The following is a 55,940-nucleotide window of genomic DNA, read 5'->3' as shown; positions in this document are numbered from 1 at the left end:
ATCCCGGCGCCATCGCGGCGCAGCCGGCGGCGAGGCCGCCCGCGATCCCCTCCAGCACGTCGACGCCCAGCGACTGGGGTGCCGCGAGCGCGACGACGAGCCCGGTGGGACGGGCCCCCATCGCCGCGACGTCGGCGAGGTTCGAGGCCGCCGCCTTCCAGCCCAGGTCCGCCGGGCGCGACCAGGCCAGCCGGAAGTCGGGGCCGTGCACCATCATGTCCGTGGTCACCACGAAGCGGCCGTCGGGAGCGCGCAGCACCGCGCAGTCGTCGCCGGGCCCGACCAGGGTCTCCGCGCCCGGGCCGCCGAGCCGGGCCAGCACCCTCGCGAGCACCTCGCCCTCGCTGAGCTCGGCCAGGGTGGGACTCCGATCCTCTGCCATGGTTCACACGCTAGCGTTGTCGGCGATGTCCCCCCGCCGACTCCGCTCCCCCCTTCTCGCCGCCGCCGCCGCCGTCCTGCTGCTCTCGGGCTGCTCGGCCAGCGTCGCCCTCGAGCCCGCCGCCGATGCGACGAGCACCGGCTGCGCGGAGGTCTCGGTGCGCCTGCCCGACGTGGTCGCGGAGCAGCCCGAGCGCGAGACGAACGCTCAGGGCACCGCCGCCTGGGGCACCCCGGCCGCCGTCATCCTCCACTGCGGAGTCGAGGTGCCCGGCCCGACGACGGACCTCTGCGTGAACGTCAGCGGAGTCGACTGGATCATCGACGAGACGCAGAAGGACGAGGACATCTACACGCTGACCACCTACGGTCGCGATCCCGCGGTGGAGATCACCGTCGACCAGAGCCGCGCGTCCGGATCCTCCGCCGCGCTCGACCTGGCGAACGCCGTCTCCTACGTCCCGCAGACGCGCGAGTGCACCGACGTCTCGGACGCCGACACCCTCGATCCGACGGACACGCCCACCGGCTGAGCTTCAGCGTCAGACGCCGAGGGCTCGACTCGCTGCGGTGAGCGCACCATCAAAGGTCGCCCCCAGCTCGCGCGCGCGGGACGCGAACACGGCGGCCGCGGCCTGCAGCTCGCGCTCCAGCGCGTCCACGCCTCCCGCGACGACCGTGCCCGCCCGGCCGCGCGTCTCGACCAGGCCCGCCGACTCCAGCTCCCGGTAGGAGCGGGCGACCGTCCCCGCGGCGACGCCCAGCGTCTCGGCCAGCGCGCGCACCGGCGGCAGCCGCGTGCCGACCGGCAGCTCGCCCGCGGCGATCAGAGCGGTGATCTGCTCACGGATCTGCTCGAAGGGCGCCGCGGCCGCGCCCGCCTCGACGCGGAGCGCGAGCGCCGACGTCATCGGGCGGCGACCGGGACGCGGTCGAGCGCCGAGTCGAGCAGCTCGCTGATCAGGTCCGGGTAGTCCACGCCGCTCGCGCCCCACATGCGCGGGAACATCGAGACCGGCGTGAAGCCGGGCATGGTGTTGATCTCGTTGACGACGAAGCCGTCGGCGGTGAGGAAGAAGTCGACCCGGGCGAGGCCCTCGGCTCCGATCGCGTCGAAGGCGCGGATCGCGAGGGACCGCATCTCGGAGAGCTCGCCGTCGGTGAGATCGGCCGGGCAGACCAGCTCGATGCCGGACGCCCCGAGGTACTTCGCCTCGAAGTCGTAGAAGCCGCGGCCGGTGACGACCACCTCGCCGGCGACGGAGGCGCGGGCCGGAGCACCGCGGCGGCCGCCGAGCACGCCGATCTCTACCTCGCGGCCGACGATGCCCGACTCGATCAGCACCCGCGAGTCGTGCGCGAACGCCTCCTCCAGCGCGGCCTCGAGCTGCTCGCGCTCGTCGATCCGGCTGACGCCCACGCTCGAGCCGGCCCGCGCCGGCTTCACGAACGCGGGCAGGCCCAGCTCGTCGAGGGCCGAGGAGGCGTCGCCCGGGTCGGCGCGCCACTCCGCCTCGGTCACGAGGTACCAGGGCGCCACCGCGAGGCCCGCGGCCCGCAGCACCGTCTTGGTGAAGTGCTTGTCCATGCCGAGCGCCGACGCGAGCACGCCCGAGCCGACGTAGGGCAGCCCGACGAGCTCGAGCATCCCCTGGACGGTGCCGTCCTCGCCCCACGGGCCGTGCAGGATCGGCAGCACCACGTCGACCTCGCCGAGCGAGCGCGTCGCGCCGTCCTCGGTCGTCACGGTGAGCTCACGCGAGAGGGCCGACTCCGGCCAGCGCACACGGGAGCCGTCGTCCTCGACGCGGGGCAGCGACGCGGCATCGAGAGCGAACTTCTCAGGACGGTCCTCCTCGAGCACGAAGGCGCCGTCGGAGGTGATCCCGACGGGGATCACCTCGAAGCGGTCACGGTCGATCGCCCGCAGCACCCCGGCCGCCGTTGCGCAGCTGATCGAGTGCTCGCTGGAGCGCCCCCCGAACAGAACGGCCACGCGGAGCTTGCTGGTCATCGAGGTTCCTCTCACCCTGTGGCTCGTCCGAATCCGTGGTCAGGTGCGGCGCGATGTCCTTCGGATCGAGCGTACCGGCGAGCACCTGCGACACCTGCTCGACGATGGGCATGTCGACTCCCCTGGCGCGCGCCAGCTCGAGGACCGGCGCGACGGAGGCGAGCCCCTCCGCCGTCTGCTGCATCGACTTCACCACGTCGGTGAAGCTGTAGCCCTGGCCGAGCAGGCGCCCGGCCGTGTTGTTGCGCGAGAGGGACGAGCTCGACGTCGCGATGAGGTCGCCGAGCCCAGCGAGTCCGGCCATCGTCTCGGCCCGTCCGCCGTACGCGACCGCGAAGTCGGTCATCTCGGCGAGACCGCGCGTGATGATCGATGCCTTCGTGTTCTCGCCGTAGCCGACGCCGTCGACGATGCCGATCGCCACGGCGATGAGGTTCTTCAGCACGCCGCCGAACTCGGTGCCGATCACGTCGGTGTTGACGTAGGAGCGGAAGTAGCGGTTGGTCGCCGCGAGAGCCACCTCCTGCGCGGTGACGAGGCTCTCGGAGGCGATGACCGCCGCGGTCGGCTGCTCCTTGGCGATCTCGAGGGCGAGGTTGGGCCCGGAGGCGACGGCGATCCGGTCGAGAGAGACCGGCAGCATCTGCGCGATCACCTCGCTCATCCGCTGGCCGGTGCCCTTCTCGACGCCCTTCATCAGGCTCACCAGCACCGTGCGCTCGGTGAGGAACGGCGTGATCGCCTCGAGGTTGCTCCGCAGCGACTGCGACGGGATGGAGAGGTAGACGTGGTCCGCGCCCTCCAGCGCCTCCTCGATGCGCGGCGTGGCCCGGATGTTGCGCGGGAGGTTGATGCCGGGGAGGTAGTCGCTGTTGCGCTTGGCCTCGGTGATCTCGCGGGCCAGCTCGGCGCGGCGCGCCCACATCACGACGTCGGAGCCGCCGTCGGCGAGGATCTTCGCGAACGTGGTGCCCCAGCTGCCGGCGCCGAGGACGGCGACGCGGCGGGGCACGGGGATGGGCGCCTTCCTACTGCTCGGACTCAAAGCGACCCGTGCCCTTCTGGTTGTGCTCGGAGGGGTTCCAGCGCTTCTCGGGCGCCGCCTCGCCGCGCAGCTCCTCGAGCAGGGCGGTGATCGCCGCCATCACGACCGCGGAGGCCTCGTTGAGTGTGGCGGAGTCGAGGCTGCGTCCGCGGAAGGCGGACAGGTCGACGGGGTCGCCGACGATCACGTCGACGCGCTTGCGGCGGAAGAGGGTGATCCGCTTGGAGTAGCGGCCCATCAGCTGCTGCGCGCCCCAGTGCGCGACCGGGACGACAGGCAGGCCGTACTGCAGCGCCATCCGCACCGCTCCCGTCTTGCCGCGCATCGGCCAGAGCTCGGGGTCGCGGGTGAGGGTGCCCTCGGGGTAGATGATGACCGAGCGGCCCTCGTCCACGAGAGCCTTGGCGGTCTTCAGCGGCTCGCTGCCGCGGACCGAGCCCGAGCGCTCGACGGGGATCTGCCCGGAGCCGCGCAGGATCGAGCCGAGCACGGGCACCGAGAACAGCGAGGCCTTGGCGAGGAAGCGCGGTGCGCGGCCGGCGCGCCACAGGGTCCAGCCCGTGATGATCGGGTCGATCTCGGTGTAGTGGTTCGGCGCGAACACGAAGGCTCCGGTGCTCGGGATCTTGTCGCCGTTCCGGATCCGCAGGTCGACCGAGGCGGTCATCACGGGGATCACCGCCGCCGCGAGGAACCAGAAGATGGACGGACGGCTTCGCTCAGACACCCGCCCATCCTCGCATCCCGCATCGGAGGGGCCGCGTCCCCACGCCCGGGAGCAGCGGGGCCCCGCGGTGGGAGGAGCGGCCCGGCCGCCGGGTACGGTACCGGCACGCCCCGTCCGCGTCGCCGCCCGTCGCCGTGGGACGCCGTCGGCCGAGCGCTCGGCCGCCTCGCCGACTCGCCGATCGCGCAGTCCGGCCTGGTGCTCCTGCTCGTGTGGGGAGTCGTGCTGCTCGCCACGCAGGCCGGACGCGACGCGGCCGCGCTCGGCGACGGCCTCCTGCTGACGCTCGCGGTCCTCGTCGGCGGCTCGGCGGCCGTCGCCCTCGTGATCGGCGGGGTCGACGCCCTCTGGCGCGTGGCGGTGGCACCGCTCGCCCACGTCGAGGCGGAGGCGACCGGCGGCGTCGCGGTCCTCGGACGCGGCCGGCTCGGAGCGGGCCTCCGTCGTGTCGAGCCGCGGTTCCCGCTGCCGACGCTGCGGCCCTACGCGGTGGTCGTGCCGCGCCGCCGGGGACTGACCGTCTCCTTCGGCGACTGGGGCGTCGTCGTGCCCTGGGCGCGATCGCGCGGCTGGAGCGGCGGTGGGTGCTGGTGGGCCTGCGTCCGCGCGAGGCCCTCGAGGTCGTCCTGGCCGGCACGCGGCGCGGACGCCTCACGCTGGTCCTGGTCGAGTCGCCCGGACCGCTGAGCCTCCGGCCCGCGCCGGAGACGACGCTCGCGCTCCTCGAGAAGCGGATCCGGGGACGCCTGGAGGAGGACGCGGAACCGCCCGCGTGGGGCGCGCCCGGGCGCGACAGGACCCCGGGCCGCTGAGGACGGTCGTCCTCAGCGGCACCGGGGTCCCGGTGGGCGGCTACGCGTCGAGCGAGAAGTCGGCGCCCAGCAGCTCGAGCTTGGTGAGGAAGTTCTCGTAGCCGCGGCTGATGATGCCGACGTTCGAGACCGTCGAGGTGCCCTCGGCCGAGAGCGCCGCGATCAGGTGCGAGAAGCCGCCGCGCAGATCCGGCACGACGATGTCGGCGCCGTGCAGCTTCGAGGGTCCCGAGATCACGGCCGAGTGCATGAAGTTGCGCTGCCCGAAGCGGCAGGCCTGCCCGCCGAGGCACTCGCGGTGGATCTGGATGGTCGCGCCCATCTCGACGAGCGCGTCGACGAAGCCGAAGCGCTGCTCGTAGACGGTCTCGTGCACGATCGAGACGCCCTTGGCCTTCGTGAGCGCCACGACCAGCGGCTGCTGCCAGTCGGTCATGAAGCCGGGGTGCACGTCGGTCTCGATGATGACCGGCTTGAGCTCGCCGCCCGGGTGGTAGAAGCGGATGCCGTCCTCGGCGATCTCGAACGCGCCGCCGACCTTGCGGAAGACGTTGAGGAAGGTGGTCATCTCCTGCTGGCGGGCGCCGCCGACGAAGATGTCGCCGTCGGTCGCGAGGGCCGCGGCCGCCCAGGAGGCCGCCTCGTTGCGGTCGAAGAGCGCGCGGTGGGAGTAGCCGGTGAGCCGGTCCACGCCCTCGATGCGGATCACGCGGTCGGTGTCGACCGAGATGATGGCGCCCATCTTCTGCAGGATGTTGATCAGGTCCATGATCTCGGGCTCGATCGCCGCGCCCGAGAGCTCGGTGATGCCGGAGGCGCGCACCGCGGTCAGGAGGACCTGCTCGGTCGCTCCGACGCTCGGGTAGGGCAGCGACACCTTGGCGCCGTGCAGGCCCTCGGGTGCCGACATCCGGATGCCCGAGGGCAGCTTCTCGACGACGGCGCCGAAGTTGCGCAGCACCTCGAGGTGGTAGTCGATCGGGCGGTCGCCGATGCGGCAGCCGCCGAGGTCGGGGATGAACGCCTCGCCCAGGCGGTGCAGCAGCGGGCCGCAGAAGAGGATCGGGATGCGGCTGGAGCCGGCGTGCGCGTCGATGTCGGCGAAGTGCGCGGACTCGACGTTGGAGGGGTCGAGGATCAGCTCGCCCACCTCGGCGCCCTGCTTCACCTTGACGCCGTGGACTTCGAGCAGGCCCTTCACGACGCGGACGTCGCTGATGTCGGGCACGTCGCGGAGGGTGGAGGCGGTCTCGCCGAGCAGCGCCGCGACCATCGCCTTGGTGACCAGGTTCTTGGCCCCCTTGAGCTCGATCCGGCCCACCAGCGGTCGCCCGCCTTTGATGGTGATCCGCTCGGTCGTCATTCCCACCCGTGCTCCCGACGCCTTGGCGTCCTGCAGGGCCTTGGCGTCCTGAAGAAGTGTGTTCACGCTATTTCACCGGCAATGTCTTGGGCCGCCAGCTCTCGCGGCGGGTCTCGAATTCGGAAATGAGCGCTTCGTCGCGCAGGGTCAGGCCGATGTCGTCCAGGCCCTCGATCAGGCGCCATCGAGTGTAGTCGTCGATCTCGAAGTCGAAGGTCTCGCCACCGGCGGTGACCGTACGCGCAACCAGATCCACCGTCGGTTCTATTCCCGGGGTGCCCTCGATGATCTCCCACAGCCGCTCGACGTCGGGCTCCGAGACGACGGCCGCGAGCAGTCCCTGCTTGCCGGCGTTGCCCCGGAAGATGTCGCCGAAGCGGGGGGAGATGACGACCCGGAAGCCGAAGTCGCGCAGCGCCCAGACGGCGTGCTCGCGGCTGGAGCCGATGGCGAAGTCGGGGCCGGCGACGAGGATGCCGGCGCCGCGGTAGCGCTCCTGGTTGAGGACGAAGTCCGCGTCCTGCCGCCAGCCGTGGAAGAGCGCGTCCTCGAAGCCGGTCTTCGTGATGCGGCGGAGGTAGATGCCGGGGAGGATCTGGTCGGTGTCGACGTTGGCGCGCTTCAGTGGCGCGGCGAGGGCCGTGACGGTCTCGAACTTCTGCACGGTCAGACTCCTGCTCTCTCGCGGACCGGCTCCAGATCGGAGGGACTGGAGAGGGTGCCGCGCACGGCCGTGGCCGCGGCGACGAGGGGCGAGACGAGGTGGGTCTTCGCCCCCTTGCCCTGACGACCCTCGAAGTTGCGGTTGGACGTGGAGGCCACGCGCTCCCCCAGGACGAGCTGGTCGGTGTTCATCCCGAGGCACATCGAGCAGCCGGCGAAGCGCCACTCCGCGCCGAACGCGGTGACGATCCGGTCGATCCCCTCGGCCTCGGCCTCGAGCCGCACCCGGGCGGAGCCGGGGACGACCATCACGCGGACGCCGGGGGCCTTGGTGCGCCCCTCGACGACGGCAGCGAAGGCCCGCAGGTCCTCGATCCGCGAGTTGGTGCAGGAGCCCATGAAGACCACGTCGACCGGGATCTCCTTCATCGGCGTGCCGGGCTCCAGCGCCATGTACTCCAGCGCTCGCAGAGCGCTGGCGCGCTCGTTCGGATCGTCGAGGACGTCAGGGTCCGGTACCGCCTGCGAGAGCGAGACGCCCTGGCCGGGGTTCGTGCCCCAGGTGACGAACGGCTCGAGCGCGTCGGCGTCGATCACGACCTCGGCGTCGAACACGGCGCCCTCGTCGCTCGGCAGCGTCCGCCAGTAGGCGACCGCGGCGTCCCAGTCCTCGCCCGCCGGAGCGTGCGGGCGGCCGTGCAGGTAGGCGAAGGTCGTCTCGTCCGGCGCGACCATGCCGGCCCGCGCACCCGCCTCGATCGACATGTTGCAGATCGTCATCCGGCCCTCCATCGAGAGCGCGCGGATCGCGGAGCCGCGGTACTCGAGGATGTAGCCCTGGCCGCCGCCGGTGCCGATGCGGGCGATGACCGCGAGGATGATGTCCTTGGCCGTCACCCCCTCCTTCAGCGTGCCCTCGACCGTGATCGCCATCGTCTTGAAGGGTTGCAGCGGCAGCGTCTGCGTCGCCATCACGTGCTCGACCTCGCTCGTGCCGATGCCGAAGGCGATCGCGCCGAACGCGCCGTGCGTGGAGGTGTGCGAGTCGCCGCAGACCACCGTGACGCCGGGCATCGTCAGGCCCAACTGGGGGCCGACGACATGCACGATGCCCTGCTCGACGTCGCCCAGGGAGTGCAGGCGGACGCCGAACTCGCCGGCGTTGCGGCGCAGCGCGTCGATCTGGGTGCGGCTGATCGGATCCTCGATGGGGCGTCCGATCTCGAGGGTCGGCGTGTTGTGGTCCTCGGTGGCGATGGTGAGGTCCGGCCGGCGCAGCGGGCGCCCCGCGGCACGCAGGCCGTCGAACGGCTGCGGGCTGGTCACCTCGTGCAGCAGGTGCAGGTCGATGTAGAGCAGGTCGGGAGCGCCGTTCTCGCCCGCGACGACGACGTGGTCGTCCCAGACCTTCTCGGCGAGGGTGCGCGGCTTCTCGGCTCTCCTGCCGGTCCCTGCTCCACTCGACGCGGGCGCGGCTGTGCCGGGTGTGGTCTCGATCATGACGGTTCCTTCTCCTCCTGGAGTCGCTGCTCGGCCGGGCGAGGCACCGCGACGAGGGAGGCCGTCAGTTCGAGGTCTCGTCGCGGCACGGAAGGAGGTGCGGGCCACTCAGCATGGACCGAGAATAGCACCGCGCTCCCCCGCCTCCCGGGCGGGCGCGGCACGGAGTCGCCCGGCTCAGGCGCGGGCGTCGAGCACGGCGTCGACGACGACGACGGTGACGTTGTCCCGTCCGCCGGCCTCGACCGCCGCACGCACGAGCGCCTGAGCGAGGTCGGCAGGGTCGCCGGAGTCGCGGCGGGCGAACAGGGCGGCGATCCGCTGGTCGGAGAGCTCCTTCGTCAGCCCGTCGGAGCAGAGCAGGTAGCTGGCGCGCGGCACGACGGGCAGCGTCCAGACGTCCGTCTCGACCTCCTCGTCGGCGCCGAGGGCGCGGGTGACGATGTTGCGGTCGGGATGCGACTCCGCCGACTCGGGGGTGAGCAGGCCGGCCGAGACGAGCTCCTGCACGGCGGAGTGGTCCACCGTCAGCTGCTGGAGTTCGGCACCGTCCCAGCGGTAGACGCGGGAGTCCCCGACGTTGAACAGCGCCCAGCGGGCCGGGCCCGCGGGCTCGGGGAGCACGAGCATCAGCCCGGTCAGCGTCGTGCCGCAGAGCGCACCGCCCACGTCGAGCGCGCGCACGGCCGTGTTGGCGCCCTCCACCAGGTCGAACACCGCGTCCACCGGACCCAGGCTCGTCGGCCGGTTCTCGCGCAGCGCCTCGACGGCGGCTGCGCTCGCGAGGTCCCCTCGTGCGTGCCCGCCCATCCCGTCCGCGACTGCCAGGAGCAGCTCGTCGGCGAGGAGGGCGTCCTCGTTGACGCGGCGGACGGCGCCGACGTCGGTGCTGCTGCTGACGGCGAGCCGCAGCGCCCCCTGGGGCAGGTCGACCGTGGTCGTCGTCATCGCGGGATCACTTCTCCTCGGCGGAGGACCGGGCGTCGTCCGCGACGACCTCGGGGTGCCCGTCGTGCAGCTGGATGTGGCGGTGCTCGCGGCGCATCTTCGCCAGGCTCGCCAGCGTCGCCACGGTCATGCTCAGCACGATGACCACGAGCGAGGTGATCGTGTCGATGTCCCACACCGGCACCGGCTCGCCCCCGTTGAGGAAGGGCAGGTCGTTCTCGTGCAGGGCGTGCAGGACGAGCTTCACGCCGATGAAGGCGAGGATGAACGCGATCCCGTACTTGAGGTACTCGAGCTTGTCGATCAGCCCGCCGAGCAGGAAGTAGAGCTGGCGGAGCCCCATCAGCGCGAAGACGTTCGCGGTGAACACGATGAAGGGGCTCTCGGTGATGCCGAAGATCGCCGGGATCGAGTCGAGCGCGAAGAGCAGGTCGGTCGAGCCGATCGCGAGGAACACGATCAGCATCGGCGTGAAGTGGCGCGTGCCGTCGATCGTGGTGCGGATCCTGGAGCCGTCGAACGAGTCCGAGATCTTGACGCGGCGGCGCAGGAGCCGGATGAGCAGGTTGTCGGTGCCCTCGTCCTCGTCCTCCGCGCCGAACGCCTGGTTCCAGGCCGTGTAGACCAGGAACGCGCCGAAGAGGTAGAAGATCCAGCTGAAGCTCTCGATGAGCTGCGCGCCGAGCAGGATGAAGACGCCGCGGAAGACCAGCGCGATGATGATGCCCACCATCAGCACCTCCTGCTGGAGCTTCGCCGGCACCGCGAAGCGGCCCATGATGATGACGAAGACGAACAGGTTGTCGACCGAGAGGCTGTACTCGGTCAGCCAGCCTGCGACGAACTGGCCGGCCAGCTCGCCGCCGCCGAGGATCAGCATCAGCAGCGCGAACACGAGCGCCAGCGACACGTAGAAGCCGACCCACAGCCCCGACTCCTTCAGGCTCGGCACGTGCGGGCGCTTGTAGACCAGCAGCAGGTCGGCGGCGAGGATCAGGCTCAGGACGACGAACGAGCCGATCACGAACCAGACGGGCAGATCGAGCATGAGGGCCTTCCGAGTGGGTGGGGGCCGAAAGTCTCTCCCCGGGGAGCGGACGGCCGTGCCGGTCCGCGTCACCCGTCCCGCCCCCGGCGCCGCGCAGGGGCGGTGCGTACTGACGGGAGCGGAAAGGCGGGATACTCCCCTTCGCGGATGCGATCCTAGCGCCGATCCGGCGGGATGCGGCCCCGGGGAGGCGGAGCGGGAACGAGGCGATCGGCGCGATGCGTCGAGCGGGTGCCGCGTGGCGAGCACCCGGGTGTTAAACGAGAAGAACCCCCGGTCAGACCGGGGGTTCTTCTCGTGTTGCCGTGGTGACCCCAGCGGGATTTGAACCCGCGTTACCGCCGTGAGAGGGCGACGTCCTAGGCCGCTAAACGATGGGGCCGCGTTTTTGCAACTCGAAGAGTGTTGCACACGGATCCGCATCGACGCAAATCGAGCGCCCGGCCCATCCGGTCTCCGCTCGGCCCCGGCCTTGCCCGCCGCCCGCCGAGGCGGTTGGCTCGGGGCATGAGACTGACGAAACTCGAGCACGCCGCCGTCCTGATCGAGGAGGACGGCGCCCGGCTGGTGATCGATCCGGGGTCCTTCACCCGGCCCGTCGAGGGGACGACCGACACCGTCGCCGTGGTGCTCACCCACGAGCACGCCGACCACTGGACCCCGGAGCAGCTGCAGCGCCTGCGCGACGCGGCCCCGTCGCTGCGGATCCTCGGCCCGGCCGGGGTCGCCGCCGCCGCCGAGGGCTTCGACGTCGAGACGGTCGCCGACGGCGATGTCGTGACGGTGGGCCCGTTCGAGCTGCGCTTCTTCGGCTCCCGTCACGCGGTGATCCACCGCAGCATCCCCGTGATCGACAACGTGGGCGTCCTGGTGAACGGCCGGGTCTACTACGCCGGCGACTCGTTCACAGTGCCGGAGGGCGTCGATGTCGAGATCCTCGCTGCTCCCTCGGGAGCACCGTGGATGAAGATCGCCGAGGCGATGGACTACGTGCTCGAGCTCGCCCCGCGGCACGCCTTCGCGACCCACGAGCAGGTGCTCTCGGAGGCGGGGCGCTCGCTCGGCCACGACCGGCTCGGCTGGGCGGCGCGCGAGGGCGGCGGCGAGTACCACGCCCTCGAGCCGGGCGACGTGCTGGAGCTCTGACGGCGGGACTCGCCCGCGATCACTCGTACCATCCGGGCGCCCGCTCCTCGTGCCGTGGCTCACCGGACCGGCGGAGCCGCCGTCGCCCGAGCGCGAGAAGCAGCAGGGAGAGGCCCAGAGCGAGGATGCTCGGCGGGACGGCGACGAGGAGCGCCGGGCCCGGAGCGACCGCCTGCAGGACACTGCTCGCGCTCGGCTGCCCGTCGGCCACGCCGACCACGAGCGCTATCGACGGCGACACGACGATTAGGGCTGCCAGCCACGCTGGAACCAGGACGAGGGCCGGAGCGAGCGACGGTGTCGACGTCGATCGCCGAAGTGCCAGCGCCGCACACGGGAGGACGAAGACGAGCGCTCCAGGAAGGAGCCCGACCGCCGCGAGGAAGAGGAGGAGGGAGGCGAAGCCGGGTTCCACGAGCGCTCCGAGTCCCGCCAGCGCCGCCGTCACGCCGACCGGGAGGAGGGAGACGGCTGCGGCCCACCCGAGAACGCGCAGCGCGCGGGGCTCCGCGCCATCGGAGACGTCGATCACGAGGTCCTCGAGGGGGCCGGCGAGCGTCGGCCGCCGGTGAAGCGAGGGGTCGACGACCCCTCACGGCCTGCTGGAGTCCTGGCGGTGCAACGACGACGGCCGGGCCGGGGGCGCGCCCCGGCCCGGCCGTCGATCCGATCCCTCACCGGATCAGTAGTACTCGCCCTGGCGGTAGTCCCAGGAGTTGAACTGCTCGGCGAGGTTCAGCATGATGCGCTCGTAGTCGAGGCCGCGGCGGATCAGCACGGGGCCCGGGGTGATCGAGCGCTCGCCGCCCTGCACGGGGATGAGGGCGCCCGAGGCGTCCACCATCGAGACCATGACGCCCTGCTCGTGGCGGGAGTCCTCGTCCTTGTCCGGCTGGATCGAGGAGACGTAGGAGTCGGCCGAGACGATGACGTCGGCCTCGTTCTCGATCCGCTCGCCGATGTTCGCGACGCGGCCGCGGTTGCCCACGCCCGAGGGGTTGGCCGAGCTGGCGAAGGTGAGGGTGCGGTCGCGCTCCCACATGGTGGCGACCAGCTGCTCGGCCGGGCGGCCGAAGCGGATGACGAAGCAGCTGGTGCCCCGTCCGTCGCGGACCAGCTCGCGGGCGTCCTCGTCGATCAGGTCGACGGCCTCGGCCTTCCACGGGAGGATGCAGCCGAGCAGGACGTCCTGGTCCCAGTGCTTCTGGTAGAAGGCGAGGACCTCCTCGTTGAGCTCGGCGAGCTCGGTGAGCTGCTCGATGCTGGAGCAGAGCACGACGCCCGGCTTGTTGCGGTTGCGCTGCTTGGCCGAGAACTTGCGCTCGAGGCCCGCTCCGTCGGTCGTCATCAGGATGTAGCCGACCTTGGTCGCGCAGACGACCAGTCCACCGGGGGCGTAGAGCGCGTCCACCGCTTCCGCAGGAGCCTGCTCACGCCATTCGATCACCGTCGTGCTGGTCATTCTTTCCCTTTCGTGGTGTCCAGAGACGCCATGGGCGGGGCCCCGGCCGAGCGGAAGCCTAGCGGATCGCCTCCCGTCGTCCGCGGCGGTGATGCCGCGAACGGACGCGCACCGGGCTCCGGATCGACTCCGGTGCCCGGTGCGCGCCCGTCCGCGCCGCGCGCGCCGACGGGACGGCTCAGGCGAGGGCCGTGAGCGAGCCTCGCGCGAGCGTGTTGACGGTCAGATGGAAGCCGACCAGCGAGGCCGGAGTCGACTCGTCGACCGGCAGCGTCGGCACTCCGAGCGCGTGCACCGTGAAGAGGTAGCGGTGCGGGCGGTCACCGGGCGGCGGGGCCGCACCGGCGTAGGCGAGCGACCCGAGGTCGTTGAGCGCCGGGCGCCCCACTTCCGTCGAGCCGGCGGCCAGCTCGGTGACCTCCTTCGGGATGTCGACCAGGACCCAGTGGTGGATGCCGCCGAGGGTCGGCGCATCGGGGTCGAACACGGTCACGGCGTACGACTGCGTGCCCTCGGGGCCGGCGCTCCAGCGCAGGGACGGGCTGGTGTCGCCGCTCCCCTGGGCCTCGGCGAGCCGCTCGCCGTCGGTCACGTCGTCGCTGGACACCTCCAGGGGCGCCGTCGCGGGCAGGAAGTCGAGCGGGTGCGGGGGCGTGCTCCTGGTCAGATCGGTCATGTCGTTCTCCTTCTCTCTCAGTCGGTGACTCGGCCGCGGACGCCGTCGAGCCAGTAGTCGGAGTGGCGGTCCGCGGTCGCCGCGTCGCGGAACGAGTACGTCTTCAGCAGCCAGCGGAAGCGGGTCTTGTCGCGGTCCTGGACGTCGACGAGCTGACGGCTGTGCAGGCCGTCCTGGTTCGCGATGATCAGCAGGTCCGCGTCGCGGATCCGGTGGTACTGCTCGCTGACCTTCGAGAGCGCATCGCGGAACTGCCAGAGCGCCCACAGGTGCGGCAGGTCGTCCGGGTCGGCCGGCACCGTCCGGGTGTCGTAGTAGCGGAAGCTGTGCTCGTTCTCGAGCAGAGCGTGCTGGTCCGACACGATCTGGTTCTTGTTCTGGGCGCGCGAGAGCTCGTCGAACGGGGTGATGTAGACCGCCTCGCGCAGGAGCGCCTGGTTCTCGGGTGAGATGAAGCGCAGGATCTCGCGGCCGTCGACGTACTTCGTGTAGACGAGGTCGGTCTCGGGCGTGCGCAGTCCCAGGAGCGAGATGAAGTCGGCGCGCACCGGGTGCGCGGTCCGCTCGTTGTGCCAGTACAGCTCGCCGTCGGTCTTCTGCGTCTGGGTGTTCGAGAAGCGGTTGTCGGCGTAGACGTCCTGGAAGAAGTCGCCGTTGTTGCGGGTGGCGTACGCGAGCAGCGGCGAGCCGAGGTACTGCGACTGCAGCTCGAGCAGGCCCTCGCCGACGAACGTCAGCTTCTTGCGGTACTTGTCCTCGAGCGCGTCGTCCTGGTCGAGCCAGGGGATCTCGTCGTCGACCGGGTTGTTCGAGATCAGGTGCGCGTAGGTGATCTTCTCGTCGCGCTCGCGCCGGATGCGGGCGAGCGCGTCGACGAAGCCCTGCGGGACGTCGCCGCTGTCGATCAGCGCGGCGATCGCGTCGCGGAAGCGGTCGTAGTCCTTGTAGGGGTCGATGGCGACCGCCAGCAGCGACTGCTGGAGGGTCGATCTGTCGGAATCGGAGAACGTGTAGATGGGCTGCATTGCTTCACTCCTTGCACGTGGATGAGGGACGCCGCCGGCGGGCTCGTCCCGGACTTCCTCTGTCACTCCGCTTCCGCGGTGACGGCCCTCCTCTCCTGTCGTCGCATCGAGACGGCCCCGATCGTCTGCGCGAGGACCGCGAGGACGACGAGGACGATGAGGGTCGGCGCGGTCCCTCCCGTGAGGGGGACGAGTATCCCGGCGCCGACGAGCAGGACGGCCTGGAGGATCCCCTGGTTGCGCTCCAGTCCGCGCATCACCGCGACCCGGGCGCCGTCCTCGAGCCCGTTCATCGCCGGCGCCAGGGCGATCATCGTCGCGGGCCGCACGAAGCCGCCCGCGATCCCGAGCAGGGCCAGGCCGGCGATCGCGGCGCCGAGCACCCCGAGGGTGGTCAGGGCGAGGCCCAGCACCTGGGTGAGCGCCGTCAGCCGGAAGACCAGGGGCGTGCCGGCGATGAGCGGCGAGAGCCGGGCGGCGGCCAGGCCGGCGAGCGTGTAGAGGCCGAGCACCAGGCCGAACGCGGGCAGCGTCAGACGCAGCTCCTGGAACAGCAGCAGCGGGATCACGAAGGTGTAAGCGGCGAGCAGGACGGCGCGGTTCACGGAGTAGTAGAGGGACCAGAAGCGCACCGCGGCGGGCAGGACGGCCGGCCGCACGGCGCGCGCCGCCACTCCCGAGGCGGCGCTCGCGCCGAGCGGCAGGCGGGCAAGGAGCACCACGGCCAGCGCGGCGCACGACACGAGCGCGCTGAGGAGGAACGGCAGCCGGTCCCAGAGCGCGAGCGAGGCGGCCCCGAGCACTCCCGCGCCGAAGGAGGCGAGGAACATTCCGCTCTGCACCCGCGTCTCCTGGCGGCGAGCATCGGCTCCGGCGCGCAGCGAGGAGGCCAGCGCGGCGTCCCGCCCGGCCGTCAGCGAGAAGCCGCAGCCGGCGAGCAGCTGGCTGATCACGACGGCGACCGGATCCGCGTCCAGCACGATCACGACGAGGCCCAGTGCCTTCACGCCCTCGCCGACGACGAGCGCGCCCGCCGAGGACAGGCGGCGTGTGAGCGGCGAGAGCGGGCCGTCGGCGAGCGCCGCCACCACTCCGTAGAGCGCCAGCAGCAGCGCCACGGCCAGGATCGGGTAGCCCCGCGCCAGCAGGAACACCGCGACCACGGGCAGGTGGAAGTAGGCGCGCGAGACGATCCGGTAGACCGTGATCAGCCCGGCGGCGCTGCGGCCGCGCGGGGCGTCCCCGCGCCCGAGGTCAGACAAGGGAGGGCACGACGACGCGCAGTGCGTCGGCGCCCACGTCGCCCTGACGGACGATCGACGCGCCGCCCACGAGGGAGACGATCGTGCTGCTCATCGTGGAGTCGGGGGCGGTGGTGCTGCGGATCAGGTAGTCGCTGTCGCCGCCGAGGTGCTCCGCGGCGAGGTCGAAGTCGACGAGTCCGGTCGACACCGTGCCGCTGATGTTGGCGGAGGTGGCCGCGAGCGGCAGGCCCGCGAATATCGAGAGCAGGTTGATCGGGGCGCTGAGGTTGTGCACGACCGACACCGTGTCCTGGCCCGAGGTGACCCAGTCCGGGACGACGGGCTTGCGGCGCAGGATGACGTTCAGCGGCCCCGGCCAGAACGCTGCGACGAGCGCGTCCATGTCGGCCGTCTCCGGGGCGAAGGCCCAGGTCGCCCAGTCGCGGGGCGCGGAGACGAAGAGGGTGAGCGGCTTCGCGCCGTCCCGCTTCTTCATGTCGTAGAGGCGGAAGCAGGCGCTGCGCGAGAAGGGGCTGGCGAACACGCCGTAGTTCGTGTCGGTCTGCGCGATGACGGTCGCGCCCTCGCGGAGCTCCTGCCCGACGCGCCGGAGCTCGTCGAGATCGGTCGCGTCGATGATCTGTGCCGTCATGGGTAGTGCTCCTGCTGCGCTCGGGCGCGTCCGGGCGGGGCCGGATCGCGTCGCTGTCGTGTGGCCCGCTGACGGCGGCGCCCCACGGAGGGCGCCTGGCGGGTCGGACGGCGGAGGCCGTCCGGATGCGGGTGACCACGGAGGAGAGATGCGGCTGCGTCCTCCCCCCGAGGACGTCTGCCCGGTGAAAGTAGCACCGTGCGCATCCGGCCCGCGTGTTCGCGATGCTGCATGACGAAAGAAGTCGTCGACGTCGGGGAGCAGGGTCGGGGATCGGTATGTTCCGCTGACGCGCCGCATCTCCGCGGCGTTCTCCCGGCTCCGCGGATCCGCGCGATCGTCCGTCTGGCGGCGCACCACGGCCGGGGCTGGACGGCTCGCGGCGACCCGGTCTCCGTGCCCTCCCGCTCCTCGACAGAAGGACCGCCCATGACCGACTACTGGCCCGTGCTCCTCATCCTGCTCACGATCGTGGCCGTCGTGGTCCTGATCGTCGTGCTGAAGGTCGAGCCGGTGATCGCCCTCCTCGTCTCGGCCCTCGGGCTCGGCCTCGTCTCGGGGCAGGGCGGCGAGGGGACGGTGACCGCGATGACGTCCGGATTCGGCGCGGTCCTCGGCGACATCGGCCTGCTGATCGCGCTCGGCCTGCTGCTCGGATCGCTCCTGGAGGCGCTGGGCGTGGCCCCGCTGCTCGCCCGCTGGCTCGTGAAGCGCTTCGGTCGGCGCGCGCTCCCGGTCGCCTACGCGCTGACCCTGGGCGTCGCCTTCCCCTCGATCTACTCCGACGTGCTGGTCGTGATGAGCGCACCGCTGACTCGTCTGGCCTCGCGGGGGCTCGGTGCCGGTGGCTACGGGCTGCTGGCCGGCTCCTCCATCGTCGGGATGATCGTGGGCGTGGTCTTCGTCGTCCCCGGAGCCGCCGCGCTGGCCACGGCAGGCATCGCGGGCGCTCCCCTGCCGTCGATGGTCGCCATCGGCGCCCCGCTGGGCATCGTCACCATCGTGCTGACCGTGCTGGTGTACAGCGCCCTGGTGAAGCGCGGCGGCTGGCGGGACGAGCGCGACCTCGAGGGCGGGGCGGTCCCGGGGCCCGCTCTCGAGCCCGAGGCGGGCGCGGCCACGGGAGGCACGGCGCTCGCGACGCGGCGGGTGCCGCTCGCGCTGGCCGTCGCTCCGATCGCCCTCACCATCGTGCTGATCGCCGCGAACTCGCTCACCCAGCTGGCCGAGCTCGACGTCCCCCTCCTGCGGTTCCTCGGCGACGCGCACATCGCGCTGCTGGCCGGCTTGGTGCTGGCCTACGCGACGGCACTGCGGACGCTCCCGAAGGGCGCCGTGGCCACGGCACTGGGCGGAGCACTGACCCGCAGCGGCCCGATCGTCGTCCTGACCGGGGTCAGCGGCAGCCTCGCCGCCGTGGTCGGAGGAACCGGGGTCGGCGACGCGCTCGCCGGTGCCTTCGACGGGCGGGCCCTCTCGCCGATCCTGCTCACCTGGGTCGTCGCGGCCGTGCTGCACGCGGCGATCGGCTCGGTCTCGACGGCCGCGATCACCGCGGTCGGCATCGTCGCCCCGCTGATCCCCGTGCTCGACGTGAACCCGGCGCTGATCGCCCTGGCCGCCGGCTCCGGCGCGCTCTTCCTCGGGATGGTCAACGCCAACGCGTTCTGGCTCTTCAAGTCCGTGCTCGGCCTCACCGTGCGGGGCACGTTCACCGCCTACTCGCTGACGCTCTCGATCGCCTCGGTGATCTCGCTGCTGGCGCTGCTGGTGGCGGGAACGTTCGTCTGAGCGTCGGCCGGCCCCCACGAGGCCACGCTCGCGAGGTCGGCGCCGAACTCGACCCGGAGGCGCACGGGCGCGCCCCCGCGCAGCACGCCCGGCAGCCAGAGGCGGGCGTCATCCCACATCCGCTCGAACGGCACCTCCTCGACCGGGACGAAGGCGGCGGCGAGCTCGCTCGACTCGGTGACCTCGCCGGTGACGCGGCGGCAGAGGAAGACGTGCGAGCGCTGGCTCCAGGCCGGCCGGTGCGGGAAGGAATAGTCGAGCACGCCGCGCGGCTCCAGATCGGCCGCTCGGGCGACGAGCCCGGCCTCCTCCTGCAGTTCGCGGACGGCGGCGGCGACGGGCGACTCGCCGGGCTCGAGCTTGCCGCCGGGAGCGACCACGCGCCCCTCGCCGAGGCCGCGGCGCTTCCGGCCGAGCAGCACCTCCGCGCCCCGCGGGCCCTCGCGGAGGACGTAGACGACGCACACCTCGGGCAGTCCCACCGCGCACCTCCGCTCGCCGGGGCCGGGAGCCCGGCACCGCCGTCGTAGGCTAGCCCGGTGACGACGACCGCGCTCGAGCGCTTCCAAGCCCTGCTGCGCGTCGAGACGGTGTCCCACTCGGACGAGACGGCCACCGATTGGAGCCGCTTCGAGGCGTTCCGCACGCTCGTCGCCGAGCTCTACCCGGCACTGCACGCGGCCCTGGACTTCGAGACAGTCGCCGGCCACTCCCTCCTCTGGCGCTGGCGCGGTGAGGAGCCGGGCGAGCCGGCCGTGCTGATGGCCCACTACGACGTGGTCAGCGTGACGGCGGCGGAGTGGTCGCACGACCCGTTCGCGGCCGAGACGGTCGTCGCCGCGGACGGCCGCGCCTCCGTCGTGGCGCGCGGCGCCCTCGACGACAAGGGCTCGCTCGTCGCCCTCCTCGAAGCGGTCGAGGCGGCCGTGCTGCGGGGCGAGCGGCCCCGCAACGACGTCTACCTGCTCTCCACCCACAACGAGGAGACGGCGGGCGATGGCGCCCCCTCGGTCGTCGCCCTGCTGGGCGCGCGCGGGGTGCGGCCCCGCCTGGTGCTCGACGAGGGCGGGAACGTGCGGCGCGGCATCCTGCCCGGAGTCACGACCCCCCTCGCCGTGATCGGGGTCACCGAGCGCGGGATCATGAACCTCGAGCTGACCTGCCGCGACGCCGGCGGCCACGCGTCCGCCCCGCCGCCCCCGCCCGGCCTGCTGGCGACCCAGCGGCTCGCCCGGGCGATCCACCGCCTCACCGAGAACCCGTTCCCCTCCACCCTCCCCGAGCCGATCGCCGAGCTGGTGCGCGCCGCCGCCGACCACGCGGACGCAGCCCACGCCGTCTGGTACAGCCGGCCCCACGAGCATCCGGACGCCGTCATCGGCGCGCTCGCCGCCCACTCCAACCGCTCGGCCGCGATGCTGCGGACGACCGTCGCGATCACCGAGCTGCGCGGCAGCACCGGCGCGAACGTCCTCGCCTCCAGCGCCAGCGCCACCGCGAACGTGCGGATCAACCCGGGTGGCACTGTGGCGGGCGTGGTCGAGCGCATCCGCGCCGTCATCGACGACCCGGAGGTCGAGGTCGAGGTGAAGGTCGCCCACGAGCCCTCCCCCGTCTCCCCCACCGGCGAGCCCGGCGACGGCGGGCCGTACGACCTGCTCCGCGCGGTCGTCCAGGAGTCGTTCCCGGACGCGGTCGTCGCCCCCTACGTGCAGACCGGCGGCAGCGACGCCCGGCACTTCCACGCCATCAGCGACCACGTCTACCGCTTCATCCCGTTCGAGATCAGCCCGCGGCAGCAGCTCGGGATCCACGGGGTCGACGAGTCGGTCGAGGCCGACCAGTTCGAGCGCGCCATCGAGTTCTACGCGCGGCTGCTCGCCCGGCTCTGATCGCGGCGGTCCTCCGGGGTCCGGGAGGACCGCGCAGCGACCGGCAACCTGGGAGAACCGTTCGATGACGCGCCGACCGGTGTTGGCCCGGAGTTCACCCCGCGATGATGGACTGATCGCAGCGGGGTCGCCTCCGCTGGAGCAGTGCGCAAGTGCCGACGCCGGGTCGCGTGATCCGGCTCCCGCCGATCGTGGAACCCGAGGATCATGTCCCTCCGCCAGGCCGAGTACCCCCGGCCCAACCACTTCATCCTTCACCTGAGCGACACCCACTTCATCGCCGGAGACGGCGGCCTGTACGGCTCCGACGTCGACAGCGAGGCCCAGCTGCGGCTCCTGTTCGACGAGCTGGAGGCGTCCGGCGGACGTCCGGAGGCCATCGTCATCACGGGTGATCTCGCCGACAAGGGCGAGCCGGAGGCGTACGCGAAGCTGCGCGCCGTCGTCGAGCCCGCGGCCGCACGCCTCGGCGCCGAGGTGATCTGGGTGATGGGCAACCACGACGACCGCGGCGCGTTCCGCTCGGGGCTGCTCGACCAGCTCCCGACCACGCAGCCGGTCGACCGCGTGCACGACGTGAACGGGCTGCGGATCATCGCGCTCGACTCCACCGTGCCCGGCGCCCACTACGGGGAGATCTCGGACGCGCAGCTCGACTGGCTGGCGGAGGAGCTCTCCAGCCCGGCCCCGCACGGCACGATCCTCGCGCTGCACCACCCGCCGGTGCCGAGCGTGCTCGACCTGTCGGTCCTCGTGGAGCTGCGCGACCAGCCCGCCCTCGCGGAGGTGCTCGAGGGCTCCGACGTCCGCAGCATCATCGCGGGCCACCTGCACTACTCGTCGACGGCGATGTTCGCCGGCATCCCGGTCTCGGTCGCGTCGGCCACCTGCTACACCCAGGACCTCAACGTGCCGGTGGGAGCGACCCGCGCCCGCAACGGCGCCCAGGCGTTCAACCTGATCCACGTCTACGACGGCACGGTGCTGCACTCGGTGGTGCCGATCGGCGCCTCGACCGAGGTGTCCTACGTCTCGGCGAACGAGACGCAGCGGATCCTCGCGGACCACGGCGTCGAGATCGCCGCGGCGACGGCGGCCCCGGTCGCCCGGGACGAGGAGCTCTACCCGCCGCTCGTGGAGCGGGTGGGCGTCAGCGCGTAGCGACGCGACGGGGCTTCGGGGTCGCCCCGACGCCTCCGGGCGCCGCGTCGACCGCGTCCTCGGACACGGCCGGCGGTGTCAGCGCCCGCCGGCACGGTCCCGCGCGAACAGCCATCCGGCGAACGCCAGCGCCGCGGCCAGCGCGACGCCCACGCCGACGCCCGCTCCCACTCCGATGCCCGGGAACACGAGCGAGCTCGCCAGGCCGAGCAGCAGCCCGGCCACCGCTCCCCCGACGGCCCAGCCCACGGTCAGTCCTCGCGCTCCCACGGAGCCGGGATCGGGTAGTACTCCTCGAGGAACCCGATGACGGCCTTGGTGCGCGCCTCCGCCGAGATCTCGGGGAAGCTGCCGTCGTTGAGGCAGAAGAAGTCGACTCCGCGGTTCTTGAGGAGCTTGCGCATGTCCTTCAGCCCCTGGTGCATCGTCGTGTCGACGTACTTCACCGAGGCGTTCTCCTGCACGACCGCGCGCCCGGTCATCAGTGCGTAGTAGTGGTAGAGCGAGTTGGTGACGGAGACGTCGCTCGCGGAGCGGAAGCGGCTCGCGGCGGTCGCGGTGAACTCCGGCTCGAACTCGGCCTCGAGCTCGGCCATCACGGTCTTGCGGAGCGGCGTGGCGGCGTGCTCGAGGTGACGGGTCGTCATCGCGCCGAAGCGCTCGCGGAGCAGGCGCCGGTTGACGCGGGCCGCGTTCTCGAAGCCGCTGCGGGAGGCGTTGGAGTCGCCCATGCCGATGCGCGTCGTCGCCTCGATGAACTTCGTGATGCCCCCGGGCGAGAAGAAGATCGACGGGTCGACCGGGCGCCCGAAGAACATGTCGTCGTTGGAGTAGAGGAAGTGCTCCGCCAGCCCCGGGATGCGGTGCAGCTGGCTCTCGACCGCGTGGGAGTTGTGCGTCGGCAGCACCGAGAGGTCGCGGAAGTGGTCCTCGCTGCGCACGAGGGTGACGTCCGGGTGCTCGTCCAGCCAGCGCGGGCGCGGGGAGTCGGTGACGATGTAGATGTGCCGGATCCACGGCGCGTACATGTAGACGCTGCGCAGGGCGTACTTGAGCTCGTCGATCTGGCGGAAGCGCGCCGGAGCGTCGTCGCCCTCGCCCACCACGTAGCTCGCCATGCGGGCCGCCCGGGCGCGCTGGAACTCCAGGTCGGTGCCGTCGACCCACGAGAAGACGATGTCGACCTCGAAGCGGATGTCGCTGACGAGCGGCTCGAACATGCCCTCGAACGTCGGCCAGGTGCGGCCGTAGGCCTCGACGTGGGCGTCGATGGCTTCGGCGACGGGGAGGCTGTTGCGCATGAGCGCGTTCTCGGCGGGAGTGATGATCTCCTCCTCGCCCACCTTCCACAGCTCGAGGCGGACGCCGCTGCGGGCGCCGTAGCGCAGCGATCCCGTGGAGGAGACGCGCGGGCGGAAGAGCTTGAAGACGGAGGCGCGCGGATACGGCGCGAGCACGCCCTCGGCCAGGAGCTGGGGCGGGGTGCCCCGCTTGTCGACCGTCTTGGCGTAGAAGGGCTCGGTCGCGAAGGCGCGCGCCAGCAGCGTCGCCAGCTCGGCGCCGAGCACGCGGTCCACCGCGAGGAAGGGCGAGCCGTCGGTGCCGCGGATGAGGCGGTAGGGGAATTCGGCGGCGTCGAGGACCTCGCCGATGGCGATCAGGTCCTCGGTCCAGGCCGCGCGGGGCGTCGTACTCGAGTTCACCAGCGAGAACAGGCCGGCATGGACCACGACGTCGTCGCGGTCGAAGTGGCGCGGGCGCAGGAGCGGTGACGGAAGAGCACGGACGGAAGGCATGATTCACATTATCCGCCGTGGATTTCGTCCGTGTGACCGGGCCGTCGGCTTGACAGCGACAGCGGGGCCGCACGGTCAGCGCGAGAGCGACCCCAGACGGTCCCCCGCCTTCTCCGCGGCCTTCGCGGCCCGCCTGGCGCGGTGCCGCTCCTCGGCGGCGACGACCCCCAGCGCGAAGGCTCCCTCCCCGCGGCGGTCGGCCTCCTCCAGGATCAGCGCACGTGCGGCGAGCGCGTCGCGCTCCTCCCCCAGGGCGTCGGCGAGGTCCTCTCCCGCCTCGGCGAGCGAGCGGCGCCGGGCGCCGACGGCCTCGGGGACGACCGCACGCCACGCCTCCACGGTGTAGCGGAGCCGCTTCGCCGCCTTCCGCAGGTCGTGACGAGCCTCGAGCGAGCCGCCGGCCGCCGCGGACCCCGCCGCGGAGATGCGCGCGAGATCCTTCGCGACGGAGCGGCGCACCAGCGCCGTCGCGCTCGAGCCGGCCCGCGCGGTGCGGGGCGGATCCGCGAGCAGGGCGTCGAGCGAGGCGAGGAGCGCGAGGTAGCGGCCGCCGCGCAGAGTGCGGTCGACGCGGCGCAGCGCCGAGGCGTGCCGGTGCTCGATCTCCTCCAGCAGGGCGGTGGGGGTGCTCGGGGCGCCCTCGACGGCCGCCAGGGAGGTGCGGAACCGCTCGGCGAGCACCTCCTGGTCGCGGGCCGCGCCGAGGACCCCTCCCAGCCAGCGCAGCTCGTCCCGCACGGGGTCGGTCGCCGCACGGTCGAGCACGGAGCGGGAGGCGGCGAGGACGGACCGGAGCCGGCGCGCGAGCACGCGCATCCGTTGCAGGGCGTCGTCGGCCTCGAGGCGCACCCGCGGGTCGACGGCGCGCAGCTCTCGCAGGAGCGAGCGGACCGCGGCGAGCGCCGCCTCCCCGCCGTTCCGCGGATCCGGGACCGTCTCCTCGATCGGGCCGCCGGTGGCCCGGGCGAGCTTGGAGGCGCTGGCGGCCGGGCGGGCGCCCGCGGCGAGGAGGCGCTGCTCGATCGCGTCGAGGACCCGCTCGCCCTCGTCGCCCGGGACGTCGACGAGCTCGACCTCCCACTCCCTCCAGCGCCGCTCGCGGCCGGTGCGCTGGTCGCGCGCGGTCACCAGGTCGTCGGCGATCTCGGCGAGCTCCCGCCCGTGGGAGTCGAGGGCGCGGGTGATCGAGCGGACCGTCTCGAGCAGCGCCAGCGGCTCGAGCGGCGCGCGCCCCACCTGCCCGAGCACCGGCTCGCGGACGGCGGACGGGACCGTGCGCGAGGCCGTGAGCTCCGCGTGGATCTCGGTGCGGCCGGAGGAGCCGGGCAGCTTGACGTGCCAGCCCTGGTCGGATCCGCCCTCGCGGCGGCGCAGCGTGATCCGCGCCCGGGACAGAGCGCGCTCGGCGGTGTCGAAGTACTCGGCGCGGAGGGTCACCGGCTCCTCCGTGCGGACGCTCGCGACGCTCGCGGTGCCTGTCAGGTCGGGCAGCCGGGTGCCCGCGTCGACGTCGTACTTGCGCTCGACCTCGGTCTGCACTCTCCGCGCACCGCCCGCCCGGGACGTCGCCGACTCGTTCTCCGCACCGCTGGCCATGCTCCATTGTGATCACGCCCGGCGCCGCTGCGGCACCCCGGGCGGCCAGGGGCGCCCTCGCCCTAGGCTGGAGCGATGACCGCGCCCGTTCCGCCCGTCGCCCGCCGCGTCCCCCTCGAGCGCCGCCACCACGGCGACGTGGTGGTCGACCACTACGAGTGGCTGCGCGAGAAGGAGAGCCCCGAGGTGATCGCGCACCTCGAGGCCGAGAACGCGTACACCGAGGCGGTGCTGGCTCCTCTCGCCCCGCTGCGCGAGCGCCTGTTCGAGGAGATCCGCTCGCGGACGAAGGAGACCGACCTCTCGGTCCCCGTCCGGGAGGGCTCCTGGTGGTACTTCTCGCGCTCCTACGAGGGCCGCCAGTACGCCGTGCACTGCCGGGCGCCGATCAGCGGGCCGGACGACTGGACGCCGCCGTCGATCGCCGAGGGCGGCCCGCTCGAGGGCGAGCAGGTCGTCCTGGACGGCAACGCGGAGGCGGAGGGACACGACTTCTTCTCGCTCGGCAGCTTCGACGTCTCGGCGGACGGCCGACGGCTGCTCTTCGGCACCGACGTCGAGGGCGACGAGCGCTACACCCTCCGCATCCGCGACCTCGAGACCGGCGAGGACCTGCCGGACGTCATCGAGGGCACCGGCGGCGGAGCGACCTTCGGCGCCGACGCGCGCTTCGTCTTCTACCCGACCGTCGACGAGTCCTGGCGCCCCGACACGATCTGGCGGCACGAGGTCGGCGCCGGGACCCCGGACGAGGTCGTCTTCGCCGAGCCCGACGAGCGCTACTGGATCGGCGTGGGCCTCACCCGCAGCCGCCGCTTCCTCGTCATCGAGATCGGCAGCAAGATCACGAGCGAGTGCCTGCTGCTGGACGCGTCCGACCCGACCGGCTCCTTCCGCTCGGTGTGGCCGCGCCGCGAGGGCGTGGAGTACGAGGTCGAGCACGCCGTCGTCGACGGACGCGACCGCCTGCTGATCGTGCACAACGACGGCGCCCTCGACTTCGAGATCGTCGAGGAGCCGGCCGACCTGTCGCTCGACGCCGACGCCCGGGCCCGCGAGCGCCGCGTGGTGGTGCCGCACCGCGAGGGCCGCCGGATCGAGGGCGTCGACGCCTTCGCCGGGCACGTCGTCGTCTCGTACCGCGCCGACGGAGCCACCCGGCTCGGGCTGCTCCGCGAGGACGGCGCCGGAGCGCGGCTCGAGGAGATCGTCTTCGACGAGCCGCTCTACGACGCGGGCCTGGCGGGGAACCCGGAGTGGGAGCAGCCCTCCCTCCGCCTCGCCTACACCTCGTTCGTCACCCCCTCGACCGTGCTCGCGCTCGACGTCGCGACGGGCGAGCGCACGGTGCTCAAGCAGCAGCCGGTGCTCGGCGACTACGACCCCGCGCTCTACGTGCAGAGGAGGGAGTGGGCCGTGGCGGAGGACGGCACGCGGGTGCCGCTCTCGCTCGTCTGGCGCCGCGACGCCGCCGATCCGGACTCGGCCCCCGCGCCGCTCCTCCTCTACGGCTACGGCTCGTACGAGGCGAGCATCGACCCGGGCTTCTCGATCGCGCGCCTCTCGCTGCTCGACCGCGGCGTCGTCTTCGCCGTCGCGCACGTCCGCGGCGGCGGGGAGATGGGCCGCTCCTGGTACGAGAACGGGAAGACGCTGGCGAAGCGGACGACCTTCACCGACTTCGTCTCCGCGGCGCGGCACCTGGTCGACGCGGGCTTCACCACTCCGGACCGCCTGGTCGCGCAGGGAGGGTCGGCCGGCGGCCTGCTGATGGGCGCGGTCGCGAACCTCGCCCCGGAGGCGTTCGCCGGCGTCCTCGCGCAGGTCCCGTTCGTCGACGCGCTCACCTCGATCCTCGACCCGTCGCTGCCGCTCACGGTGATCGAGTGGGACGAGTGGGGCGACCCGCTGCACGACGCCGAGGTGTACGCCTACATGAAGTCGTACTCGCCCTACGAGAACGTCCGCGAGGGCGTGCAGTACCCCCGGATCCTCGCGACGACGAGCCTCAACGACACCCGGGTGCTGTACGTGGAGCCGGCGAAGTGGGTGGCCAGGCTCCGCGAGGTCGGCGCTCCCGCGCTGCTGCGCACCGAGATGACCGCGGGACACGGCGGAGTGAGCGGACGCTACGAGCGCTGGCGCGAGATCGCGTTCGAGTACGCCTGGACGCTGGACGTGCTCGAGCTGGCCTGAGCGCCCCGCCGCAAGCCCCTCCGCCCGTCGTCCGCGGCCAGTAGGGTTCGGGGTGCCGACGGAGGGAAGAGCATGAGCGCAGGCCTGTCGATCGACCGCATCGCCGCATGGGTGGCGGACCAGAGGTGGTACGCGAGCAAGGGGCGGCGCCCCGAGCTGGAGGTCCGCGGCGCCTGGTCGCTGCACCCCGGCGAGGCGGAGGTGGTGGACCACCTCTTCATCGACCGGGCAGGCACCAGCCCGGTGCTGTACCAGGTGCCGGTGACCGTCCACGCGGCTCCGGTGCCCGGGCTCGAGGACGCCCTCGTCTACTCCGACGACGCGCACTTCGTGTACGACGCTCCGCGCGACCCGGTGTTCGCCCGCGCCCTGCTCGGGATGATCGCCGACGGTGGCCGCTCCGACGAGGACGGCGCCCAGGGCGGCGCCCGCGCCGAGGGCCACCGGCAACCGGGTGCCGCGATCGGGGCGTTCGCGTCCTCGAAGGTGCTCAGCGGCGAGCAGTCGAACACCTCGGTGATCGTCCGCACCACCGCCGACGACGGATCCGACGCGACCCCGGTGATCGTCAAGGTCTTCCGCGCCCTCCACCACGGCGACAACCCGGACGTGACGGTGCAGTCGGCGCTCAACGCCGCCGGGAGCGCCCTCGTCCCGCCCGTGATCGGCAACGTGACCGGCGAGTGGGACGACGAGGGCGAGGAGACGGGCCGCGCCTTCGGGCACCTCGCCTTCGCGCAGGAGTTCCTCCCCGGGGTCCAGGACGCGTGGCGCGTCGCCCTCGAGGCGGTCGCCGCCGACTCCGACTTCACCGGACCCGCCCGCGAGCTGGGCCGCGCCACCGCCGAGGTGCACGCGACGCTGGCGGAGGTCATGCCGACCGAGGACACCACGTCCGAGGTCGTCGAGCGGATGGTCGCGGCCATGCGCCGTCGCCTGCGCATCGCCTCGGCCGAGGTCCCCGTGATCGCCGAGGACTCGGAGGCGATCGAGGCCGTGTTCCGCGCCGCCGAGACCGCTCCGTGGCCGAGGCTCCAGCGCATCCACGGCGACTACCACCTCGGGCAGGTCCTGTCCGTGCCCGATCGCGGCTGGGTGCTCCTCGACTTCGAGGGCGAGCCGCTGCGGCCCATGCACGAGCGCCGTCTTCCCGACGTGGCGCTGCGCGACGTGGCGGGGATGCTGCGCTCCTTCGACTACGCGGCGGGTGCGCACGAGCAGGCCGAGCCGGGCGCCTCGAGGGCGGCGTGGGCGGCGGCGAGCCGTGCCGCGTTCCTCGAGGGCTACGCCGAGCAGGCGGGCGACGCGGTCACCGCGCACCGGGCGGTGCTCGACGCGTTCGAGCTCGACAAGGCCGTCTACGAGGCGATCTACGAGGCGCGCAACCGGCCGGAGTGGCTGTCGATCCCGGTCGCCGCGGTGCAGCGCCTCGCCGGACGCTCGTAGGGTGGCAGGCATGAGCGACGACACCGACGACAAGAAGCCCCTGGACCCGCTGAGCGACTTCAGCATCCCGGGCGACACCGATCTGCACACGACCGGCGACGCCTCGGGCGCGGACGGCGACGAGGTCGCGGAGCCCGGAGCGGACGAGGACTGAGCCGCCTGCTCCGCGGGGCCTGCCTCGGCCGTCGGCTCCGCTGAGCCGGCGGCCGTCCTAGCCCAGCGGGGCGAGCGGCTCGACCGCCGGCCCCTCCAGCACCGTCCCGTCGGCTGCGAAGCGGGAGCCGTGCAGCGGGCAGTCCCAGCTGCGCTCCGAGTCGTTCCAGGTGACGATCCCGCCCAGGTGCGGGCACACCGCCGACACCGCGCAGCGCCGCCCCTCCACGGTGGAGACCGCGACGGGCTGCAGGCCGTCGCGGGCGAGCGAGCCCTGGCCCTCCGCCGGCACCACCCCGGCCGAGCGGGGCGCGCGGAGCGCTGCCGACCAGCCGCGGGCGTACCAGGCGCCCACCGCCAGCCCGGCGCCGAGCCCCTCCGCCATCACCCGCGGCAGCGTGGGCCGGCGGTGCAGCGTCCTCGCCCAGGCCGGCGTCGCGCCCTCGAGGTCGGCGACGAGCGTCAGCGCGGCCTGCACCGCGTTGGTCATCCCCCACTTGTCGTAGCCGGTCGCCAGGAAGATCCGTCCGCGGCCCCGCGGCAGCCAGCCCACGAACGGCACGCGGTGGAACGGCTCGTAGTCCTGGGCGCTCCACTGCGCGACCGGCTCCGCCCCCGGGAAGGACCGCCGCGTCCAGGCGACCAGGTCGTCCACCGCCTCCGAGGTGACGGGCCTGCGCCCCACCGGGTGGCCGTTGCCGCCGATCAGGAGGAGCCGCTCGCCGTCGCGCTCGGCGTCGCGCACCGAGCGGGACGGCTCGTCGACCGAGAGGTACATGCCGTCGGGGATCGGCGCGTCGGTGCGGAACGCGACCGCGTACGAGCGCAGCGCGGCGATCTTGGCGAAGTAGAGGCCGCGGTCGAGGATCGGCGCCCCCGTGAGCAGGTAGGCCCGGTCCCCGGTCACCGGGCCCGCGCTGGTGCGGACCCGGACGGGAGCGGTCGCTCGCATCCCGAGGGCCCGGACGCCCTGCACCAGGCTGCCCCCGGCGGCGCGGAAGTCGGCGGCGAGCGCGGTGAGGACGTCCATCGGGTCGAACTGGGCCTGGTCGTCGAGGGCGACGGCCGCCGTGCTGGGGAACGGCACGTCGAGCTCGCCGACGAGGCGGGTCGCGAGGCCGAAGCGGCGCGCGGTCGCATGCTCCTTCAGGACGGCGTCCACGCCCTCGGGCGTCTGAGCGTAGCTGTAGGCGGTGCGCCTCTGCACCGGCACGCCCGCGCCCTCGCAGTAGTCGAGCAGCCAGCGGAAGCCCGCGAGGTTCGCCGCGACGTAGGCCTCGGTCACCGCGGGGATGTTGCGCTCCGCGATCCGGGAGAGGTGCGCTCCCTGCAGGAGGCTGAGCTTCGCCGTCGTGTTCCCGGTCGTGACGGCGCCGACCTCCCGCGCCTCCAGCACCAGCACGCGCCGGCCGGTCCGCTGCAGGAGGAGCGCGGTGACCAGCCCGGTGAGCCCGGCGCCGACCACGACGTCGTCGTAGTGCGCGCCCGGCACGAACTCGTCGGAGGGGATCGGAGCCGCGCCCGCCCGCCAGAGGGAGCGGGGCCGCGGGGCCGTCGTGGTCGTGTCCTCCGGAGTCATCGGGAGTCCCTCCGTTCAGGGGCCGGACGGCCCGCGAGCGACGCTACGCGGAGCCTCCGGGACCGTCACGGTGTTGACACGTCGCGGGACGCGGGCTCAGAGCCAACCCCACCGCTTGAAGAGCCGGTGCAGCACCACGCTCGAGGCGAGCATCGCCGCGAGCGCCGCCGGGTACCCCCACGCCACGTGCAGCTCGGGCATCACGTCGAAGTTCATGCCGTAGATGCTCGAGATCATGGTCGGCGCGAAGAAGATGGCCGCCCAGGCGGAGATCCGCTTGACCTCGTCGTTCTGCTGGTTGCCCACCTCCGCGAGCTTCTTCATGTCCTCGTTCTGGCGCTGGGCGACGAGGGTCGCGTTCACCGCCAGGATCTCCCGCAGCGTGGTGCGGAAGCCGTCGACCCGCTCGGTGACGAGCGCGACGTGGTCGGCGACGTCGCGGATGTAGCGGCGCAGCTCCACATCCGACTGGAACACCTCGAAGTCGGTGACGAGCCGCCCGAGCATGCCGGTCAGCGGAGCGACCGCGCGCTGGAAGTCCAGCACCTCCTGGCTGAGCTCGTAGATGCGGCGGGACACCGCCGGGTCGCCCTCGAAGACCTGCGCCTCGATCTCGTCGATGTCGTTCTCGAGACCGGCGACGACGGGCGAGTACTGATCCACGACGGCGTCGAGGATCGCGTACAGCACGGCGACCGGGCCGACGCGCAGCAGCTCCGGATCGGCCTCCATCCGCCGCCGCACCAGCGAGAGGTCGGGCTTCTCGGAGTGGCGGACCGTGACGACGAAGTTCGACCCCACGAACAGGTGGAGCTCGCCGAAGTCGACCTCCTCGCGCTGGTCGGAGTAGCTGGCGGCGCGCAGCACCACGAACATGTCGCTGCCGTACCGCTCGAGCTTGGGCCTCTGGTGCGCGCTGATCGCGTCCTCGAGGGCGAGCGGGTGCATCGAGAACTCGTCCTCGAGCGCGGCGAGCTCGGCCGCGTTCGGCCGGTACAGCCCGATCCACGCCATCGCGTCGGGCAGCTTCTGCAGGGCGGCGAGCGCCTCCGGGATGCTGCCGGGAGAGACGACCCGGCGGCCGTCCTGGTAGATCGCGTTGTCGACCGTGCTGGTGCGGACCGGCTCGTCGTCCGGGCGCAGACGCTGGATGGGAGCGGTGTCCTCGGCGGCGGCGCGGGTGCGCGAGCCCAGACCCAGGATCGTCGCGGGGACGCGGGGCAGCTTCACGACCATCTCCTCTGCTCGACCGACGCCCTATTGTGCACCTCCCGGTGAACGGGAGGTGTCCGCTGCGCCGCCGGTGTCGGAGGGCCTCACTAGCCTGGAGTCGCTCCCCCGGACGACGCAGAGGAAGGACGACCGTGAAGCTGCTGCACACCTCGGACTGGCACATCGGCCGCACCTTCCACGGGCACTCCACGACGGCGGCGCTCGCGACCGTGCTCGAGGCCCTGGTCGAGACGGTGCGGGCCGAGCGCGTGGACGCGGTGCTGATCGCCGGCGACGTCTTCGACTCCGCCGTGCCCGCCGCGGAGCACTACACCCTCCTCACCCGCACGCTCGAGGCGATCCGCGCGGCCGGCGCCGAGGTCGTCCTCACCAGCGGCAACCACGACTCCCCCGCCCGGCTCGGCTTCCAGGCGGGGCTCCTTCGCGGAGCGGGCGTCCACGTCCTCACCGACCCCGAGGCGTACGCCGAGCCGGTCGTGCTGCGCGACGCGTCCGGGCTCGAGGTCGGCGTCCACGGCATCCCCTTCCTCGAGCCCGCCCTCTACCGCCACCGGCACCCGGAGGAGCAGCTGCGCCGCCACGAGGACGTGCTCGCCTTCGCGATGGCGCGGGTGCGCGCCGCCGCCGAGGCGGCGGGCCGTCCCTGGGTCGTGCTCGCGCACTGCTTCGCGGTCGGAGCCCCGGCCGCGGTCCTCGAGCGCGACATCACGGCGGGCGGGCTCGACTACGTCTCGGTCGAGCACTTCGCCGCGGCCGACTACGCGGCGCTCGGGCACATCCACGGACGCGCCGAGCTGCTGCCGGGAGTGCGCTACTCCGGAGCGCCGCTGCACTACTCGTTCGGCGAGGCGTCGAAGCCGCGCGGCGCCTGGCTGGTGACGATCGGGCCCGAGGGGCTCGAGGGCGTCGAGTGGTCGCCGCTCCCCGTGCCGAGGAGGCTCAGCGTGATCGAGGGCGAGCTCCAGCAGCTGCTGCGCGATCCCTCCCTGGCCGAGGTGGAGGGCGACTGGGTCTCGGCGGTGCTCACCGATCCCGTGCGCCCGCTCGACGCGATGGCGCGCCTGCAGTCGCGCTTCCCCGGCTGCGCCACGCTCGAGCACCGGCCCCCGCACGCCGTGGCCGAGCCGCGCGCGTACGCCGAGCGGATCCGCGGGCGGAGCGACGTGGAGGTCGTCGACGACTTCCTCGCCCACGTCCGCGGCGGTCACGGCGCCACGGAGACCGAGCGCGCCCTCACCCTCGACGCGCTCGCGGCCGTCGAGGCCGAGGCTCTGCGGTGAGGATCCGCCGACTCGCCTTCGCCGGACTCGGACCCTTCCGCGCCGAGCAGTGCGTCGACTTCGGCCGGCTCGAGGACGTGGGCGTGTACCTCATCGCCGGGCGCACCGGAGCGGGCAAGTCGACGATCCTCGACGCGATCGCGTTCGCGCTCTATGGCTCGGTCCCCCGCTTCGACGGCACCGCCTCGCGCCTCCGGAGCGACCACAGCGGCCCCGAGGACGAGACCTTCGCCGAGCTCGACTTCGAGGCGGCGGGACGCGTCTACCGCGTCCGGCGCTCGCCCGAGTACGAGCGGCCGAAGCGGCGCGGCACCGGCACCACGACCCAGCCGGCGAAAGTCGAGCTGCTGGAGCAGGTCGACGGCACCTGGGTCGGGCTCTCGTCGAGCGCGAAGGAGGTGGGCGCCGACATCGGCCGGATCGTCGGCCTGACGAAGGACCAGTTCCTCCAGGTGATCCTGCTGGCGCAGAACCGCTTCCACGAGTTCCTGCTCGCGAAGAACGACGACCGGCAGCGGCTCCTGCGCACGCTCTTCGCGACCGAGCGCTTCGATCTGCTCCGCCGCCGCCTGCTCGAGCAGCGCGACGCGAGCGCCGTCGGGCTCGAGGAGGAGCGCGCGGCCGTGACGGCGCTCGCGGACGAGGCCGTCCGGCTCCTCGATGACGGAGCCGAGCCGCCTCTGCCGGACGCCGCCTGGTTCGCCGGGCTGCCGGCGCGGCTCGCCGCTCCGCTCGAGGCGGCCCGGGCCGGCTCCGCCGCTGCCGACGCGGCGCACGAGGCCGCGGGCACCGCTCTCGACGAGGCACGGCGCATCGCCCGGGGCCAGGAGCGGCGCCGGCGCGCCCTCATCGAGGCGGAGGAGCTCGTGGTCGCCGAGGCGCACGTCGAGCAGCAGCGGGCCGCGATCGAGCGCGCGCGCCGGGCCGACGGCGTGCTGCCGCTGCTCCGCTCCGCCCGGGCAGCCGCCGAGAAGGAGCGGGCCGCCCGGCAGCAGCGCGACCTCGCGGCCGACGCCTACGGGGACGCGTCCGGGGGCCCGGCCGCCGAGACGGCCGAACGGCTCGCCGCCGTCCTCGGCGCCCTCACCGAGGCGCTGGCCGAGGAGCGCCGGCTCCCCGACGCGGAGCGCGTCGCCGAGCGGTCCGCGCGCGCCGAGCAGGCGGCGGCGACCGCGCTCGCGGGGATCGAGGCGGAGCTGCGCGAGCTGCCCGCTCGAGTCGACGCGCTCGCCGGCGAGGAGGAGTCCCTGGCCGGGGAGGCCGCCGCCGTCCCCGCGCGCGTCGACGAGCTCGACGCGCTCGAGCGGAGGATCGCCGCGGCCCTCGAGCGCGATCTCACTGCGGCGGGCCTGCAACGGCTCCGCACGGCCTACGCCGACGCGGCGCGCGTCCACGGCGAGCGCGCCGCGGAGCAGGCCGCCCTGATCGCGCGCCGGTTCGCCGGGTTCGCCGGGGAGCTCGCCGAGCGGCTGGAGCCGGGCGAGCCCTGCCCCGTCTGCGGCTCGTGCGAGCACCCCCGCCCGGCCGAGCACGACGGCCCGACGACGGTCGGCACCGACGACCTCGACCGGGCCCGCGTCGCGGTGGAGCGCGCCGCCGCCGCCCTCGACGGCGCCCGCGAGCGCGAGGGAGCCGCGGCTCGGGCTCTCGCGGCGCTAGAGGAGCGCGTGGGCGAGGACGCGGATCCGGAGTCGCTCCGCCCGGCGCACGAGGAGCGGCTCGCCTCGGCGCGCCGCGCCGCCGCCCGCATGGAGGAGCTGCGGCGCGAGCGCACCCGGCTGCGCACCCGGATCGACGCTCTCACGACCGGACGGGACGCCGCTCGCGAGGAGCACCGCGCCCGCGCCGACGAGTCCGCCCTCGCCGCTGAAGCGCTGCGGCTGCTGCGGGAGCGCGTCGAGGCCTTCCGCGACGGCGCGACGAGCGTCGCCTCGCGGGTCGAGCAGCTGAGTGCCCAGCGCCGCCGTGCCGTCGCCCTGGTCGAGGCCGAGGAGGCGGCCGTCTCGCGGTCCGAGGCCGCCGCCGCCGCCCGGGAGGAGCTCGCCGAGGTCCTCGCCGAGCGCGGCTTCACGACCGCCGAGGAGGCCGAGTCGGCCGCGCTGGCCAGCGGGGACCGGGCACGGGCCGAGGCCGTCGTCGCCGAGCACGAGCGACGGCGGAGCGCGACGGAGGCGGTGCTGTCCGACCCGGAGCTCCGCGGACTGCCGGGCACGGCCGTCGACCTCGCCGCCGCCGAGGAGCGCTCGCGCGAGGCCTCCGCCCGTCGCGACGAGGCGCGAGCCGGCCTCTCCGTGCTCGAGCACCGCTCGGAGCGCCTGGCCGAGCTCGCCGCGACGGCCGCGGGCCGCCTCGCCGTGCTGGGTGAGCGTCTCCACCGCCACGAGGAGCTGCGCGCGCTGGCCGAGACCGTCTCCGGCCGGGGGCAGAACACGCGCCGGATGGACCTCGAGGCCTTCGCCCTCGCCGGACGCCTGGAGGAGATCGTGACCGCGGCGAACCTCCGCCTCGACGCGATGACCAGCGGCCGCTACGCCCTCGCCCACGACGACTCGCTCGCCTACCGCGGTGCCGCCTCCGGCCTCGGGATCGACGTGCTCGACGCCTTCACCGGCGTCCGCCGGCAGCCCGCCTCGCTCTCCGGCGGCGAGACGTTCCTCGCCTCGCTCGCCCTCGCCCTCGGCCTCGCCGACGTGGTGACGGCGCAGTCCGGCGGCATCTCGCTCGAGACCATGTTCATCGACGAGGGCTTCGGCTCGCTCGACGCCGAGACGCTCGAGACGGCGCTCAGCACGCTCGACGAGCTGCGGTCGGGCGGTCGGACGATCGGCCTGATCAGCCACGTCGACGCGATGCGCGAGCGGCTGCCGATCGGCCTCCGCGTCGCGGTGGGGCCGCGCGGCGACTCGACGATCCTCACCGGCTGAGCGGCCGCTCCCGGGCGAAGGGGCGGCGACGGCCCGCTCCCTCCTCTCGCACTGCAGCAGCGAGCGCGCCCGCGCCCGCTGCTAGGGTCGTGCGCAGTGACACGGGGTGCCCGCCAGGGCTGAGAGAAGACCCGTTGAACCTGATCTAGTTCGTACTAGCGAAGGGATGTCGCGAATGAGCATTCGCACGCCTGTCCACCCGACCCTCCCCGCCGACACGGCGCCCGACCCGGCGTCCGTGGGTCGCGATCTCGCCGAGCTCCGCGCCGCCGAGCCCCTGGTGCAGTGCATCACGAACACGGTCGTCACCGGCTTCACCGCCAACAGCCTCCTGGCCCTCGGCGCCAGCCCGGCGATGTGCGACCTGCCCGGCGAGGCGGGCGTCTTCGCGGGCCTCGCCTCCGCGGTGCTCGTCAACCTCGGCACGCCCGGAGCGGAGCAGCGCGAGGGTGCTCGCGAGGCGGTCGCCGCGGCCGGACGCGCCGGCACCCCGTGGGTGCTCGATCCGGTCGCCGTGGGCCCGCTGCCCGTCCGCACCGCTCTGGCGGTGGAGCTGCTCGAGGCGCGGCCCGCGATCATCCGCGGCAACGCCTCCGAGATCCTCGCCCTCGCGGGAGCCGGTGCGGGCGGCCGCGGCGTGGACGCCGTCGACACCGCCGAGCAGGCGCTCGACTCCGCCCGCGTCCTCGCCCGCCGCACCGGCGGCGTGGTCGCCGTCTCGGGAGCGGTCGACCTCGTCACCGACGGCGAGCGGATCGTCCGGGTCACGGGGGGCCACCCGCTGCTGACCCGCGTGACCGGCGGCGGCTGCGCGCTCGGCGCCGTGATGGCGGCGTTCCTCGGCGCGGGCGCCCGCCCGCTCGACGCGGCCGTCAGCGCCTCCGCGGTCTGGGGCCTCGCCGCCGAGCGGGCCGCCGCCGCGAGCAGCGGTCCCGGGTCCTTCGCCGTCGGCCTCCTCGACGCCCTCGCTGCCCTCCAGCCGGCCGACGCCGAGGCCGGGGCGCGGATCGCATGAGCCTCGACCTCTCGCTCTACCTCGTCACGGACACCGCCCAGTGCGGCCCGCGCGGCGTGCCCGCGGTGGTCGCCGCCGCCGTCCGGGGCGGAGTCACGACCGTGCAGATCCGCGATCACGACGCCCCCGCCGCCGAGCTCGTCGCCCTGACCCGGGCCGTCGCCGCCGTCCTCGACGAGCGCACGACCCTGCTGGTCGACGACCGCGTCGACGTCGCCCTCGCCGCCCGCCTCGCGGGCGCCCGCGTCCACGGCGTCCACCTCGGGCAGTCCGACCTCCCCGTCACCGCCGCCCGCTCGCTGCTCGGACCCGACGCGGTGATCGGGCTCACCGCGAACACCCCCGAGCACCTCGCCGCCGTCCGCGCCCTGCCCGCGGGGACGGTCGACTACCTCGGCGTCGGCGTCATCCGGCCCACCGCGACCAAGCCCGACCACCCCGCTCCCCTCGGTGTCGACGGGTTCGCCGCCCTCGCCGCGGCCACGGCGCTGCCCTGCGTCGCCATCGGCGGAGTCGGAGCCGCGGACGCGGGGCCACTCCGCCTCGCCGGTTCGGCCGGCCTCGCGGTCGTGTCGGCGCTCTGCACGGCCGCCGACCCCGCGGCGGCCGCCCGCCTGATCCGAGCGGAGTGGGACCGGTGACCGCCGGCGCCCGCGTCCCCCGTGTCCTCAGCATCGCCGGCACCGATCCGACCGGCGGTGCAGGCGTCCAGGCCGACCTCAAGTCGATCGGCGCGCTCGGCGGCTACGGCATGGCGGTCGTCACCGCGCTCGTCGCGCAGAACACGCACGGTGTCCGCTCCGTGCACCTGCCACCCGCCGCGTTCCTCCGCGAGCAGCTCGACGCGGTGAGCGACGACGTCACGATCGACGCGGTGAAGATCGGGATGCTCGCCACGGCCGAGTACGCCGGAGTCGTCGCCGAGTGGCTCGATGAGGTCCGCCCGCCCGTCGTGGTGGTGGATCCGGTGATGGTCGCGACCAGCGGTCACCGGCTGCTCGCTCCCGAGGCGGAGGACGCCGTGCGCGACCTGCTCCGCCGCGCCGACCTGGTGACGCCGAACCTCCCCGAGCTGGGCGTGCTGGCCGGAGAGCCGACCGCCTCCGACTGGCCGGCCGCGCTCGCGCAGGGGGCGATGCTCGCCCGCGCCCTCGACGCCGCCGTGCTGGTGAAGGGCGGCCACCTCGACGGCCCCGCCACCCCGGACGCGATCGTCACCCCCGACGGCCTCGTGCGCGAGGTCCCCGGCGAGCGCGTCGCCACCTCGAACACGCACGGCACCGGGTGCTCGCTCTCGTCCGCGATGGCGACGCTCCTGGCCGGGCGCGACGCCTCCTCCGACGCCCTGGTCGAGGCGCTGACGGAGGCCAAGGAGTGGCTGACCGGCGCCCTGCGCGCCGCCGATGCTCTCGAGGTCGGCTCCGGCAACGGCCCGATCGACCACTTCCACCGGCAACGTCCTCCGGCGTTCTGCGCGGACGTCTGGGAGCGGACGCGGACCCTCCGCGACGAGATCGACGCGCTCCCGTTCGTGCGGGCCCTCGGCGACGGCTCCCTCGGGCGGGAGGACTTCGAGTGGTACCTCGAGCAGGACGCTCTCTACCTCACCGAGTACGCCCGCGTCCTGGCCGTGGCGGCGCAGCGCGCGCCGACCACCGCCGAGCAGGTCTTCTGGGCCGAGGGCTCGGCGTCCGCCCTCGCGGCGGAGGCGCAGCTGCACCGCGACCGGCTCGGGACCCGGGACGCGGCTCCCGCGCCCGTGACCCGCGGCTACACCGACCACCTGCTCGCGGTCGCCGCGGGCGGCGGCTACGGCGAGATCGTCGCCGCCCTGCTCCCCTGCTTCTGGCTCTACGCCGACGTCGGGTCGCGCCTCGCCGCCTCCGGGCACCCCGAGCACCCCTACGCGGACTGGCTGCTCACCTACGGCGACCCGGTCTTCGCGACGGCCACCGAGCGGGCGATCGAGTTCACGGAGCAGGCCGCCCGCGACGCCTCACCGAGGGAGCGCGCCGCGATGAGGGACGCGTTCCTGCGGTCGAGTTCGTTCGAGAAGGACTTCTTCGCCGCACCGCTCGCCCGGACCGGCTGAGCTCTCAGCCGGCCCGGCCGGGTGCGCTCAGCCGGCCCGGCCGGGTGCGCTCAGCCGATCGCCTCGCGCAGGACGTGCATGAGGGCGTCCAGCTGCACCGTGTCGGCCGAGGCCGTCTCGGCGTCCGCGCCGTCGAGCGCCCGGGCGGCGAGACCGGCCTTGGCGTCGATGAGCTCCGCGATCTTCGCGTCGATCGTGTGCGCCGCGATGATCCTCCACGCCGTCACCGGCTCCTCCTGGCCGATGCGGTGCACGCGGTCGATCGCCTGCGTCTGCTCGGCCGAGGTCCACGACAGCTCGGCGAGCACCACGTTGGAGGACGCCTGCAGGTTCACGCCGACTCCCGCCGCGGTGAGCGAGCAGACGGCGACAGAGACGTCCGGGTCCTCGTTGAAGGCGTCGATCTGCGTCTGGCGGAACGCCGCGGTCTGGTCGCCGCGGATGGAGACGGACGTCAGCTCGCGCTTCTCGAAGGTGTCCTCCGCCTGGTCCATCACGTCGATGTGCTTCGCGAAGAAGACGACCTTGCCCACCGAGCGGGCCAGCTGCGAGGCGTAGTCGGCGGCCAGCGCCGCCTTGGCCTGGCCGATCCGGCGCACCATGGTGAAGACGTTCTCGCCGGTCTTGGCCGACTTCGACTCCTCGAGCTCGCTCTGCGCCACGATGCGGATGAACCGCTCGCGCTCGTCGTCGTCGAGCTCGTGCGTGATCGAGGAGGTGACCGCCCTGAAGCGCTGCAGCATGCGGGCGCCGAGCTCGCGCTCGGCCTTCTGGATGGAGCGGCCGAGGTCGTCGTCCAGCTCGACGGGCAGATCGACGATCCGCTTCGACGGCAGGTCGGCGGCGACGTCGATCTTCTTGCGCCGGACGATGCCGAGGTCGATCACGGCCTCGCGCGCCTCCGGGTAGAAGCCTGTGTCGGCGGGGGTGAGGCCCGTCTCCTCGAGGCGGCCCATCAGCTCCGGTCCCGGCTTGGTCTCGTCGATCCAGCCGAGGAAGCGCCAGATGGCGCGGAAGTCGTCGACGTCGTTGATCAGCGGGGTGCCGGTCAGCGCGATCATCAGCGGATCGTGCCCCGGAGTGGTCTCGCGGATCCTCGACGCCAGCGCGAGCACGCTCTGCGAGCGCTGCGAGCGGAGGTTCTTGATGAAGTGCGCCTCGTCGACGACCATGCCGCGGAAGCCCAGGCTCCCGAGCCAGCCGATGTGCCGGTCGAGGATGTCGTAGTTGACGATGACCACGTCGGCGAACGCGTCGAGCGTGCCGCCGTCTCCGTGGATGACCGTGGCGCGCCGCTGCGGCGTCCAGTGCTCGACCTCGCGCGCCCAGTTCATCTTGACCACGTTCGGCACCACCGCGAGCAGCGGGTACGCCCCGACCACCGAGGCGGCCAGGAGGCTCTGCGCGGTCTTGCCCAGACCCGGCTCGTCGGCGAGCAGGAAGCTGCGGTGCCCCTCGCGGGCGCTCTCGATGAAGCGCGCCTGGTGCGGCATCAGCTCGCGGCCGCGCGGCGAGACCCGGTCGAGCTTCGGCGGCTCCGGGAGCTCCATGCTCGCGGCCCGTCCGCCCGCTCCGTACTCGAACGCCTTGAAGAGCGGCCCGAGCAGCTCCCAGTCGTCGAGCCTGCGGCGCGGCGCCGGAGCCGAGGCCTCGGCGATCGAGAAGTCCGGCGGGAGGAAGGGGTTCGCCAGCTGGCGGGCGCGCACCGACTGCGGCACGACCTGGTTGACCGGCACCTCGGGCTTGGGCTCCGGCTCGGTCACGATGAGCAGCTCGTCGGGGCTGAGCTCCGCGCCCGCCTCGAGCAGCCAGTCGCGGCGGAGCTTCTGCGCGGCCGCCGTGACGCCGGCCTCCGATTCGAGCAGCGCGATCAGGCTGGTGTCGCGGGCGGCCGTCTTGGCCAGGATCGTGGCGATGCCGTCGAGGCGCTTCATCTCCTCGGCGCGCTGCGCGTCGCTGAGCGAGGGATCGACCTTGACCCGCTTGCGCTCCTCGCGCATCAGGAGGGCGATAACCAGGAACTTCGTCCGGTTGGTCGGCCCGACCTTGCCGGTCTGGGCCTTCGCCTCCACCTCGCGGACGCGGCGGGCGAGGATCGGGATGATCCCCGCGTTGTCCACGCCGCGCGAACGCGATCGGGGTCGGCTCCCGGCGGCGTTCGACGCTCGTCGCGTCTGACCGGACTGACGCTGGCCGCTGCGAGCCATGCTCCTCCTCGATGTGTGACGGGGGGCGGAGGAAGGGTTCCCGCGCGCTGCCGTCGCCGTGCATCCGCCGGATCGCCTCCGGGGAGGCGTCGGGCGTCGGTGCATCCGGTGGCCGTCGAGAGCTCCGAGCAACGGGTCTGGGACCCGGTCGCAGCATCCCCGGCGTGCGGGTGCGGCGCCAGTCTACTCCTCGGGGCGGTCCGGTCGGCGCTCAGACGCGCGGACGGTCGCGCTCGTCGTCATTCCGGGGTCGGGACGCGGATGACGAGGCCCGCCGCCACGAAGACGCCGACCGCGGCGAGGCTCAGCGAGGACCAGATCGCGTCCGGGAACGCGAACGGCAGCACCGGGTTCCACAGCACGAGCACCGGGACGAGCCCGATCAGCCAGAGGAGTGCGCGCGCCTGGATCGCGAACCAGCCGATGACCGCCGCGAGGATCGCGACCGGGTAGCGGATGAAGTCGTAGGCATCGGAGCCGACGAGGGCGAGCCCGGCCAGCAGCACGATCGCGCCGAGGATCCCGGGCGCGAGCGCCATGCGGGCGCGGTCGCGCGAGGGGTAGCGGGCGGCGGTCGCGCGGGACGGCTTGCGGGTGCTCACCCCTCGATCGTAGGCGCGCGCATACCCCGCCCGGGTACCGCCCGCGGCGCGTAGGCTGGAGGAGTGATCGAGGACCTCAAGAAGCGCTCGCTGCACCGTGCCCGGATCCTGGGCGGCCAGATGCGCGGCCTCGAGCGGATGATCGAGAACGAGGACTACTGCGTCGACATCGTCACGCAGTCCCTCGCGATCCAGAAGTCGCTCGGCTCGCTCAACAAGCTCATCGTCGAGAACCACCTCCGCACGCACATCACCGCGATGTTCGAGGAGGGCGGAGACGCCCGCGAGGCGGCCATCGCCGAGCTCGTGAAGATCTTCGAGCTCTCCAACAACCGCTCGTGACCGCCGGCCTCGTCGCCGCGGCGCGGGTGCGCCCGCTGCTGCTCGACGGGGGCCTGGGCACGGAGCTGGAGGCGCAGGGCGCCGCGGTGGACTCCTCGCTCTGGAGCGCCCGGGTCCTGCTGGAGGAGCCCGGCCGGGTCGTCGCCGCGCACCGCGCCTTCGCCGAGGCGGGCGCCCGGATCGCGGTGACCGCGAGCTACCAGGTGTCCGCGAGCGGATTCGCAGCCGCGGGGCTGGCCCCGGGCCTCGCCGAGCGCGCCCTCCGGGAGAGCGTCGACCTGGCCCGGCGCGCGCAGAGCGGCTGGGTCGCCGCCTCCGTCGGCCCTTTCGGTGCGAGCCTCGGCGACGGCTCCGAGTACCGCGGAGACGACGGCCTCACCGTCGGCGAGCTCGCCGCCTGGCACCGGCCGCGCCTGGAGGCCCTGGCCGCGGCCGGGCCCGACCTGCTCGCCGTCGAGACCATCCCGTCGGTGCGGGAGGTGCGGGCCGTCGTGGAGGCCCTCGCGGGCTCCTCGGTCCCCGCCTGGATCTGCGTGAGCGGCCGTTCGGGCCGCACCGCGGCCGGCGAGCCCCTGGCCGAGGCGTTCGCCGTCGCCGCCGCCTCCGAGGAGGTGGTCGGCGTGGGAGTGAACTGCTGCCCGCCCGGCGACGTCGCCGAGGCGGTCCGCATCGCCCGCTCCGTCACCGGCAAGCTGGTCGTCGTGTACCCGAACAGCGGCGAGGAGTGGGACGCCGTCGAGCGTCGCTGGGCAGGCGACGCGGCCTTCGACCCCGCGCTGGTCGCCTCCTGGCGCGCCGCGGGAGCGGATCTGATCGGCGGCTGCTGCCGCGTGGGACCTGCGGCGATCGCTGCCCTCGGACGAAGCCTGGAGGAGGAGTCGTGACCACCCTGAGAGCCGTGCGCGGCGACCTCACCCGCGAGCACGTCGACGCGATCGTGAACGCGGCGAACTCGTCGCTCCTCGGCGGCGGCGGCGTCGACGGCGCGATCCACCGCGCGGGCGGACCGGAGATCCTCGCCGAGTGCCGCCGGCTCCGCGGGACCGAGCTGCCGGACGGCCTGCCCGCCGGCTCCGCGGTCGCCACGACCGCCGGCCGCCTCCCCGCCCGCTGGGTCGTGCACACCGTCGGTCCCGTCCACTCGCGGTCGGAGGACCGCAGCGCCGTCCTCGCCTCGGCCTACCGCGAGTCTGTGCGCACCGCCGTCGGTCTCGGTGCGCGGACGCTCGCCTTCCCGGCCGTCTCGGCGGGCGTCTACGGCTGGCCGATGGACGACGCGGCGCGCATCGCGGTGGAGACGGTCCGCGAGGCGACCGCGGACGGCGCACTCGACGAGGTCCGGTTCGTCCTCTTCTCCGCGGACGCCCTCGCGGCCTTCGAGGCCGCCCTGGCCGCGGAATGACGGAGGGGGAGCCGACCCTGCGGTCGACTCCCCCTCCACGGTGCTGCGCTAGGCCGTCTTCGGCCGCGCGAACTCGTCGTAGGGCAGCGTGATCGGGCGGGTCCGCGGAGGCATCCGCACGACCGCCTCGAGCGCCGGGCCCAGTGCCTCGCGCCAGGCGCGGTAGCCGTCCTCGTTGAGGTGCAGGCCGTCCGGCGAGTACTGCTCGAGCAGTCCGCCGTCCTCGCCCGCGAGCACCGGCCACAGGTCGAGGTAGCCCGCGTGCGCCGTGGGCGCGAACTGCCACAGGTGGCGGTTGATCTCGCGGATCTGCGGCGCGAACTCGTGTCCGCGCGGCAGGACCGAGGTCACCAGGATGCGCACGTCCGGGAGGTCGCGCCGGAACGTCGCGACGATCGTCTCGATGTTGCGCACGACGTGCTCCGTCGTGCGGTGCCAGGCGAGGTCGTTGGTGCCGATCAGCAGCACCACCGTGTCCGGCTCCTGCGCGACCAGCTCGGCGAGCCGCGCGACGACGTCCGCCGTGGTGGCCCCTCCGACTCCCTCGTCGACGACCGTCGACTCCGTCAGCCACTCGCCCCAGGCTCCCGCCTGGATGATGCTGTCCCCGATGAAGAGGACCTTCCCCAGCTGGAGTCCGCGCCCCGCGTCCGTACTCGACCGTTCGCTCATCGTGCTCCTCTCGTCGGCGTCCCGGGCGGCCTCGCCGCCGCCGGACCCCTCCATTGTCACCGCTGCACCCGGCGCCCGCCAGGGGAGCGCTCGTCGCCGGAGTCCGGCAGGTCGGCCGCGGTGGCCGTGATGCGGTTGGCCATGCCGTTGAAGATGATGCCGTGGAAGGGCAGGATCGCGAACCAGTAGAGCCTGCCCGCGAGGCCCTGCGGGAAGAACACCGCGCGCTGCGTGTAGACCGAGCCGCCGTCTCCGGAGGGCTCGGCGCGCATCTCGAGCCAGGCCCCGCCGGGCACCTTCATCTCGGCGCGCAGGCGCAGGAGCTTCGGCCGCTCGATCTCCTCGACGCGCCAGAAGTCGAGGGCGTCGCCGGCGTGCAGGCGCGCGGAGTCGCGGCGCCCGCGCTGCAGGCCCACTCCCCCGACGAGGCGGTCCATCCAGCCGCGGATCACCCACGCGAGCGGGAAGGAGTACCAGCCGTTGGTGCCGCCGATGCCCTCGATGACGCGCCAGAGCTTGGCCGGGTCGGCCTGGGTGCGGCGCTCCTTGAGGTCCACGTAGACCGTGTGGCCGGCCCACTCCGGGTCGCTCGGCAGCGGATCGCTGGGAGCGCCGACGACCTCCGCGTTCTGCCAGCTCGTCTCGATCTCGCCCGCCTGCATCTTTCCCAGCGCGAGCCGGACGGCGCGGCGGTAGGAGGTCAGCCCGCCCTCGGGGTCGGGGATGAGCGCGCGGATGTCCTGCTCGTGCACGACGCAGTCGTACTGCAGCGAGGCGATGATGGGCACCGCGAGCGAGCGCGGGATCGGCGTGACCAGGTTGACCCACTGCGAGGCCAGCCACGGGGTGAACACCGGCAGGGACGCGATCGGCCGCTGCGGGAGTCCGGCCTCGACCGCGTAGCCGTTCATCATCTGGCCGTAGCGGAGCACGTCGGGCCCGCCGATGTCGAAGGTGCGGTTGAGCGTGGCGTCCTCGAGCGACGCGGAGCCGATCAGGTAGTGCAGCACGTCGCGCACGGCGATCGGCTGGATGAAGTTGCGCACCCACTGCGGCGCGGGCATGTACGGCAGCACGTCGGTGAGGTGGCGCACCATCTCGAACGAGGTCGACCCGGAGCCGATGATCACGCCCGCCTGCAGGGCGATCGTCGGCACTCCCGACTCCATCAGGATCCGGCCCACCTCAGCGCGCGAGCGGAGGTGCTTCGAGAGCTCCTGGCCCTCGGGGTGCAGGCCGCCGAGGTAGACGATGCGGCCGACGCCGGCCGACCTCGCGGCCGTGGCGACGTTCTGCGCGGCGCGGCTCTCGACCTCCTCGAAGTGGGCGTGGTCGTTGCCCGAGCCCATCGAGTGGACGAGGTAGTAGAGGACGTCGACGCCCTCGACCGCGGCCTCCAGCGACTCCGGATCGCCGAGATCGCCCTGGGCGACCTCGACCTCCTCCGCCCACGGCACGTCGACCAGCTTGCGCGGGTCGCGCACCAGGACGCGCACCCGGAAGCCCGCCTCGAGGAGGCGCGGCGTCAGCCGGCCGCCGATGTAGCCGGTCGCGCCGGTGACGAGCGCGAGGGGGCGCGCCGAGTCGGAGGGGGTTTCGCTCATGCGGCCACGGTACGCCGATGGCCCCGGGACCTCTCCCGCTGGTGCGGGCCCGCGGCCCCTGCTAGGCGGCGCCCGGCATCCCGCTCAGTCGATGCCGAGGACCTCGCGGACCTGCACCACGTCGTGGTTCATCTGGCGGATGAGGGGCTCGACGCCCTCGTAGGCGACCTGGCCGCGGATCCGGCCGACGAACGCCACGTCGACCACGCGGTCGTAGAGGTCGAGGGTGTCGAGCGTCTGATCGAGCACATACGCCTCGACCTGCTTGGGCGGCACTCCGACGAAGGTCGGGTTGCTGCCGACCGAGATCGCGGCGGGATGCGTGACGCCGTCGGTGGTGAGCCGGCCCGCGTAGACGCCGTCGGCCGGGATCAGGCCCTGCGACTCCGGCGAGAGGTTCGCGGTCGGGAAGCCCAGCTCGCGGCCGCGCTTCGCTCCGTGCACGACCACGCCGCGGACGACGGGCTCGTGCCCGAGCAGGCGCGTCGCGTGCTCCACATCGCCCTCGGCCAGCAGCTCGCGGATCCAGGTGGAGGAGACGCGGCGGCCGTCCTCGGGCCGCACGTCGTCGATCAGCTCCACCTCGAATCCGTGCTGCCCGCCGAGCACGTGCAGCAGGTCGACGTCGCCCGCTCCCCGGGCGCCGAAGCGGAAGTCGGAGCCGACGAGGACCACACGGGCCTCGAGCGCCTCCACCAGCACCTGCTCGACGAACTGCTCGGGTGAGAGCGCCCGGAACGCCTCGTCGAAGGTGAGCAGCAGCGTCGCGTCCACGCCGGTCCCCGCGAGGAGCTCGAGCTTCTGCTCGTTGCCGACCAGGACGGGCGGGCACTTCTCCGGCGCGATCACGCTGAGCGGATTGCGGTCGAAGGTGACGACGACGGCGGCGAGCCCCTGCTCGCGGGCCCGCTCGTGCAGCCGGCCGATGACGGCCCGGTGCCCGGAGTGGACGCCGTCGAACTTGCCGATCGTGACGGCGGAGGGTCCGATCCCGGCCAGGTCGCCGGGGCGGGTCTCGACGCGCATCAGGCGGCCGCCCGGGGCGTGCGCCGCCCCTGCACGCGGAGCCACCAGAGGCCGAGCACGGGCAGGACGAGCGGGATGAGCAGGTAGCCGGCGCCGAAGGCCGCCCACACCGTCGACTGGCGCCCGAACGGGTCGGCGCTCGCGAGCCCGAGGAGCTGCGGAGCGAGGAGGCTGAGCGCGCCGACCACGAGCACGCCCACCAGCTCGAAGGTGATCGTCACCCACGCGACGCGCTGCCAGGCGCGGCCCGGGACGATCAGGGCGACCGTCGCGACGATGTACACGACGGCCGAGAGCGCCGAGAGCGAGAACGCCAGCGGCGCCTCGTCGAACCGGTCGATGATCTGGAAGACGGAGCGCCCCGTCGCGGCGAGCGCGAGGATCCCGTAGACCACGACCAGGAGGCTGCCGATCCCGCGCGAGCGGGCGGAACGGGTCGGCTCGCCGCTCCCGGGGGCCGAGGGGACTGAGGGGTCGTGAGCGGCCCGTCCGGACGCATCGCTGGCTGGTTTCGACATCGCACGTCCATGCTAGGCGCTCGCCGGGCCGGGCCCGGTGGCGGGCCCGATCAGGCGCTCTGGAAGAACCAGATCTGGTGCATCCGGTAGACCATGACCGCGATCGAGAGGCAGGCGACGCCCAGGATCACGGTGCTCCAGCGGCTCCGCTCGATGAGCGCCCAGAACCCGGCCGCGAGCGGCAGGAGCAGCGCCGAGATCAGGTAGATGTAGTACTCCGGCAGGCTCCCCGACGGGCGGTTGCCGACCAGCGGCGACACGATCGCGACCGCCAGCTGGACGATCAGCAGCAGCTCGACGATCGCCGTCGCGCCGACCGAGACGTCCGAGGGACGGCGGGCGAGCAGCCCGAGCACGAGGCAGAGCAGGCCGGCCGCGACGGCGATCCCCACCTGGAGGATCGTGAACCACTCGATCACGAGGCGGCCGTCCGCAGGTCCTCGGTCGGGAAGTTGACGACGCTCTTGAGCTGGGTGCCGCGCCGCTCGGCGAGGCCGATCAGCCGCTCCCCCGGGCCGACCGCGGCGAGGAGGCCCTTCGCGCCCGCCACCGCCTCCGGGGCCGGGATGCGCTTGCCGTTCGCGAGATCGCCCGCCTCCTGGGCGTCGAGGCGCAGCAGGGGGAACAGCTCGCCCGCCACCAGCGTCGGCGGCAGGAGCGCGGCGGGGACGTCGAGCTCGTCGATCTCGCCGGCCTGCGCCACGGAGAAGGGGCCGACCGCGGTGCGCCGCAGCGCGGTCAGGTGGCCGCCGACTCCGAGGGACGCGCCCAGGTCGCGGGCGAGCGCGCGGATGTAGGTGCCGGAGGAGCAGGTGACGCGCACGTCCAGGTCGAGGAACCCCTCGACCGGGCGGCTCGCCAGGACGGCGAACTCCGAGACGGTCACGGGGCGGGAGGCGAGCACGACCTCCTCGCCGTCGCGGGCGCGGGCGTAGGCGCGGCGGCCGTCCACCTTGATCGCGCTGACCGTGCTCGGGACCTGCTCGATCGCTCCGGTGAGGGCCGCGATCGCGTCGGACACCGACTCCGGGGCGAGGGCCGCGACGAGGGCGGGCTCCGCCGAGGCGAGCACCTCGCCCTCCTGGTCGTCGGTGGTGGTGGAGGAGCCCAGCCGGATCGTCGCCTCGTACTGCTTGTCGAGGCCGACGAGGTAGGTGAGCAGGCGCGTCGAGGGGCCGAGACCGAGGATCATCAGCCCGGTCGCCATCGGATCGAGCGTCCCCGCGTGGCCGACCTTGCGGGTCCCCGCGCGGCGGCGGGTCCGCGAGACGAGGTCGTGGCTGGTGATGCCGCCGGGCTTGTCCAGCAGGAGGATCCCGTTCGGAGCCGGGGCGGGGGTCTCGAGCACGGGTGCGAGGATACACGGACGGATCGGGAGTACCCCCGGGGTGGAGCCGGAGCCCTCGCCCGCCCGTCCTAGGCTGTCCGGATGAGGATCGCAGTACTCGGAGCAGGCGCCGTCGGCGGCACCATCGCCGCCCTTCTCGACCGCGCCGGGCACGACGTCGAGGTCACCGCCCGAGGCGACCACCTCACCGCGATCCGCCGGTCGGGGATCCGGCTCGACGGGGCGTGGGGCGAGCACACCGCCTGGGTCCGCTGCGGCGAGTCCCTCGACCTCGTGCCCGATCTCGCCTTCGTCTGCACGAAAGCGCAGGACGCCGAGGACGCGCTGCGCACCAACCGCCGCACGGTCGACGGCACTCTCGTCGTCGTCGTCCAGAACGGACTGGACGGACTCACCGCGGCGGCCCGGCAGGTGCGCGACGCCCGGCTCGTGGGTGCTCTCGCCCTCTTCGCCGCGAGCCACCTCGAACCCGGCCGCGTCACCGTCACGGCTCCTGCCACGACCACGCTCGGCGTCCCCGGCCGCCCGGCCGACGACGACGTGCGCCGTGCCGCCGCCGTGCTCGGCGAGGCGGTCCCCACCGCCGTCACCGACGACTTCACCGGAGCGCAGTGGACGAAGCTGCTGATCAACGAGGTCAACGCCCTGCCCGCGATCACCGGGCTCTCGGTCCAGGAGACGATCGTCGATCCGGGGCTGCGGCGCGTCCTCGCCCGGTCGATGCGCGAGGCCGCCCGGACGGGCCTCGCGTCGGGCGTCCGCTTCGGCTCGCTGCAGGGACTCTCGAACGCGTCCGTCCGCGCCCTGGCCGCCGCTCCCCTGCCCCTGGTCGAGCTGCTCCCCCGCCGGATGGCCGCGCGGATGGGCGAGGTGCCGAACCCCGGGTCGACGCTGCAGAGCGTCCGCCGCGGAGTGCCGAGCGAGATCGACCACCTGGCCGGGGCCGTGGTCCGCACCGCTCACCGCGGCGGGCGCGAGGCACCGGTCAACCAGCTGCTGGTCGACCTGGTGCACGAGGTCGAGCGGGCGGGCGCCTTCGTGCCGCCGGCTGAGGTCGTGCGCCGCGCCGCCCTGGTCTGAGCCCGCGGCCCTGTCGGACCGACGCCGCCCGCGGCGGCGGCCTCCGTCCCGAGGCTCAGCAGGAGTCGGCGAAGAGGCGCCGGGGCTGCTCCGGATCGCGGATGTCGACGAGGATCCCCGCCAGCCGGCGCGGATCCGTCGTGGCGCGGTACGCCGCGTCCACCGGCGGCTCCTGCGTGTCGAGGCGGATGCTGGTGCTCCACGCGCCGCGCAGCTCCGGCCGGAGGGCGAACTCGCCGTCGACGAGCAGCACCGCGTCGCGGCCGGCGGTCCGCCAGCGCGCCTGCCGCGCCTCGTCGCGCACCGCATCGAAGCCCGCGAGCACGAACCCGGTGCTGCCGCCGAGGGTGAACGGATCGAGCAGCACGCGGCGCAGGAGCTCGTAGTCGTACCCGGCCGCGTAGGAGCGCTGCTCCTCGGGCACGGCGGGGTCGTCCCGATCGGCGCGGGGACGTCGGAAGTCGGTGAGGTGCGCGACGATCGCGTCCTTGCCGGCCCGGCGGAGCGCCTCCGCGAGGTCGAGCGCGAACGCCGCGCTCACCGCGGGGTCGTCGCCGTCGATCCCGACCTTGACCCGTCCGCGCCCGTAGTTGTGCAGCACCTCCGCCGCGAGAGCGTCGAGCACATCGGCCTTCTGCGGAGCCCACCTGGTCATCCGCCCACGATACGCGCCGCCGCCTAGTGTGGGCTGATGCCATCCGACCCTCTCGCCGACGCGATCACCGCCTGGTTCCGCGCGAGCGCCCGCGACCTGCCGTGGCGCCGAGAGGGGTTCCCCGCCTGGGGCACGCTCGTCAGCGAGTTCATGCTGCAGCAGACCCCGGTGGTCCGCGTCGTCCCGCGTCTGGCGGAGTGGCTGGAGCGCTGGCCGACACCCTCCGCGCTCGCCGCCGTCCCGCCCGGCGAGGCGGTGCGCGCCTGGCAGTCCCTGGGCTACCCGCGGCGGGCCCTGCGCCTGCACGCCTGCGCCGTGGCGATCGCCGAGGAGCACGGCGACGTGGTCCCCGACGACGTCGAGACCCTCCTCGCGCTGCCCGGCATCGGCGACTACACCGCCCGCGCCATCGCCGTGTTCGCCTACGGGAGGCGGCACCCCGTGGTCGACACCAACGTCCGCCGGGTCCTCGCGCGCGCGGTCGACGGAGCGGCGGAGCCCGGTCCGCCCCGCGCGAGGGCCGACCTCGCCGCGATGTCGGCGCTGCTGCCCGAGTCGCTCTCCGAGGCGGCGGCCTTCAACGCGGGCGCGATGGAGCTGGGGGCGGTCGTCTGCACCGCCCGCGCTCCGCGCTGCGACGAGTGCCCGATCCGCGACCTCTGCCGCTGGCGGGCGGAGGGGTACCCCGAGCACACCGGGCCCGTGAAGGCGAAGCAGAAGCGGTTCGAGGGCTCGGACCGCCAGGTCCGCGGCCTCATCCTCGCCGAGCTGCGCGCCGCGCACGGCCCGGTCACCGCGGCCGAGGTGGAGTCTCTCTGGCCGGACGCCGACCAGCGCGGTCGCGCCCTGGCCGGGCTCCTCGCCGACGGTCTGGCGACGGGCGGCCCGGAGGACGGCTACCTCCTCCCCGGCTCCTGAGGGCCCGTCGACCGCCGTCCGCGTCGGAGGAGGCGGGTAGGGTCGGCGCCGTGACCGGTCGCCGCCTCCGCCTCCCCCGCCCCGACGCCGCCGTCGAGCGCGCCCTCGACGTCGACCTCGCCCAGGACGTCCAGCGCGCCCTCGCCGCGGTCCGCGTCGAGAACGACCTGCCCGGCCCGTTCCCGCCGGCCGCGCTGGCCGAGGCCGAGCACGCGGACGCCGGAGCGGACGACGAGGACCGCGTCGACCGGACGGACCTCCCCTTCGTGACGATCGACCCGCCCGGCTCGCTCGACCTGGACCAGGCCCTCCACCTGGAGCGCACGTCGGAGGGCGTCGTCCTCCGCTACGCCATCGCGGACGTGCCCGCGGTCGTCCGCACCGGCGGAGCGCTCGACGCCGAGACGCGCCGCCGCGGCCAGACCTACTACCTCCCGGACGGCCGCGTCCCGCTGCACCCCGCGGTCCTCTCCGAGGGGACCGCGTCGCTCCTGCCGGACGAGACGCGCCGAGCGCTGGTCTGGACGCTGACCCTCGACGAGCGGGCGGAGCCGCGCTCGGTGCACCTCGAGCGGGCGCTCGTGCGCAGCGTGGCCCGGCTCGACTACGAGGGCGTGCAGCGCAGCGTCGACGCGGGCGATCCGCACCCCTCCCTCGCCCTCCTCCCCTGGTTCGGACGCGAGCGCCTGGCGCGCGAGGCCGAGCGCGGAGGAGCGAGCCTGACGCTGCCCGAGGAGGAGATCGTCGCCGCCGACGGCGGCTACCGGGTCGAGCGCCGCGCTCCCCTGGCCGTCGAGGGCTGGAACGCCCAGGTCTCGCTGCTGACCGGTATGGCGGCGGCGACGATGATGCTCGACGCGGGGGTGGGCATCCTCCGGACCATGCCCGAGGCCGACCCCGCCACCGTCGCGGCCTTCCGCTCCCGAGCCGCGGCGCTCGGCGTCCCGTGGCCCGAGGAGGAGGCCTACGGCGCCTACCTGCGCCGCCTCGACACCGCCGACCCCGCCCAGCTCGCCATCATGTACGCCGCGGCGAGCCTGTTCCGCGGCGCCGGCTACACCGCCTTCGACGGCGCCCCGCCGGAGCATCCCGAGCAGGCGGCTCTCGCCGCGCCGTACGCGCACGTCACCGCGCCGCTGCGGCGCCTGGTCGACCGGTTCGGCCTCGCCGTCTGCCTCGCGGTGTCCCGCGGCGGAACGATCCCGTCGCAGCTGCGCGAGGCGCTGCCCCTGCTCCCGCCGCTCCTCGCCGCGAGCGACCGCCGGGCCGGAGCCGCCTCCCGTGCGGCGACCGCGATCGTCGAGGCCGCCGTCCTCCGCGGCCGCGAAGGAGCCTCCTTCAGCGGGATCGTCGTCTCCTCGGCGCGCACCCGCTCCTCGGTCCAGCTGCTCGACCCGGAGATCACCGTCGACGTCCCGGCCCCGCTCACGCCGGGAGCCCGTGTCGTCGTCGTCCTGGAATCGGTCGACGTCGCCACGGGCTCCGCGGTGTTCGGGCTCGGCGCCTAGTCCTCGTCGTCCTCGCGGGGCTTCACATAGGGGTCCGCGTCGCCGGCGTAGTCCGCCTGAGCGGCGAGCGACTGCACCTGCGAGTCCTGGCTGCGCGCGGCGGCGAGCAGATCCTCGATGTGCTTCGCGTTCTCGGGCACCGCGTCGAGGATGAACTCGAGCGACGGCGTGAGCCGGGACGTGATGTTCCTGCCCACCTCGGTGCGGAGCATTCCGGTGGCGGCCTTGAGGGCCGCGGCCGAATCGGCGCGCTCCTCATCGGTGCCGTAGACCGTGTAGAACACCGAGGCGTGCTGCAGGTCGCCGGTCACCTGGACATCGGTGATGGTGACGAAGCCGAGGCGCGGGTCGCGGAGACCGCGCTCGAGCCGCTTCGCGACGATCACCTGGATACGTTCGGCGAGCTTCCTCGCCCGGGCCGGATCTGCCATGGCTGGTCCTCACATCTCTCTCGGCGAACCGTTCAGCTCGCCATTCAACCACTCTCCGCCCGGACGACCGGTCGCGTCCGAGGGGGCCTTGCTTCTGGGGCGTGATGCCCCTCGACTGCGCGTCTGCGACGGCGCGGGTGGGGTGCCTCCTCGCGGCTCCCTCCCGCGGGCCTGCGGCCCGCCCGCCAGGCCCGGCCAGGAGCCGCGAGGAGGCACCCCACCCGTGCCCGCGATCGGAGGGGGTGCGGGTCCGCCCCCCCCCTGATCCTCGGGGACCGGGGGGTGGGAAGGCTCAGGTGCTGGATCGGGAGCCGGACGTCGCCCGCAGGCGCGCTGCTCGCGAGCTGCTCGTTCAGCGGGCGCACCCACCGAGACAGGAGCGCCTGATCGGGGTCGGTCTCCCGCACCCGGGGGTGCGGAAGCGCCCGCTGGAGGGTGCGCACCTCCGGGACACGGGCGGCCCCCGATTCCTCCCGCAGGGCGCGAGAGGACGAGAGTCCCCTCCCGATCCCGCACGAACAGCGCCGTGAGACGCCGGAAGGCCCGGGCGGACCCGGGCCTTCCAGTGGAGCGGATCAGCCTCGCGGCTTCTCCTTCATCTCGATCGTCTCGATCTCGTCGCCGATCTGGATGTCGTTGTACTTTCCGAGTCCGATACCGGCCTCGTAGTCCGTACGGACCTCCGTGACGTCGTCCTTGAAGCGACGCAGCGACTCGATGGCCAGGTTGTCCCCGACCACGACGCCGTCACGGATGACGCGCGCCTTCGAGTTGCGGGTGATCGTGCCGGAGCGGACGATGACACCCGCGATGTTGCCGAACTTGGAGGAGCGGAACACCTCGCGGATCTCGGCGACACCGGACTGGACCTCCTCGAACTCTGGCTTGAGCATGCCCGTGAGCGAGTTCTCGACCTCTTCGATCGCGTTGTAGATGACCGAGTAGAAGCGGATGTCCACTCCTTCTCGAGCAGCGCGCTCGCGGGCCTTCGGGTCGGGGCGGACGTTGAAGCCCACGATGATCGCGTTGTCGATCGTCGCGAGGTTGACGTCCGACTCCGTGATCGCACCGACACCGCGGTGGATGATGCGCAGCTGCACCGAGTCGTCGACCTCGATCTTGACGAGCGACTCCTCCAGCGCCTCGACGGCACCGGACACGTCGCCCTTGATGATGAGGTTGAGCGACTCGACCTTGCCCTCCTCGAGAGCACGGGTGAAGTCCTCGAGCGAGATGCGCTTGCGGGCCTTGGCCAGCAGGGCGTTGCGCTGAGCGGCTTCGCGCTTCTCGGCGATCTGACGGGCCGTGCGGTCCTCCTCGGTGACGAGGAAGGTGTCGCCGGCGCGGGGCACGGACGAGAGTCCCTGCACCTGCACCGGACGCGACGGCACGGCTTCGAGGACGGCGTTGCCGTTCTCGTCCGCCATCGCACGGACGCGGCCGTAGGCCGTTCCGGCGACGATCGCGTCTCCGACGCGCAGCGTTCCCGACTGGATGAGCACGGTCGCGACCGCACCGCGTCCCTTGTCGAGCTTCGCCTCGATCGCGACTCCGCGCGCCTCCTTGTTGGGGTTGGCGCGCAGGTCGAGACCGGCGTCCGCGGTGAGCAGCACGGCGTCCAGGAGGTCCTGGATGCCGGTGCCCGCGCGAGCCGACACGTCGACGAACATGACGTCTCCGCCGTACTCCTCGGCGACGAGCCCGAACTCGGTGAGCTGCTGGCGCACCTTGGCCGGGTTGGCGTCGGGCTTGTCCACCTTGTTCACCGCGACCACGATCGGCACGTTGGCCGCCTGGGCGTGGTTCAGCGCCTCGATGGTCTGCGGCATGATGCCGTCGTCCGCCGCGACCACGAGGATCGCGATGTCCGTGACCTGGGCACCGCGGGCTCGCATGGCGGTGAACGCCTCGTGACCCGGGGTGTCGATGAAGGTGATCGGGCGCTCGATGCCCTCGTGCTCCGCGACGACCTGGTACGCACCGATGTGCTGCGTGATGCCGCCCGCCTCGCCGGCGACGACGTTGGCGTTGCGGATCGCGTCGAGCAGGCGCGTCTTTCCGTGGTCGACGTGACCCATGACGGTGACGACGGGGGGACGGATCTCGAGGTCCTCGTCCGTCTCGTCGTCGAGCTCCTGCTCGAGGTCGAGACCGAAGCCCTCGAGGAGCTCCTTGTCCTCGTCCTCGGGGGAGACGACCTGGATCTTGAAGCCGAGCTCGGAGCCGAGCACCTCGAAGGTGGCCTCGTCGAGCGACTCGGTGGCCGTCGCCATCTCGCCGAGGGCGAAGAGGACGGTGACCAGGTTGCCGGGGGGCACCGGCACGCCGGTCATGGCCTCGATCTTGTCGGCGAAGTCCGAGATCGACGCGCCGCGGCGCAGACGGATGACCGTCCTGCCGTCGCCGCGGGGGACGCTGACGCCGCCGAGCGACGGGGCCTCCCTGAGCTCGAACTCCTGACGCTTCGTGCGCTTGGACTTCCGGGCCTTGCTCTTGCCGCCACCGCGACCGAAGGCTCCTGCGGTTCCACCGCCGGGGCCGCGACCGCGACCGCCGCCGCCACCGGGACGCGGGGCGAAGCCGCCACCGGCACCGGGAGCGCCGCCGGGGCGCTGGAAGCCGCCGCCGGCCGGACGACCGGCACCGCCGGGACGTCCTGCTCCGCCGCCGGGTCCGCCGGGACGCTGGCCGAAGCCGGCGGGGCGCTGGCCCATGCCGGGTCCGCCGGGTCGGGGCGCGCCGGGGCGCGGAGCAGCCGGGCGGGGGA

The 55,940-nt window shown here is 73.4% G+C and carries 53 protein-coding genes, 1 tRNA gene and 1 riboswitch (1 of these 55 running past the window's edge); of the genes, 20 read left to right on the top strand and 34 right to left on the bottom strand.

Going from position 1 to position 55,940, the window contains the following annotated elements; translation table 11 throughout:
• On the bottom strand, positions 1–382 hold the start of the coding sequence (thiL, locus tag C5C71_RS07845) for a thiamine-phosphate kinase (protein WP_104225623.1). 653 nt of this gene lie to the left of the window's left edge; the window shows 382 of its 1,035 coding nt (coding positions 1–382); the start codon lies at positions 380–382; its stop codon lies beyond the left edge, outside the window.
• A 25-nt stretch (positions 383–407) separates the two neighbouring features.
• On the opposite strand from thiL, the gene C5C71_RS07840 reads away from it, so the two are divergent.
• Positions 408–914 (top strand): DUF3515 family protein, encoded by a 507-nt coding sequence (locus C5C71_RS07840; RefSeq protein WP_104337468.1) that lies wholly within the window; start codon positions 408–410, stop codon positions 912–914.
• A 9-nt stretch (positions 915–923) separates the two neighbouring features.
• On the opposite strand, the gene C5C71_RS07835 is transcribed toward C5C71_RS07840, so the two are convergent.
• Genes C5C71_RS07835 through C5C71_RS07820 form a run of 4 tightly spaced genes read right to left on the bottom strand, consistent with a single transcriptional unit; the run spans position 924 to position 4,167 of the window.
• Positions 924–1,292, bottom strand: coding sequence for a GntR family transcriptional regulator (locus C5C71_RS07835; RefSeq protein WP_104337467.1), 369 nt, complete (start codon positions 1,290–1,292; stop codon positions 924–926).
• Positions 1,289–2,395, bottom strand: coding sequence for a D-alanine--D-alanine ligase family protein (locus C5C71_RS07830; protein WP_104223094.1), 1,107 nt, complete (start codon positions 2,393–2,395; stop codon positions 1,289–1,291). Before C5C71_RS07830 ends, C5C71_RS07835 begins: the two co-directional genes overlap by 4 nt.
• A complete protein-coding gene (locus C5C71_RS07825) occupies positions 2,292–3,407 on the bottom strand; it encodes an NAD(P)H-dependent glycerol-3-phosphate dehydrogenase (protein ID WP_181027083.1) in 1,116 nt (371 codons plus the stop codon). Before C5C71_RS07825 ends, C5C71_RS07830 begins: the two co-directional genes overlap by 104 nt.
• A 16-nt stretch (positions 3,408–3,423) precedes the next feature.
• Positions 3,424–4,167, bottom strand: coding sequence for a 1-acyl-sn-glycerol-3-phosphate acyltransferase (locus C5C71_RS07820; protein ID WP_258068674.1), 744 nt, complete (start codon positions 4,165–4,167; stop codon positions 3,424–3,426).
• A gap of 198 nt (positions 4,168–4,365) precedes the next feature.
• On the opposite strand from C5C71_RS07820, the gene C5C71_RS07815 reads away from it, so the two are divergent.
• Positions 4,366–4,854: a hypothetical protein gene (locus C5C71_RS07815; protein ID WP_104337466.1), complete on the top strand. Its 489-nt coding sequence runs from the start codon at positions 4,366–4,368 to the stop codon at positions 4,852–4,854.
• Positions 4,855–5,019: 165 nt separating this feature from the next.
• Here C5C71_RS07815 and murA read toward each other — a convergent pair whose 3' ends face one another.
• The 6 genes from murA to C5C71_RS07785 form a co-directional block, all read right to left on the bottom strand.
• Complete coding sequence (gene murA, locus C5C71_RS07810; protein ID WP_181065666.1) at positions 5,020–6,342, bottom strand: UDP-N-acetylglucosamine 1-carboxyvinyltransferase; 1,323 nt, start codon at positions 6,340–6,342, stop codon at positions 5,020–5,022.
• Positions 6,343–6,409: 67 nt separating this feature from the next.
• Positions 6,410–7,006, bottom strand: a complete 597-nt coding sequence (gene leuD / locus C5C71_RS07805; protein WP_104324183.1) for a 3-isopropylmalate dehydratase small subunit — start codon at positions 7,004–7,006, stop codon at positions 6,410–6,412.
• A 2-nt stretch (positions 7,007–7,008) separates the two neighbouring features.
• Positions 7,009–8,505, bottom strand: coding sequence for a 3-isopropylmalate dehydratase large subunit (gene leuC / locus C5C71_RS07800; RefSeq protein WP_104223088.1), 1,497 nt, complete (start codon positions 8,503–8,505; stop codon positions 7,009–7,011).
• A gap of 177 nt (positions 8,506–8,682) precedes the next feature.
• Positions 8,683–9,453: a PP2C family serine/threonine-protein phosphatase gene (locus tag C5C71_RS07795; protein WP_104223087.1), complete on the bottom strand. Its 771-nt coding sequence runs from the start codon at positions 9,451–9,453 to the stop codon at positions 8,683–8,685.
• Between the two features lie 7 nt (positions 9,454–9,460).
• On the bottom strand, positions 9,461–10,501 hold the full coding sequence (locus C5C71_RS07790) for a TerC family protein (protein ID WP_104223086.1): 1,041 nt from the start codon (positions 10,499–10,501) through the stop codon (positions 9,461–9,463).
• 306 nt (positions 10,502–10,807) lie between these two features.
• Positions 10,808–10,883: transfer RNA gene (locus C5C71_RS07785), tRNA-Glu, on the bottom strand.
• A gap of 125 nt (positions 10,884–11,008) precedes the next feature.
• Here C5C71_RS07785 and C5C71_RS07780 point away from each other — a divergent pair.
• Positions 11,009–11,647 carry an MBL fold metallo-hydrolase gene (locus tag C5C71_RS07780; protein WP_104337465.1) on the top strand — a complete coding sequence of 213 codons (639 nt, stop codon included), beginning with the start codon at positions 11,009–11,011 and terminating at the stop codon, positions 11,645–11,647.
• 19 nt (positions 11,648–11,666) lie between these two features.
• Here the strand turns inward: C5C71_RS07780 and C5C71_RS07775 are convergent, their stop codons facing one another.
• The 6 genes from C5C71_RS07775 to C5C71_RS07750 form a co-directional block, all read right to left on the bottom strand.
• Entirely contained in the window at positions 11,667–12,179 is a 513-nt protein-coding gene (locus tag C5C71_RS07775) for a hypothetical protein (RefSeq protein ID WP_104233773.1), read from the bottom strand.
• A 150-nt stretch (positions 12,180–12,329) separates the two neighbouring features.
• Positions 12,330–13,109, bottom strand: a complete 780-nt coding sequence (locus C5C71_RS07770) for an L-threonylcarbamoyladenylate synthase (protein ID WP_104223084.1) — start codon at positions 13,107–13,109, stop codon at positions 12,330–12,332.
• 178 nt (positions 13,110–13,287) lie between these two features.
• On the bottom strand, positions 13,288–13,785 hold the full coding sequence (locus C5C71_RS07765; protein ID WP_104223083.1) for a YbhB/YbcL family Raf kinase inhibitor-like protein: 498 nt from the start codon (positions 13,783–13,785) through the stop codon (positions 13,288–13,290).
• Positions 13,786–13,802: 17 nt separating this feature from the next.
• Entirely contained in the window at positions 13,803–14,810 is a 1,008-nt protein-coding gene (locus tag C5C71_RS07760; RefSeq protein ID WP_104223082.1) for a TauD/TfdA family dioxygenase, read from the bottom strand.
• A 62-nt stretch (positions 14,811–14,872) separates the two neighbouring features.
• Complete coding sequence (locus tag C5C71_RS07755; RefSeq protein WP_104225617.1) at positions 14,873–16,072, bottom strand: hypothetical protein; 1,200 nt, start codon at positions 16,070–16,072, stop codon at positions 14,873–14,875.
• Positions 16,065–16,706 carry an L-threonylcarbamoyladenylate synthase gene (locus tag C5C71_RS07750; RefSeq protein WP_104225616.1) on the bottom strand — a complete coding sequence of 214 codons (642 nt, stop codon included), beginning with the start codon at positions 16,704–16,706 and terminating at the stop codon, positions 16,065–16,067. Before C5C71_RS07750 ends, C5C71_RS07755 begins: the two co-directional genes overlap by 8 nt.
• Before the next feature lie 429 nt (positions 16,707–17,135).
• Here C5C71_RS07750 and C5C71_RS07745 point away from each other — a divergent pair, with 429 nt between their 5' ends.
• The gene (locus tag C5C71_RS07745) at positions 17,136–18,497 is read left to right on the top strand and encodes a GntP family permease (RefSeq protein WP_181028702.1); all 1,362 of its coding nucleotides are present in this window, start codon (positions 17,136–17,138) and stop codon (positions 18,495–18,497) included.
• Here the strand turns inward: C5C71_RS07745 and C5C71_RS07740 are convergent.
• Positions 18,425–18,979 carry an 8-oxo-dGTP diphosphatase gene (locus tag C5C71_RS07740; RefSeq protein WP_181065444.1) on the bottom strand — a complete coding sequence of 185 codons (555 nt, stop codon included), beginning with the start codon at positions 18,977–18,979 and terminating at the stop codon, positions 18,425–18,427. The two genes, C5C71_RS07745 and C5C71_RS07740, sit on opposite strands and share 73 nt — an antisense overlap.
• A gap of 57 nt (positions 18,980–19,036) precedes the next feature.
• On the opposite strand from C5C71_RS07740, the gene C5C71_RS07735 reads away from it, so the two are divergent.
• The gene (locus C5C71_RS07735; RefSeq protein WP_104337463.1) at positions 19,037–20,389 is read left to right on the top strand and encodes a M20/M25/M40 family metallo-hydrolase; all 1,353 of its coding nucleotides are present in this window, start codon (positions 19,037–19,039) and stop codon (positions 20,387–20,389) included.
• A gap of 207 nt (positions 20,390–20,596) precedes the next feature.
• Positions 20,597–21,550, top strand: coding sequence for a phosphodiesterase (locus C5C71_RS07730; RefSeq protein ID WP_104249612.1), 954 nt, complete (start codon positions 20,597–20,599; stop codon positions 21,548–21,550).
• 78 nt (positions 21,551–21,628) lie between these two features.
• Here the strand turns inward: C5C71_RS07730 and C5C71_RS17555 are convergent, their stop codons facing one another.
• From C5C71_RS17555 to C5C71_RS07720, 3 genes are all read right to left on the bottom strand, one after another.
• Entirely contained in the window at positions 21,629–21,799 is a 171-nt protein-coding gene (locus C5C71_RS17555; RefSeq protein ID WP_159939285.1) for a hypothetical protein, read from the bottom strand.
• A gap of 2 nt (positions 21,800–21,801) precedes the next feature.
• Positions 21,802–23,346 carry a stealth family protein gene (locus C5C71_RS07725; RefSeq protein ID WP_104233778.1) on the bottom strand — a complete coding sequence of 515 codons (1,545 nt, stop codon included), beginning with the start codon at positions 23,344–23,346 and terminating at the stop codon, positions 21,802–21,804.
• A 75-nt stretch (positions 23,347–23,421) separates the two neighbouring features.
• Positions 23,422–24,942, bottom strand: a complete 1,521-nt coding sequence (locus C5C71_RS07720) for a CYTH and CHAD domain-containing protein (RefSeq protein WP_104337462.1) — start codon at positions 24,940–24,942, stop codon at positions 23,422–23,424.
• Positions 24,943–25,017: 75 nt separating this feature from the next.
• Between C5C71_RS07720 and C5C71_RS07715 the strand changes: the two genes are divergently transcribed.
• The 3 genes from C5C71_RS07715 (at position 25,018) to C5C71_RS17550 (ending at position 28,738) form a co-directional block, all read left to right on the top strand.
• Positions 25,018–27,138, top strand: a complete 2,121-nt coding sequence (locus C5C71_RS07715; protein ID WP_104268502.1) for a S9 family peptidase — start codon at positions 25,018–25,020, stop codon at positions 27,136–27,138.
• A 72-nt stretch (positions 27,139–27,210) separates the two neighbouring features.
• On the top strand, positions 27,211–28,584 hold the full coding sequence (locus C5C71_RS07710) for a phosphotransferase (protein ID WP_104246557.1): 1,374 nt from the start codon (positions 27,211–27,213) through the stop codon (positions 28,582–28,584).
• Positions 28,585–28,594: 10 nt separating this feature from the next.
• The gene (locus C5C71_RS17550) at positions 28,595–28,738 is read left to right on the top strand and encodes a hypothetical protein (protein ID WP_159914626.1); all 144 of its coding nucleotides are present in this window, start codon (positions 28,595–28,597) and stop codon (positions 28,736–28,738) included.
• Between the two features lie 57 nt (positions 28,739–28,795).
• Here C5C71_RS17550 and C5C71_RS07705 read toward each other — a convergent pair whose 3' ends face one another.
• Both C5C71_RS07705 and C5C71_RS07700 read right to left on the bottom strand, forming a co-directional pair.
• Positions 28,796–30,316 (bottom strand): FAD-dependent oxidoreductase, encoded by a 1,521-nt coding sequence (locus C5C71_RS07705; RefSeq protein ID WP_104337461.1) that lies wholly within the window; start codon positions 30,314–30,316, stop codon positions 28,796–28,798.
• Between the two features lie 96 nt (positions 30,317–30,412).
• The gene (locus C5C71_RS07700; RefSeq protein WP_104262517.1) at positions 30,413–31,552 is read right to left on the bottom strand and encodes a magnesium and cobalt transport protein CorA; all 1,140 of its coding nucleotides are present in this window, start codon (positions 31,550–31,552) and stop codon (positions 30,413–30,415) included.
• 128 nt (positions 31,553–31,680) lie between these two features.
• Here C5C71_RS07700 and C5C71_RS07695 point away from each other — a divergent pair, with 128 nt between their 5' ends.
• The 5 genes from C5C71_RS07695 to thiD all read left to right on the top strand — a co-directional run bounded on the left by C5C71_RS07695 (position 31,681) and on the right by thiD (position 38,860).
• A complete protein-coding gene (locus tag C5C71_RS07695; protein WP_104337460.1) occupies positions 31,681–32,829 on the top strand; it encodes an exonuclease SbcCD subunit D in 1,149 nt (382 codons plus the stop codon).
• Complete coding sequence (locus C5C71_RS07690; protein WP_104337459.1) at positions 32,826–35,753, top strand: AAA family ATPase; 2,928 nt, start codon at positions 32,826–32,828, stop codon at positions 35,751–35,753. Before C5C71_RS07695 ends, C5C71_RS07690 begins: the two co-directional genes overlap by 4 nt.
• A gap of 92 nt (positions 35,754–35,845) precedes the next feature.
• Positions 35,846–35,937, top strand: a riboswitch (TPP riboswitch).
• Positions 35,929–36,768, top strand: a complete 840-nt coding sequence (gene thiM, locus C5C71_RS07685) for a hydroxyethylthiazole kinase (protein WP_104337458.1) — start codon at positions 35,929–35,931, stop codon at positions 36,766–36,768. It overlaps the preceding riboswitch by 9 nt.
• Complete coding sequence (thiE, locus tag C5C71_RS07680; protein ID WP_104337457.1) at positions 36,765–37,409, top strand: thiamine phosphate synthase; 645 nt, start codon at positions 36,765–36,767, stop codon at positions 37,407–37,409. The genes thiM and thiE overlap by 4 nt, the downstream gene beginning before the upstream one ends.
• Positions 37,406–38,860: a bifunctional hydroxymethylpyrimidine kinase/phosphomethylpyrimidine kinase gene (gene thiD / locus C5C71_RS07675; RefSeq protein WP_104337456.1), complete on the top strand. Its 1,455-nt coding sequence runs from the start codon at positions 37,406–37,408 to the stop codon at positions 38,858–38,860. Before thiE ends, thiD begins: the two co-directional genes overlap by 4 nt.
• Before the next feature lie 50 nt (positions 38,861–38,910).
• Here thiD and C5C71_RS07670 read toward each other — a convergent pair whose 3' ends face one another.
• Positions 38,911–41,067 (bottom strand): DEAD/DEAH box helicase, encoded by a 2,157-nt coding sequence (locus C5C71_RS07670; protein WP_104225603.1) that lies wholly within the window; start codon positions 41,065–41,067, stop codon positions 38,911–38,913.
• Between the two features lie 239 nt (positions 41,068–41,306).
• A complete protein-coding gene (locus C5C71_RS07665) occupies positions 41,307–41,669 on the bottom strand; it encodes a DUF6804 family protein (protein WP_244229446.1) in 363 nt (120 codons plus the stop codon).
• A gap of 63 nt (positions 41,670–41,732) precedes the next feature.
• On the opposite strand from C5C71_RS07665, the gene C5C71_RS07660 reads away from it, so the two are divergent.
• From C5C71_RS07660 to C5C71_RS07650, 3 genes are read left to right on the top strand one after another with little or no spacing between them, the layout of a single operon-like run.
• Positions 41,733–42,011, top strand: a complete 279-nt coding sequence (locus tag C5C71_RS07660) for a metal-sensitive transcriptional regulator (protein ID WP_104223062.1) — start codon at positions 41,733–41,735, stop codon at positions 42,009–42,011.
• Positions 42,008–42,895, top strand: a complete 888-nt coding sequence (mmuM, locus tag C5C71_RS07655) for a homocysteine S-methyltransferase (protein ID WP_104337455.1) — start codon at positions 42,008–42,010, stop codon at positions 42,893–42,895. Before C5C71_RS07660 ends, mmuM begins: the two co-directional genes overlap by 4 nt.
• Positions 42,892–43,413 carry an O-acetyl-ADP-ribose deacetylase gene (locus C5C71_RS07650; protein WP_104225600.1) on the top strand — a complete coding sequence of 174 codons (522 nt, stop codon included), beginning with the start codon at positions 42,892–42,894 and terminating at the stop codon, positions 43,411–43,413. Before mmuM ends, C5C71_RS07650 begins: the two co-directional genes overlap by 4 nt.
• 48 nt (positions 43,414–43,461) lie before the next feature.
• Here the strand turns inward: C5C71_RS07650 and C5C71_RS07645 are convergent, their stop codons facing one another.
• The 6 genes from C5C71_RS07645 to truB all read right to left on the bottom strand — a co-directional run bounded on the left by C5C71_RS07645 (position 43,462) and on the right by truB (position 48,581).
• The gene (locus C5C71_RS07645; RefSeq protein WP_104225671.1) at positions 43,462–44,085 is read right to left on the bottom strand and encodes a GDSL-type esterase/lipase family protein; all 624 of its coding nucleotides are present in this window, start codon (positions 44,083–44,085) and stop codon (positions 43,462–43,464) included.
• A 56-nt stretch (positions 44,086–44,141) separates the two neighbouring features.
• On the bottom strand, positions 44,142–45,689 hold the full coding sequence (locus C5C71_RS07640) for an SDR family oxidoreductase (protein ID WP_104233790.1): 1,548 nt from the start codon (positions 45,687–45,689) through the stop codon (positions 44,142–44,144).
• 84 nt (positions 45,690–45,773) lie between these two features.
• Positions 45,774–46,715 carry a bifunctional riboflavin kinase/FAD synthetase gene (locus tag C5C71_RS07635; protein ID WP_104268530.1) on the bottom strand — a complete coding sequence of 314 codons (942 nt, stop codon included), beginning with the start codon at positions 46,713–46,715 and terminating at the stop codon, positions 45,774–45,776.
• Entirely contained in the window at positions 46,715–47,233 is a 519-nt protein-coding gene (locus C5C71_RS07630) for a hypothetical protein (RefSeq protein WP_258064086.1), read from the bottom strand. The genes C5C71_RS07635 and C5C71_RS07630 overlap by 1 nt, the downstream gene beginning before the upstream one ends.
• Before the next feature lie 50 nt (positions 47,234–47,283).
• Positions 47,284–47,652 carry a hypothetical protein gene (locus C5C71_RS07625; RefSeq protein ID WP_104223058.1) on the bottom strand — a complete coding sequence of 123 codons (369 nt, stop codon included), beginning with the start codon at positions 47,650–47,652 and terminating at the stop codon, positions 47,284–47,286.
• Positions 47,649–48,581 carry a tRNA pseudouridine(55) synthase TruB gene (gene truB, locus C5C71_RS07620; RefSeq protein ID WP_104223057.1) on the bottom strand — a complete coding sequence of 311 codons (933 nt, stop codon included), beginning with the start codon at positions 48,579–48,581 and terminating at the stop codon, positions 47,649–47,651. Before truB ends, C5C71_RS07625 begins: the two co-directional genes overlap by 4 nt.
• Before the next feature lie 81 nt (positions 48,582–48,662).
• Between truB and C5C71_RS07615 the strand changes: the two genes are divergently transcribed.
• Positions 48,663–49,661, top strand: a complete 999-nt coding sequence (locus C5C71_RS07615; protein ID WP_104268493.1) for a ketopantoate reductase family protein — start codon at positions 48,663–48,665, stop codon at positions 49,659–49,661.
• A 55-nt stretch (positions 49,662–49,716) separates the two neighbouring features.
• On the opposite strand, the gene C5C71_RS17915 is transcribed toward C5C71_RS07615, so the two are convergent.
• A complete protein-coding gene (locus C5C71_RS17915; protein WP_258065749.1) occupies positions 49,717–50,316 on the bottom strand; it encodes a hypothetical protein in 600 nt (199 codons plus the stop codon).
• A gap of 36 nt (positions 50,317–50,352) precedes the next feature.
• Between C5C71_RS17915 and C5C71_RS07605 the strand changes: the two genes are divergently transcribed.
• Both C5C71_RS07605 and C5C71_RS07600 read left to right on the top strand, forming a co-directional pair.
• Complete coding sequence (locus C5C71_RS07605; RefSeq protein ID WP_104268492.1) at positions 50,353–51,234, top strand: A/G-specific adenine glycosylase; 882 nt, start codon at positions 50,353–50,355, stop codon at positions 51,232–51,234.
• Between the two features lie 50 nt (positions 51,235–51,284).
• Complete coding sequence (locus tag C5C71_RS07600) at positions 51,285–52,742, top strand: ribonuclease catalytic domain-containing protein (protein WP_104246570.1); 1,458 nt, start codon at positions 51,285–51,287, stop codon at positions 52,740–52,742.
• Here C5C71_RS07600 and rbfA read toward each other — a convergent pair.
• The gene (rbfA, locus tag C5C71_RS07595; RefSeq protein ID WP_104246571.1) at positions 52,739–53,173 is read right to left on the bottom strand and encodes a 30S ribosome-binding factor RbfA; all 435 of its coding nucleotides are present in this window, start codon (positions 53,171–53,173) and stop codon (positions 52,739–52,741) included. The genes C5C71_RS07600 and rbfA overlap by 4 nt on opposite strands.
• 575 nt (positions 53,174–53,748) lie before the next feature.
• Positions 53,749–55,940: translation initiation factor IF-2 (gene infB, locus C5C71_RS07590; protein WP_104337477.1), on the bottom strand; the 2,192-nt coding region annotated here is incomplete at its 5' end.

Source organism: Rathayibacter sp. AY1C1 (assembly GCF_002932105.1).
Taxonomy (GTDB): domain Bacteria; phylum Actinomycetota; class Actinomycetes; order Actinomycetales; family Microbacteriaceae; genus Rathayibacter.
This window is presented reverse-complemented; position numbering and strand designations above follow the sequence as displayed.

Bases quoted from the DNA above. Each gene is read 5' to 3' on its own strand.
- C5C71_RS07840 (WP_104337468.1), top strand. From the start codon at position 408: ATGTCCCCCCGCCGACTCCGCTCCCCCCTTCTCGCCGCCGCCGCCGCC.
- C5C71_RS07835 (WP_104337467.1), bottom strand. From the start codon at position 1,292: ATGACGTCGGCGCTCGCGCTCCGCGTCGAGGCGGGCGCGGCCGCGGCG.
- C5C71_RS07830 (WP_104223094.1), bottom strand. From the start codon at position 2,395: ATGACCAGCAAGCTCCGCGTGGCCGTTCTGTTCGGGGGGCGCTCCAGC.
- murA (WP_181065666.1), bottom strand. From the start codon at position 6,342: ATGACGACCGAGCGGATCACCATCAAAGGCGGGCGACCGCTGGTGGGC.
- leuC (WP_104223088.1), bottom strand. From the start codon at position 8,505: ATGATCGAGACCACACCCGGCACAGCCGCGCCCGCGTCGAGTGGAGCA.
- C5C71_RS07795 (WP_104223087.1), bottom strand. From the start codon at position 9,453: ATGACGACGACCACGGTCGACCTGCCCCAGGGGGCGCTGCGGCTCGCC.
- C5C71_RS07790 (WP_104223086.1), bottom strand. From the start codon at position 10,501: ATGCTCGATCTGCCCGTCTGGTTCGTGATCGGCTCGTTCGTCGTCCTG.
- C5C71_RS07780 (WP_104337465.1), top strand. From the start codon at position 11,009: ATGAGACTGACGAAACTCGAGCACGCCGCCGTCCTGATCGAGGAGGAC.
- C5C71_RS07770 (WP_104223084.1), bottom strand. From the start codon at position 13,109: ATGACCAGCACGACGGTGATCGAATGGCGTGAGCAGGCTCCTGCGGAA.
- C5C71_RS07765 (WP_104223083.1), bottom strand. From the start codon at position 13,785: ATGACCGATCTGACCAGGAGCACGCCCCCGCACCCGCTCGACTTCCTG.
- C5C71_RS07760 (WP_104223082.1), bottom strand. From the start codon at position 14,810: ATGCAGCCCATCTACACGTTCTCCGATTCCGACAGATCGACCCTCCAG.
- C5C71_RS07750 (WP_104225616.1), bottom strand. From the start codon at position 16,706: ATGACGGCACAGATCATCGACGCGACCGATCTCGACGAGCTCCGGCGC.
- C5C71_RS07745 (WP_181028702.1), top strand. From the start codon at position 17,136: ATGACCGACTACTGGCCCGTGCTCCTCATCCTGCTCACGATCGTGGCC.
- C5C71_RS07730 (WP_104249612.1), top strand. From the start codon at position 20,597: ATGTCCCTCCGCCAGGCCGAGTACCCCCGGCCCAACCACTTCATCCTT.
- C5C71_RS07725 (WP_104233778.1), bottom strand. From the start codon at position 23,346: ATGCCTTCCGTCCGTGCTCTTCCGTCACCGCTCCTGCGCCCGCGCCAC.
- C5C71_RS07720 (WP_104337462.1), bottom strand. From the start codon at position 24,942: ATGGCCAGCGGTGCGGAGAACGAGTCGGCGACGTCCCGGGCGGGCGGT.
- C5C71_RS07715 (WP_104268502.1), top strand. From the start codon at position 25,018: ATGACCGCGCCCGTTCCGCCCGTCGCCCGCCGCGTCCCCCTCGAGCGC.
- C5C71_RS07710 (WP_104246557.1), top strand. From the start codon at position 27,211: ATGAGCGCAGGCCTGTCGATCGACCGCATCGCCGCATGGGTGGCGGAC.
- C5C71_RS17550 (WP_159914626.1), top strand. From the start codon at position 28,595: ATGAGCGACGACACCGACGACAAGAAGCCCCTGGACCCGCTGAGCGAC.
- C5C71_RS07705 (WP_104337461.1), bottom strand. From the start codon at position 30,316: ATGACTCCGGAGGACACGACCACGACGGCCCCGCGGCCCCGCTCCCTC.
- C5C71_RS07700 (WP_104262517.1), bottom strand. From the start codon at position 31,552: ATGGTCGTGAAGCTGCCCCGCGTCCCCGCGACGATCCTGGGTCTGGGC.
- thiM (WP_104337458.1), top strand. From the start codon at position 35,929: ATGAGCATTCGCACGCCTGTCCACCCGACCCTCCCCGCCGACACGGCG.
- thiE (WP_104337457.1), top strand. From the start codon at position 36,765: ATGAGCCTCGACCTCTCGCTCTACCTCGTCACGGACACCGCCCAGTGC.
- C5C71_RS07670 (WP_104225603.1), bottom strand. From the start codon at position 41,067: ATGGCTCGCAGCGGCCAGCGTCAGTCCGGTCAGACGCGACGAGCGTCG.
- C5C71_RS07645 (WP_104225671.1), bottom strand. From the start codon at position 44,085: ATGAGCGAACGGTCGAGTACGGACGCGGGGCGCGGACTCCAGCTGGGG.
- C5C71_RS07640 (WP_104233790.1), bottom strand. From the start codon at position 45,689: ATGAGCGAAACCCCCTCCGACTCGGCGCGCCCCCTCGCGCTCGTCACC.
- C5C71_RS07635 (WP_104268530.1), bottom strand. From the start codon at position 46,715: ATGCGCGTCGAGACCCGCCCCGGCGACCTGGCCGGGATCGGACCCTCC.
- C5C71_RS07630 (WP_258064086.1), bottom strand. From the start codon at position 47,233: ATGTCGAAACCAGCCAGCGATGCGTCCGGACGGGCCGCTCACGACCCC.
- C5C71_RS07615 (WP_104268493.1), top strand. From the start codon at position 48,663: ATGAGGATCGCAGTACTCGGAGCAGGCGCCGTCGGCGGCACCATCGCC.
- C5C71_RS17915 (WP_258065749.1), bottom strand. From the start codon at position 50,316: ATGACCAGGTGGGCTCCGCAGAAGGCCGATGTGCTCGACGCTCTCGCG.
- C5C71_RS07605 (WP_104268492.1), top strand. From the start codon at position 50,353: ATGCCATCCGACCCTCTCGCCGACGCGATCACCGCCTGGTTCCGCGCG.
- rbfA (WP_104246571.1), bottom strand. From the start codon at position 53,173: ATGGCAGATCCGGCCCGGGCGAGGAAGCTCGCCGAACGTATCCAGGTG.